The 56775-nt window shown below is 52.6% G+C and carries 58 protein-coding genes and 1 tRNA gene (1 of these 59 only partly in view); 33 read left to right on the top strand and 26 right to left on the bottom strand.

The features are described from left to right. The 11 genes from B5F54_RS13665 to htpG form a co-directional block, all read left to right on the top strand. Positions 1-2087 carry the 3' portion of a penicillin-binding transpeptidase domain-containing protein gene (locus B5F54_RS13665; protein WP_087234814.1) on the top strand. Its footprint begins 136 nt before the window's first position, so only the last 2087 of its 2223 coding nucleotides appear in the window; the start codon falls outside the window, past its left edge; the stop codon is at positions 2085-2087. Between the two features lie 209 nt (positions 2088-2296). After that, positions 2297-3307 (top strand): phospho-N-acetylmuramoyl-pentapeptide-transferase, encoded by a 1011-nt coding sequence (gene mraY / locus B5F54_RS13660; protein ID WP_087234813.1) that lies wholly within the window; start codon positions 2297-2299, stop codon positions 3305-3307. Between the two features lie 254 nt (positions 3308-3561). After that, complete coding sequence (gene ftsW / locus B5F54_RS13655) at positions 3562-4647, top strand: putative lipid II flippase FtsW (RefSeq protein ID WP_172749748.1); 1086 nt, start codon at positions 3562-3564, stop codon at positions 4645-4647. A gap of 36 nt (positions 4648-4683) precedes the next feature. Beyond that, entirely contained in the window at positions 4684-5799 is a 1116-nt protein-coding gene (gene murG / locus B5F54_RS13650) for an undecaprenyldiphospho-muramoylpentapeptide beta-N-acetylglucosaminyltransferase (protein WP_087234811.1), read from the top strand. Positions 5800-5931: 132 nt separating this feature from the next. Continuing rightward, positions 5932-7191, top strand: coding sequence for a UDP-N-acetylglucosamine 1-carboxyvinyltransferase (gene murA, locus B5F54_RS13645; protein WP_087234810.1), 1260 nt, complete (start codon positions 5932-5934; stop codon positions 7189-7191). Positions 7192-7236: 45 nt separating this feature from the next. Continuing rightward, entirely contained in the window at positions 7237-8253 is a 1017-nt protein-coding gene (locus tag B5F54_RS13640) for a cell division protein FtsQ/DivIB (RefSeq protein ID WP_172749747.1), read from the top strand. 133 nt (positions 8254-8386) lie between these two features. After that, a complete protein-coding gene (gene ftsZ / locus B5F54_RS13635) occupies positions 8387-9514 on the top strand; it encodes a cell division protein FtsZ (protein WP_087234808.1) in 1128 nt (375 codons plus the stop codon). Positions 9515-9843: 329 nt separating this feature from the next. Continuing rightward, positions 9844-10767, top strand: coding sequence for a magnesium transporter CorA family protein (locus B5F54_RS13630; RefSeq protein WP_087234807.1), 924 nt, complete (start codon positions 9844-9846; stop codon positions 10765-10767). Positions 10768-10829: 62 nt separating this feature from the next. Then, the gene (locus B5F54_RS13625) at positions 10830-11360 is read left to right on the top strand and encodes a FumA C-terminus/TtdB family hydratase beta subunit (protein ID WP_087234806.1); all 531 of its coding nucleotides are present in this window, start codon (positions 10830-10832) and stop codon (positions 11358-11360) included. A gap of 25 nt (positions 11361-11385) precedes the next feature. After that, complete coding sequence (locus B5F54_RS13620) at positions 11386-12579, top strand: cation diffusion facilitator family transporter (protein WP_087234805.1); 1194 nt, start codon at positions 11386-11388, stop codon at positions 12577-12579. Between the two features lie 195 nt (positions 12580-12774). Beyond that, positions 12775-14664 (top strand): molecular chaperone HtpG, encoded by a 1890-nt coding sequence (gene htpG, locus B5F54_RS13615; protein ID WP_087234804.1) that lies wholly within the window; start codon positions 12775-12777, stop codon positions 14662-14664. 161 nt (positions 14665-14825) lie between these two features. Here the strand turns inward: htpG and B5F54_RS13610 are convergent, their stop codons facing one another. Genes B5F54_RS13610 through B5F54_RS13600 form a run of 3 tightly spaced genes read right to left on the bottom strand, consistent with a single transcriptional unit; the run spans position 14826 to position 19087 of the window. Beyond that, entirely contained in the window at positions 14826-17111 is a 2286-nt protein-coding gene (locus tag B5F54_RS13610) for a transglutaminase family protein (RefSeq protein WP_087234803.1), read from the bottom strand. Beyond that, the gene (locus B5F54_RS13605; RefSeq protein WP_087234802.1) at positions 17108-18148 is read right to left on the bottom strand and encodes a DUF58 domain-containing protein; all 1041 of its coding nucleotides are present in this window, start codon (positions 18146-18148) and stop codon (positions 17108-17110) included. Before B5F54_RS13605 ends, B5F54_RS13610 begins: the two co-directional genes overlap by 4 nt. Positions 18149-18157: 9 nt before the next feature. Next, on the bottom strand, positions 18158-19087 hold the full coding sequence (locus tag B5F54_RS13600; protein ID WP_087234801.1) for an AAA family ATPase: 930 nt from the start codon (positions 19085-19087) through the stop codon (positions 18158-18160). Between the two features lie 189 nt (positions 19088-19276). Here B5F54_RS13600 and B5F54_RS13595 point away from each other — a divergent pair, with 189 nt between their 5' ends. Further along, on the top strand, positions 19277-20008 hold the full coding sequence (locus tag B5F54_RS13595; RefSeq protein ID WP_087234800.1) for an NAD-dependent protein deacylase: 732 nt from the start codon (positions 19277-19279) through the stop codon (positions 20006-20008). 69 nt (positions 20009-20077) lie between these two features. Here B5F54_RS13595 and B5F54_RS13590 read toward each other — a convergent pair whose 3' ends face one another. From B5F54_RS13590 to B5F54_RS18310, 3 genes are all read right to left on the bottom strand, one after another. Beyond that, positions 20078-20410 carry a DUF1540 domain-containing protein gene (locus B5F54_RS13590; RefSeq protein ID WP_087234799.1) on the bottom strand — a complete coding sequence of 111 codons (333 nt, stop codon included), beginning with the start codon at positions 20408-20410 and terminating at the stop codon, positions 20078-20080. Between the two features lie 107 nt (positions 20411-20517). Then, the gene (gene coaBC, locus B5F54_RS13585; protein WP_087234798.1) at positions 20518-21723 is read right to left on the bottom strand and encodes a bifunctional phosphopantothenoylcysteine decarboxylase/phosphopantothenate--cysteine ligase CoaBC; all 1206 of its coding nucleotides are present in this window, start codon (positions 21721-21723) and stop codon (positions 20518-20520) included. Between the two features lie 24 nt (positions 21724-21747). After that, a complete protein-coding gene (locus B5F54_RS18310; RefSeq protein ID WP_330396785.1) occupies positions 21748-22281 on the bottom strand; it encodes a helix-hairpin-helix domain-containing protein in 534 nt (177 codons plus the stop codon). A gap of 197 nt (positions 22282-22478) precedes the next feature. Between B5F54_RS18310 and B5F54_RS13575 the strand changes: the two genes are divergently transcribed. Continuing rightward, positions 22479-23123, top strand: coding sequence for an ECF transporter S component (locus B5F54_RS13575; protein ID WP_087234796.1), 645 nt, complete (start codon positions 22479-22481; stop codon positions 23121-23123). A 27-nt stretch (positions 23124-23150) separates the two neighbouring features. Beyond that, positions 23151-23921 carry a type III pantothenate kinase gene (locus B5F54_RS13570; protein ID WP_087234795.1) on the top strand — a complete coding sequence of 257 codons (771 nt, stop codon included), beginning with the start codon at positions 23151-23153 and terminating at the stop codon, positions 23919-23921. 67 nt (positions 23922-23988) lie between these two features. Here the strand turns inward: B5F54_RS13570 and B5F54_RS13565 are convergent, their stop codons facing one another. From B5F54_RS13565 to cysK, 5 genes are all read right to left on the bottom strand, one after another. Then, positions 23989-24876 (bottom strand): MerR family transcriptional regulator, encoded by an 888-nt coding sequence (locus tag B5F54_RS13565; RefSeq protein WP_087234794.1) that lies wholly within the window; start codon positions 24874-24876, stop codon positions 23989-23991. Positions 24877-24948: 72 nt separating this feature from the next. Continuing rightward, positions 24949-25464 carry a GrpB family protein gene (locus B5F54_RS13560; protein ID WP_087234793.1) on the bottom strand — a complete coding sequence of 172 codons (516 nt, stop codon included), beginning with the start codon at positions 25462-25464 and terminating at the stop codon, positions 24949-24951. A gap of 18 nt (positions 25465-25482) precedes the next feature. After that, positions 25483-26886, bottom strand: coding sequence for an MATE family efflux transporter (locus B5F54_RS13555; protein ID WP_087234792.1), 1404 nt, complete (start codon positions 26884-26886; stop codon positions 25483-25485). Positions 26887-27001: 115 nt separating this feature from the next. Further along, positions 27002-27631, bottom strand: coding sequence for a cytidylate kinase-like family protein (locus B5F54_RS13550; protein ID WP_087234791.1), 630 nt, complete (start codon positions 27629-27631; stop codon positions 27002-27004). A 178-nt stretch (positions 27632-27809) separates the two neighbouring features. Beyond that, positions 27810-28742: a cysteine synthase A gene (cysK, locus tag B5F54_RS13545; RefSeq protein ID WP_087234790.1), complete on the bottom strand. Its 933-nt coding sequence runs from the start codon at positions 28740-28742 to the stop codon at positions 27810-27812. Between the two features lie 195 nt (positions 28743-28937). Here cysK and B5F54_RS13540 point away from each other — a divergent pair, with 195 nt between their 5' ends. Both B5F54_RS13540 and B5F54_RS13535 read left to right on the top strand, forming a co-directional pair. Continuing rightward, positions 28938-29378, top strand: a complete 441-nt coding sequence (locus tag B5F54_RS13540; RefSeq protein ID WP_087234789.1) for an RrF2 family transcriptional regulator — start codon at positions 28938-28940, stop codon at positions 29376-29378. Further along, positions 29375-29806: an RrF2 family transcriptional regulator gene (locus tag B5F54_RS13535; RefSeq protein WP_087234788.1), complete on the top strand. Its 432-nt coding sequence runs from the start codon at positions 29375-29377 to the stop codon at positions 29804-29806. The genes B5F54_RS13540 and B5F54_RS13535 overlap by 4 nt, the downstream gene beginning before the upstream one ends. Before the next feature lie 71 nt (positions 29807-29877). On the opposite strand, the gene B5F54_RS13530 is transcribed toward B5F54_RS13535, so the two are convergent. Both B5F54_RS13530 and B5F54_RS13525 read right to left on the bottom strand, forming a co-directional pair. Further along, positions 29878-30069, bottom strand: a complete 192-nt coding sequence (locus B5F54_RS13530) for a hypothetical protein (protein ID WP_087234787.1) — start codon at positions 30067-30069, stop codon at positions 29878-29880. A gap of 46 nt (positions 30070-30115) precedes the next feature. After that, positions 30116-30310, bottom strand: coding sequence for a hypothetical protein (locus B5F54_RS13525; RefSeq protein WP_087234786.1), 195 nt, complete (start codon positions 30308-30310; stop codon positions 30116-30118). A gap of 141 nt (positions 30311-30451) precedes the next feature. Here B5F54_RS13525 and B5F54_RS13520 point away from each other — a divergent pair, with 141 nt between their 5' ends. Beyond that, positions 30452-30985, top strand: coding sequence for a ferritin-like domain-containing protein (locus B5F54_RS13520; RefSeq protein WP_172749746.1), 534 nt, complete (start codon positions 30452-30454; stop codon positions 30983-30985). Between the two features lie 47 nt (positions 30986-31032). On the opposite strand, the gene B5F54_RS17715 is transcribed toward B5F54_RS13520, so the two are convergent. Further along, positions 31033-31206, bottom strand: a complete 174-nt coding sequence (locus B5F54_RS17715) for a hypothetical protein (RefSeq protein WP_172749745.1) — start codon at positions 31204-31206, stop codon at positions 31033-31035. Between the two features lie 211 nt (positions 31207-31417). Between B5F54_RS17715 and B5F54_RS13515 the strand changes: the two genes are divergently transcribed. Then, complete coding sequence (locus tag B5F54_RS13515; protein WP_087234784.1) at positions 31418-32785, top strand: aldehyde dehydrogenase; 1368 nt, start codon at positions 31418-31420, stop codon at positions 32783-32785. A gap of 97 nt (positions 32786-32882) precedes the next feature. Here the strand turns inward: B5F54_RS13515 and pepT are convergent, their stop codons facing one another. From pepT to pdxR, 3 genes are read right to left on the bottom strand one after another with little or no spacing between them, the layout of a single operon-like run. Then, positions 32883-34097 (bottom strand): peptidase T, encoded by a 1215-nt coding sequence (gene pepT, locus B5F54_RS13510; protein ID WP_087234783.1) that lies wholly within the window; start codon positions 34095-34097, stop codon positions 32883-32885. 56 nt (positions 34098-34153) lie between these two features. Beyond that, complete coding sequence (locus B5F54_RS13505) at positions 34154-34537, bottom strand: hypothetical protein (protein ID WP_087234782.1); 384 nt, start codon at positions 34535-34537, stop codon at positions 34154-34156. After that, positions 34534-35970, bottom strand: a complete 1437-nt coding sequence (gene pdxR, locus B5F54_RS13500) for a MocR-like pyridoxine biosynthesis transcription factor PdxR (protein ID WP_087234781.1) — start codon at positions 35968-35970, stop codon at positions 34534-34536. The genes B5F54_RS13505 and pdxR overlap by 4 nt, the downstream gene beginning before the upstream one ends. Before the next feature lie 143 nt (positions 35971-36113). On the opposite strand from pdxR, the gene B5F54_RS13495 reads away from it, so the two are divergent. Beyond that, the gene (locus tag B5F54_RS13495; RefSeq protein ID WP_087234780.1) at positions 36114-36698 is read left to right on the top strand and encodes an ECF transporter S component; all 585 of its coding nucleotides are present in this window, start codon (positions 36114-36116) and stop codon (positions 36696-36698) included. Between the two features lie 90 nt (positions 36699-36788). On the opposite strand, the gene B5F54_RS13490 is transcribed toward B5F54_RS13495, so the two are convergent. Together B5F54_RS13490 and B5F54_RS18165 are read right to left on the bottom strand one after the other, a co-directional pair. Further along, positions 36789-37067 (bottom strand): hypothetical protein, encoded by a 279-nt coding sequence (locus B5F54_RS13490; RefSeq protein ID WP_087234779.1) that lies wholly within the window; start codon positions 37065-37067, stop codon positions 36789-36791. 143 nt (positions 37068-37210) lie between these two features. Then, positions 37211-37324, bottom strand: a complete 114-nt coding sequence (locus tag B5F54_RS18165) for a ribbon-helix-helix protein, CopG family (RefSeq protein WP_237966711.1) — start codon at positions 37322-37324, stop codon at positions 37211-37213. A gap of 365 nt (positions 37325-37689) precedes the next feature. On the opposite strand from B5F54_RS18165, the gene B5F54_RS13480 reads away from it, so the two are divergent. From B5F54_RS13480 to srtB, 6 genes are read left to right on the top strand one after another with little or no spacing between them, the layout of a single operon-like run. Next, entirely contained in the window at positions 37690-39015 is a 1326-nt protein-coding gene (locus B5F54_RS13480; RefSeq protein WP_172749744.1) for a lipopolysaccharide biosynthesis protein, read from the top strand. A gap of 26 nt (positions 39016-39041) precedes the next feature. Beyond that, entirely contained in the window at positions 39042-40028 is a 987-nt protein-coding gene (locus tag B5F54_RS13475; protein ID WP_087234776.1) for a DUF2207 domain-containing protein, read from the top strand. Between the two features lie 13 nt (positions 40029-40041). Further along, positions 40042-40773, top strand: coding sequence for an AzlC family ABC transporter permease (locus B5F54_RS13470; RefSeq protein WP_087234775.1), 732 nt, complete (start codon positions 40042-40044; stop codon positions 40771-40773). Then, complete coding sequence (locus B5F54_RS13465) at positions 40770-41105, top strand: branched-chain amino acid transporter permease (protein WP_087234774.1); 336 nt, start codon at positions 40770-40772, stop codon at positions 41103-41105. Before B5F54_RS13470 ends, B5F54_RS13465 begins: the two co-directional genes overlap by 4 nt. Positions 41106-41161: 56 nt before the next feature. Next, on the top strand, positions 41162-42397 hold the full coding sequence (locus tag B5F54_RS13460) for a BTAD domain-containing putative transcriptional regulator (RefSeq protein ID WP_087234773.1): 1236 nt from the start codon (positions 41162-41164) through the stop codon (positions 42395-42397). Positions 42398-42430: 33 nt separating this feature from the next. Next, complete coding sequence (srtB, locus tag B5F54_RS13455; protein WP_087234772.1) at positions 42431-43309, top strand: class B sortase; 879 nt, start codon at positions 42431-42433, stop codon at positions 43307-43309. Positions 43310-43442: 133 nt separating this feature from the next. On the opposite strand, the gene B5F54_RS13450 is transcribed toward srtB, so the two are convergent. The 5 genes from B5F54_RS13450 to B5F54_RS13430 all read right to left on the bottom strand — a co-directional run bounded on the left by B5F54_RS13450 (position 43443) and on the right by B5F54_RS13430 (position 47305). Then, positions 43443-44282 (bottom strand): MetQ/NlpA family ABC transporter substrate-binding protein, encoded by an 840-nt coding sequence (locus tag B5F54_RS13450; RefSeq protein ID WP_087234771.1) that lies wholly within the window; start codon positions 44280-44282, stop codon positions 43443-43445. Between the two features lie 62 nt (positions 44283-44344). Continuing rightward, positions 44345-45004: a methionine ABC transporter permease gene (locus tag B5F54_RS13445; RefSeq protein ID WP_087234770.1), complete on the bottom strand. Its 660-nt coding sequence runs from the start codon at positions 45002-45004 to the stop codon at positions 44345-44347. After that, positions 44994-46013, bottom strand: a complete 1020-nt coding sequence (locus tag B5F54_RS13440) for a methionine ABC transporter ATP-binding protein (RefSeq protein WP_087234769.1) — start codon at positions 46011-46013, stop codon at positions 44994-44996. Before B5F54_RS13440 ends, B5F54_RS13445 begins: the two co-directional genes overlap by 11 nt. Positions 46014-46146: 133 nt before the next feature. Continuing rightward, a complete protein-coding gene (trmB, locus tag B5F54_RS13435; protein ID WP_087234768.1) occupies positions 46147-46821 on the bottom strand; it encodes a tRNA (guanosine(46)-N7)-methyltransferase TrmB in 675 nt (224 codons plus the stop codon). Beyond that, complete coding sequence (locus B5F54_RS13430) at positions 46805-47305, bottom strand: YbaK/EbsC family protein (RefSeq protein WP_087234767.1); 501 nt, start codon at positions 47303-47305, stop codon at positions 46805-46807. The genes trmB and B5F54_RS13430 overlap by 17 nt, the downstream gene beginning before the upstream one ends. Positions 47306-47630: 325 nt before the next feature. Between B5F54_RS13430 and B5F54_RS13425 the strand changes: the two genes are divergently transcribed. The 8 genes from B5F54_RS13425 (at position 47631) to B5F54_RS13390 (ending at position 54402) form a co-directional block, all read left to right on the top strand. Next, on the top strand, positions 47631-48692 hold the full coding sequence (locus tag B5F54_RS13425; RefSeq protein ID WP_087234766.1) for an FAD:protein FMN transferase: 1062 nt from the start codon (positions 47631-47633) through the stop codon (positions 48690-48692). A 467-nt stretch (positions 48693-49159) separates the two neighbouring features. Next, complete coding sequence (gene rsxC, locus B5F54_RS13420; RefSeq protein WP_087234765.1) at positions 49160-50503, top strand: electron transport complex subunit RsxC; 1344 nt, start codon at positions 49160-49162, stop codon at positions 50501-50503. Then, entirely contained in the window at positions 50504-51475 is a 972-nt protein-coding gene (locus B5F54_RS13415; protein WP_087234764.1) for an RnfABCDGE type electron transport complex subunit D, read from the top strand. It begins immediately after the preceding gene. Then, on the top strand, positions 51472-52050 hold the full coding sequence (locus B5F54_RS13410) for an RnfABCDGE type electron transport complex subunit G (RefSeq protein WP_087234763.1): 579 nt from the start codon (positions 51472-51474) through the stop codon (positions 52048-52050). Before B5F54_RS13415 ends, B5F54_RS13410 begins: the two co-directional genes overlap by 4 nt. A 2-nt stretch (positions 52051-52052) precedes the next feature. Further along, complete coding sequence (gene rsxE / locus B5F54_RS13405; RefSeq protein WP_087234762.1) at positions 52053-52739, top strand: electron transport complex subunit RsxE; 687 nt, start codon at positions 52053-52055, stop codon at positions 52737-52739. Then, complete coding sequence (locus B5F54_RS13400) at positions 52736-53344, top strand: electron transport complex protein RnfA (RefSeq protein ID WP_087234761.1); 609 nt, start codon at positions 52736-52738, stop codon at positions 53342-53344. The genes rsxE and B5F54_RS13400 overlap by 4 nt, the downstream gene beginning before the upstream one ends. Before the next feature lie 14 nt (positions 53345-53358). Next, positions 53359-54150, top strand: coding sequence for an RnfABCDGE type electron transport complex subunit B (locus B5F54_RS13395; protein ID WP_087234760.1), 792 nt, complete (start codon positions 53359-53361; stop codon positions 54148-54150). Positions 54151-54315: 165 nt separating this feature from the next. After that, positions 54316-54402, top strand: a tRNA-Leu gene (locus B5F54_RS13390). 73 nt (positions 54403-54475) lie between these two features. Here B5F54_RS13390 and B5F54_RS13385 read toward each other — a convergent pair. Beyond that, positions 54476-55756 (bottom strand): recombinase family protein, encoded by a 1281-nt coding sequence (locus tag B5F54_RS13385; protein WP_172749743.1) that lies wholly within the window; start codon positions 55754-55756, stop codon positions 54476-54478. A 38-nt stretch (positions 55757-55794) separates the two neighbouring features. Then, positions 55795-56775 (bottom strand): recombinase family protein (locus tag B5F54_RS13380; RefSeq protein ID WP_140400390.1); only part of this gene is annotated, 981 nt, incomplete at its 5' end.

Below are 56775 nucleotides of genomic sequence, written 5' to 3'. Positions count from 1 at the left end.
CGGTAGACCAATATCTGAAAGATACGTCTATCAGCGCTAAACGCGGTACGATCTATGACTGTAATATGAAGGTGTTGGCAAAGAGCGCCGGTGTCTGGAAAGTGGTATTGGAGCCCAATTATATCACCGATGACAACCGAGAATTGATCTGCAACGGGCTGTCCCAGATTCTCGGTCTGGACAAAGCGGACTTGATCGAGAGAAGCAAGAAAAAGACCTATTATGATGTGGTTCAGAACAAGGTAGAAACCGACGTCAAGGACCAGATTGTAGCCTTTAAGGAAGAAAATGAGATCACCAATGGGATTCGGCTGATCCCGGATTACAAGCGCTACTATCCATATGGAAAGTTTGCCTCTTCCGTGCTGGGATTTACAGGTTCGGACAATCAGGGCTTGGCGGGCATTGAAGCGCAGTATGATTCGGAGTTAACGGGCGTCCCTGGGCGCCTTGTTACGGCGAAAAACGCCGTTGGAACCGATATGCCATTTGACTATGAACAGATGGTGGATGCACAAAACGGCCACAGCTTGGTCCTCACTATCGACGAAGTGGTACAGCATTTCCTGGAAAAATATCTGGAAGAGGGCGTAGCGAACAGCGGCACCAGAAACCGTGCCTGCGGGATCGTGATGGATGTCAATACAGGTGCAATCCTTGGAATGGCGGTCAAAGGGGACTTCGACCCCAATGATCCGTTTACGTTGAGCGATCCCAAGGAACAGGCAGCGGTCGATGCCCTCCAGGGGGAAGAACGGACCAAGGCGCTGAATGAGGCGCGGCAGAAGCAATGGCGGAATAAGTGCGTCAGCGACACCTATTACCCAGGTTCCGTCTTCAAAATGGTGACAGCTTCTATGGGATTGGAAGAGGGCATCATCAGCGAGAACACCTCCTTCTCCTGCCCGGGTTATTACGTGGTTGCGGACCGCCGTATCAGCTGCTGGAAGTCGGGCGGCCATGGTTCGGAGACCTTTGCCCAGGGATTGTGCAATTCTTGCAACCCAGTATTCATTCAGGTGGGTGAAAAGTTAGGCCCGGAAACATTCTTTAAGTATTTTGAAGCGTTTGGATTTACCCAGAAGACGGGCATCGACCTGCCGGGCGAGTCCCGCAGTATTTACTACGACGAGACAATGGGCCCCGTGGAACTGGCGACCGAATCCTTTGGTCAGAACTTCAGTATTACGCCCATTCAGATGATTACTGCGGCAGCGGCCGTTGCAAACGGCGGCTATCTGGTGCAGCCGCATGTGGTAGCCCAGGTGATCGACGATGAAGGGAATATCGTCCGAACAACGGATACGACGGTCAAACGCCAAGTGATCTCCAATGAAACATCCCGCAGAGTGAGTGCGATGCTCCAGGAGACTGCAACCACAGGTACAGCTAAGAACGGCTATATTGCAGGCTACCGCGTGGCTGGTAAGACCGGTACTTCCGAAAAGATCGCGGAATGGGTTGCACAGGGAAAACAGGGAGAAAAGAAATACATCGCTTCTTATTGCGGTTACGCCCCAGCGGACGACCCGCAGGTGGCTATGCTAGTGTTCTTCGATGAACCGCTTCCGCAGGGTGGCCAGGTGTTCGGCAGCGCGATTGCAGGCCCGCCGTTTGCAAAGGCGATGAGCGAAATCCTCCCCTATCTCGGCGTGGAGGCCAAATATACGGAGGAAGAACTTGCGAAGCTGGATACCAGTACCCCAGATGTGTTAGGCAAGAACGTACAGGAAGCTCAGAACACTCTACAGAGCGCAGAGCTTGATGTAAAGGTATACGGCCAAGGTGAGACTGTTCTCTCGCAGGTACCAGAACCGGGCAAAAGTATTCCGAAGAGCGGTTGCGTGGTTTTGTTCACCGACGAAGAGAGCACTTCGCAGACAGTGACAGTTCCCAACCTTGTAGGGCTTACTTTATCACAAGCTAACTCCGTGGCGGCCAATGCAGGGATCAACATCAGTATTTCCGGCGCAGCGCTTACCGGGAACAATGCGGTTTCCAACCTGCAAAGTATCCCGGAGGGCAGCCAGGTTCCTCCAGGGACTATGGTAACAGTTGATTTTGTGGAGTTGGATTCCGTGGAATAGAACCAAGAAATGGTTTAAAAAAGGCGATATATCCGTGCTTTTTCCCAATGAACCTAGGGGGAAAAGATGGTATAATGAACATATATGGAAAATTCCCATTGGGAATGTAGAAAAGCCGCCGGAATGGCAATCCTGGGCGGCTTTTCTACGCAGATGGGTTATAATAATACCGCGTGTGCGCGGAAATGGTGACAAAGGGGATATTGCATATGGCGGACGGCATCTGGATACTGGCGGCGGCGGTCATTGCGTTTGCAGTGACGGGGTTGCTTGGGAAATGGCTGGTACCATTTCTGCACAAGATCAATTTCGGACAGACGATCCGGGAAGTGGGCCCCAAGTGGCATCAAAAGAAAAACGGAACGCCGACGATGGGCGGTTTTATGTTCATCATCGGCATTTTTGTGGCCGCTGCGGCCTGCCTTATACTGTTCTACCGGGCTTCTGGGCAAAACCCCCAGGATATGAACATGCAGACAAAGCTGCTGGGCGGCTTCCTCATGGCAGTAGGTTTTGGCGGTGTCGGCTTTATCGACGACTATATCAAGGTAGTCAAGAAGCGCAATTTGGGCCTCAACGAAAAGCAGAAGCTGATTTTGCAATTTCTGGTGGCAGGCGCGTATCTTCTTTCCCTCTATCTCTCCGGCGGTTCATCGGTCACCTTGATCCCGTTCCTGGGCGGTGTGGACCTGGGCATTTTTTATTGGGTAATTTCCCTGCTGGGGATTGTGGGAATGGTCAATGCAGTCAATTTTACCGATGGGATCGATGGCCTGAATGCCTCGGTGACATTTTTTGCCTCCTTGATCTTTATGGTGATCGCCGGGATTTTGGGGGCGAACGGCATGGGAATCCTCGCCGCTGCGACAGCAGGCGGATGCCTTGGGTTCCTGATCTGGAATTTCAATCCGGCGAAGGTCTTTATGGGCGACACCGGTTCCCTGTTCCTGGGCGGGATGGTCTGCGCATTGGGCTTCGGCCTGAATCTGCCGGTTTTGATTCTTCCCATCGGGATTATTTATATTGTAGAGATCCTTTCCGTCGTCTTGCAGGTCACCTATTTTAAGGCGACCGGTGGAAAGCGGCTGTTTAAAATGAGCCCTATTCACCATCATTTTGAGATGTGCGGCTGGAGCGAGGTCAAAATTTGTGCCGTTTTCAGCCTGGTGACGCTGTTGTTTGGCGCGTTTAGCGTGGCGGCGGCCTGGTTTGGGCTGTAAGCGTTAAAATGACATTTTTGGCAATCGATTTGTGGTTTAATGGAAAAAGAGCCCGTAAGTTTTAGACTTTTCCGAGGATTGACCGGATTCGAAAGGGGGACGTCTTTATGGCGACAAGGGCGGACAGCAAACGCGGAGCAACCGTAACGCGCTTGCCCACCGCGCGGAATTCAGACACGGGGGAGATCCCTCGGAAGGCGTCGTTTGGAAGGCGAATCCGGAAAAAATTCCGCTTGTTTTCCGTGCGTGCAGGGATGGACCTGCCTTTCTTTTTCCTGGTGCTCACGCTCATGGTGATCGGCCTGATTATGCTGTTCTCTTCCAGCTATGCCTATGCCTATTATAATTATGGAAACAGCTATTATTTTATCATCCGGCAAGCTGGCTTTGCAGTTGCGGGTATTTTCATTATGGTGGCGATCTCCTATTTTGATTACCACCACCTACACAAATTGGCCATCCCAATCCTATTAGTCACTTACATGCTCCTGGTGTTAGTGCTGTTTATGCCCGAAAGAAACGGTGTGCGGCGCTGGATCTATCTAGGGCCGGTCAATTTCCAGCCTTCTGAGATCGCCAAGTTTGCTTTGGTCCTCATTTTTGCCCATTTGATCTCCATCAATTTCAAGCGTATGAGTACCTTCCGGTATGGGGTGCTGCCGTACCTATTGATCTTGGGTTCGATTGCGGTTTTGGTCCTGCTTGAAAAGCATGTCTCTGCAACCCTGATTTTGGTAGCGTTGGCGGGCGTGATGCTGTTTATCGGAGGCGTCCAATTGCGTTGGTTTGCCATTGCCTTTGGGGTGTTGGGTGCGGCCGTGGCTTATATTGTCTTGTTTAGCGCAAAATTTGGCTATGCGAGCGACCGCATCTCTGGATGGCTGGACCCCTTCGGGACAACCGTGGATACGTGGCAGACGCGCCAATCGCTGATGTCGATTGGATCGGGCGGTTTGCTGGGCCTTGGCTTGGGGCAGTCCCGTCAAAAATATCTGTATCTTCCGGAACCGCAGAACGATTTTATCTTTGCGGTGGTCTGTGAGGAGCTTGGTTTTATTGGTGCCCTGCTGATTGTTATTTTGTTTGCCATGTTGGTGTGGCGTGGGATCACTGTGTCCCTCAAAGCGAAGGACAAATTTGGCATGCTGTTGGGGATCGGGCTGACTGTCCAAGTGGGCTTACAGGTGATTTTGAACATTGCCGTGGTAACCAATACCATTCCCAATACGGGCATCAGCTTGCCCTTCTTTAGTTATGGCGGTTCATCCCTGATGATTCTTCTGGCGGAGATGGGGGTTGTCCTGTCGATCTCACGAACTTCCACGATTGAAAAGACATAGCCCCGGGCAGTTGGATTATGATAGGAGAAGGTATTTATGAGAGTTTTGTTTGCTGGCGGCGGGACCGCCGGGCACATCAACCCCGCATTGGCAATTGCGGGATACCTGCGTGAGCGGGAACCGGATGCGGAAATCTTATACATCGGTGCCAAGGGCGGCATGGAAGAACGTCTGGTTCCGGCCGCAGGGTACCCGTTCCAAAGCATCACGATTTCGGGCTTCCAGCGAAAGTTGAGCTGGGAGAACTTGAAAAAGAACGCAAAGACCGTTGTGCGGATGTTCACCTCAAGCCATGAGGCGCGGAAGATTATTGCCGAATTCAAGCCGGACGTCTGTGTGGGAACGGGAGGTTATGTGAGCGGGCCTGTGATCCGCGATGCCATCAAGATGGGGATCCCGTCCGTGATCCACGAGCAAAATGCGTATCCGGGCGTTACCAATAAGGCGCTGAGCCGGCACGCGACACGGACCATGTTGGCGGTGGCAGATGCCCAGCGGCATCTTGACCCCAAAGCACGCTGCGTGCTGACGGGCAATCCTGTGCGGCAGGAGGTCATCCGCGCCCGGCGGGAGGATGCGCGCAAGAAGCTGGGGTTGGACGAGCGCCCCCTGATCCTTTCCTTTGGCGGGAGCCTTGGCGCCCGTAAGATCAATGAGGCGGTGGCCGACCTGCTGGTATGGAGTGCCCATTCGGGGAGGTTCCAACATATTCATGCTTATGGCCAATGGGGGAAATGGTTCCCCAGCCTTCTAAAGGAAAAAGGGTTAGATCTTGCCAAACATCCCCAGATGGATATCCGGGAGTATATCAACGACATGCCGGATTGCCTGGCGGCGGCGGATCTCGTGATTTGCCGTGCCGGCGCCATTACGCTCAGCGAGTTACAAGCGCAGGGGCGTGCATCGATCTTGATTCCTTCCCCGAATGTGGCGGAGAACCACCAATACCACAACGCCATGGCGTTGGTCAACCGCGGCGCTGCTGCAATCTTGGAGGAAAAAGACCTGAGCGGGGAAGCGCTCTGCAAAAAAGTCCAGGGATTATTTGAAAATCCCGATACGATTCCTACATTTGCGGCAAACGCCAAAAAAATGGCAATTCTGGATGCAAATGAGCGCATTTATCATATCATAAAAGAGATTATAAAGTAGGGCCTGCGCTCTTTTTTCTAATGTGCACAGCATACACCCCCTGTGCATAGTATACAGCAGTTCAAAAAATTCCTGTAATACGTGGAAAACGCCGGGCGCCGGCATGTTTCCCAGGGGAAAAGGGGTGCGGCTATGTCAAAACTTTTGATTCAAGGGCCCAGCCGGTTAAAGGGGGAAATTCGCGTACATGGCGCGAAAAACAGTACACTACCTTTGATGGCGGCTTCGCTGCTCTGTGACAGCACATGTGTGCTACATAACTGTCCGGTCCTTTCCGATGTAAAGACTTCGGAAAAGATTTTACAGCATCTGGGGTGCCGCACGGGGCGCTCCGGCTCGGATGTTTTGATTGACCCGCGCGGCGTGGAACAGAGCGATATTCCAGAGCACCTGATGCGAGAAATGCGCTCTTCCATTGTCTTTTTGGGTGCGATCCTTTCCAGGATGGGCCGTGCAGAGCTTTCGTTTCCAGGAGGTTGCGAGTTGGGTCCGCGTCCGATCGATCTGCACCTCTCCGCTCTGCGGAAGATGGGGGTCACCATTCAAGAGGATCACGGTTGTTTGAAGTGCAGTGCGCCGGAAGGACTCAAAGGCGTCCAGATTGCCTTTTCTTTCCCGAGCGTTGGGGCGACGGAAAATGTCCTGCTTGCCGCCTGCTGTGCAGGTGGGACGACCACGATTACCAATGCGGCCCGTGAACCGGAAATCTGCGATTTGGCGGATTTCTTAAACTGTTGCGGTGCGAAGATCAGCGGTGCAGGGGATAGCACCATTGTTATTGAGGGTGTAAAAAGCCTGCACGGCTGTGAGCATGAGGTGATCCCAGACCGGATTGCCGCTGCAACTTATCTGGCGGCAACGGCGGCGACGGGGGGCAGCATTATATTGAACCACGTCGTCCCGGAACATCTGGCGCCAGTCCTTCCATTGTTTGAAGAAAGTGGATGCCGTTTTGCTATTCATGAAAAGGAGATTTATATGTCTGCGCCAAGCCGGTTGGGCCGGATAAAGAATGTGCGGACCATGCCTTATCCGGGTTTCCCGACAGACGCACAAGCGCCTATGATGGCAATGGCCGCCGTAGCGAATGGCACAAGCATCTTTGTTGAAAATATTTTTGAAAGCCGTTATAAGCATGTGGGGGAGTTGCTCCGCCTGGGGGCCAATATCAAGGTGGAGGGGCGCGTAGCTGTGGTGGAAGGTGTTGGACGCCTTTCCGGCGCGCCTGTGGAAGCGGCAGACCTGCGTGGAGGCGCAGCGTTGGTCGTAGCCGGGTTGGCGGCCCAGGGGGAAACCCTCGTCAGCGGTGTGCGGCACATTGACCGCGGGTATGAATGCTTAGAAGAAAATTTGTGCCTTCTCGGCGCGCAGGTAAAGCGGCTTCCGGATTGATAGGGAGCCAAGCGGCAAGTCCAAATGGAAGGAAGTGAAACCAGCATGGCAAGGACACCCAACGGCACGAGAGACGGCCCGCAAAGCCGGAGGACTCCACAGAACCCTCCGAGAGAACCGCCGCACTATTCCAGTGGGCGGCAGGTCCCACACGGAATTGAGCAGCGGGCGGCTCTACGCCGCCGCCGGAAGCGCCGGCGGGCAATCCTATTTTACATAGCGATGTTTTTGTTTGTCGTCGTTGCAGCGGTGACGCTTTCTTTAACGGTGTTGTTCAAAATCGATACCATCCAAGTGACGGGTAGTTCTCGTTATCCAGCGCAGCAGATTGTTTCGATTAGTGGAATCGTGCAGGGGGAAAACCTGTTCTTAGCCAAGACAAAAGAGGCGCGTACGGCCATTGAAAGCCAGTTGCCTTATATCAAAGCAGCAACCGTTTCCCGGCAGTTACCTGCCACCATTGTGATCCATGTCGAGGACGATACCGCAAAGGGTGCGATCGCCTATGAAGGGCAGTATGCGCTGATTGGAAGCGGCGACAAGGTATTGGAATTTGTGGATACTCTCCCCCAGGGGGTTACTTTGGTGAAAGGGCTGGATCTTGCAAAGGCCGAAGTAGGGCAACCGATTGTATACACGGATGATGTGGAGTTGAGTTCCTCGCCTGCGGACGATGCTTCGGAAGCGGATGGGTCGTCTGCCGAAGCATCGGGGAGCAGTCCGAGCGAGTCCACACTTGCTGGGGGGGAAGATTCCAGCCACAAGTCAAAAGAGATCTTTCAGGAGCTTTGGACGGCCATTGAGGAAAGCGGATTGGACAAGATTACGGAGATCGATCTTAGCGACCGGTATAACCTCGTGATCCTTTACGATAACCGCATTACGATGGAGCTGGGGTTGCCCACCGATTTGGAGTATAAACTCCATTACGCAAAAGGAATATTAGATGCCGGAGGGATCAAAGATACCGAAAAAGGAACTTTGAAGCTTTCGGATGCCATGGACAATAGAGTACCATTCGAACCGGATTATTCAAATTCGAGTGCAGCGGCGCCTGGATAGCTTGGGAAAGTTTGGAAACTTTTAAGCTTACGCAAATAGTTATTGAAATTGTTTTGTAAAAGTGATAAATTAGTAATATCCTAGGCAAAGTCTGGCGCTATGGAATAAAAGGATGTTTAAGGGGGACGCAGCAATGCCTTTTGAGATTGATAATGATTTTGACAATATTGTACAGATAAAAGTGATTGGCGTCGGCGGCGGCGGCGGGAACGCTATCGACCGCATGGTGTCCATGGGGGTCCAAGGGGTGGAGTTTATCTCCATCAATACAGATAAGCAGGCACTTTACCGTTCAAAAGCAACCCAAAAGATTCAGATTGGCGAGAAGGTGACCCACGGAAAGGGCGCCGGCTCGAAGCCGGAGATGGGCCAAAAGGCCGGTGAGGAAAGCCGTGAGGCAATTGCGGCGGCGATCCGTGGGAGCGACATGGTATTCATTACCGCCGGTATGGGCGGCGGTACGGGCACGGGTGCGGCGCCGATCGTTGCGGAAGTGGCGCGCGATATGGGTGTTTTGACCGTTGGCATTGTCACAAAACCCTTTGCATTTGAAGGCAGACGCCGCATGGAACAGGCGGAGAGCGGAATCGCCGCCTTGCGTGAACATGTGGATTCCCTTGTAGTCATTCCGAATGAACGCCTGAAGTTGGTGAGCGAGCAGCGGATTACGCTGGTGAATGCGTTTTCCATCGCGGACGATGTGCTCCGCCAGGGCGTGCAGAGCATCTCGGACCTGATTAAGCTCCCCGGATTGGTCAACTTGGACTTTGCGGACGTTACGGCGATCATGAAAGACGCTGGCTATGCGCACATGGGCGTTGGCCGCGCATCCGGCAAGGATAAGGCGGAGGCAGCGGCAAATATGGCGATTTCCAGCCCGCTGTTGGAGACGGCGATCAATGGCGCAAAGGGTGTGATTGTGAATATTACTTCTTCCCCGGATATCGGTTTGGACGAAATCGAAACAGCCTCTTCTATGATTGCTTCCCAGGCACACGAAGATGCAAATATCATTTGGGGCGCTGCCTTTGATGAGAGCATGGAAGACGAAATGAGTGTTACGGTTATTGCTACTGGATTTGCAACGCACGACGGCAGCAACGAAGCCGCCCAGGATGACCGTAAGAGCAGCGCGCCTACGGGGACGTATTCCAATAATACACGCGATAGCCGTGATAGCCAGTCCCGCCGGTCAGCTCCAGCCCCCATCGACGACGATGATACTTTCATAGATATCATGTCGATTTTTAATCGCAAGTAATCGTACATAAGGACGCTTAAAGCCCGGAACATTCCGGGCTTTTTTCGTGCCCATTCAAAACTGGAATAGAAAAAAGATGATTTGAGGCCAAATTGGGCCCTGTGTGGCATTACAGGATAAATTTCTGAAAATAATGCGCAAAATGTGCTGCGCACCCTTGAAATCTCCACTTTTTGTGCTATAATGAATTTGTTATCGAGAGAAAAAGTGTTCGCGCGTACATCCGCGCGCATTTTTTTGCGCATTCCTGCGCCCGTTGGGAGGTGGCATTGTGAAACCGGACCCTTTATGTAGTCACATAGAAAAAGAGAATAAAGGAGATGAACGCAATGCTGTCCTACTACAAGACGATTGACGGACATATTACTCAGTTGGAGGCATGCGAACCGGGTTGCTGGATCAACTGCATTGCCCCGACCGATGCGGAGATTAGCGGCCTGATTGAAGATTTCCAGATTGAACCGGACTTCTTCCGTGCCGCAATGGACGAAGAGGAATCTTCGCATATTGATACCGAAGATTACAGCACGTTGGTCATCATCGATATGCCGGTGGCGGAAACGTCCGGCGACAATGTGACCTATTCCACCACGCCGCTCGGCATCATTATCACAGAAAAAAATGTGATTACCGTCTGTACAAGGGGGAACCCCGTCCTGGATGAGTTTACAGATGGGGCGGTCAAAGGGGTACAGACCAATCTGAAAACGCGCTTTATCCTTCATCTGATGCTCCGGATTGCAACAAAATATTTGCAGTATTTGAAGCAGATTGATAAACTCAGCAGCCATGTGGAGCGTGAGCTGCGCAAATCCATGAAGAATTCTGAGCTGATTCAGCTTTTGGATATTGAGAAGTCCTTGGTCTACTTCTCCTCTTCGCTAAAAGGCAGTGAAATTACCATTGAGAAAATTTCACGCGGACGCGTTGTGAAGCTTTATGAGGAAGACCAGGACCTGCTGGAAGATGTGCTGATCGAGGTCCGGCAGGCGATTGAGATGTCCAGCATTTATTTGAACATCCTTTCCGGCACGATGGATGCCTTTGCCTCGGTCATCAGCAACAACTTGAACATCGTGATGAAGGTCTTGGCCTCCATCACCCTGATCATCTCCATTCCGACGGTTATCTCCAGTTTCTATGGGATGAATGTCGAGGGGCTTCCGCTGCCGTTTTTCTGGTTCCCGTTGCTTTTGGCCATTGTAAGCATGGGGATTGCATATTTGATCCTTCGGAAGAAGGATATGTTCTAAAGGGACGAACCAAACGAGGGAACTGCAAAGGCAGCTCCCTTCTTTTGTGGAGGGATAAAATCATGGAACGGATTCGGGTTCATACCAGTGAATTGATGGAGCGCGCGAAGACGCTCCGCGCGGGCGACCAGCTCCTGTTGAGCGGCACCATTTACACCGCCCGCGACGCAGCGCACAAGCGCATCTGCGCACAGTTAGACCGCGGAGAGGAGCCGCCCTTCCCGATACAGGGGTCCACCGTTTATTATGCCGGGCCGACGCCCGCCCCGGAGGGGTTGCCCATCGGTGCCTGTGGCCCGACCACTTCTTCAAGGATGGACGTCTTTGCCCCGCGCTTGCTGGATCTGGGCATGGTGTGCATGATTGGGAAGGGGAACCGCGCCCCAGCCGTGGTGGATGCCATCCGCCGTAATGGGGCTGTATACCTCTGCGCCATCGGCGGTGCCGGCGCATTGGCGGCCAAATGTGTGCGCAGTTTAAAGGTGATCGCTTATGAGGATCTCGGTTGTGAGTCGGTCAAGGAACTTCAAATTGAAGATTTTCCACTCTTTGTGACCATTGATTGCGCGGGGGGCAGTCTCTTCGCAGATTGATCCCATTAGAAGCGAGGGGGATTTTATGACCAATTTATTGATACGCCTTTTTGTCAAGGATTATCAGGACGTGGAAAATCACACCGTGCGCGAACGCTATGGGAAATTCGCCGGGATTGTTGGCATTGCCACCAATATCCTGTTGTTTTGTATCAAGATTTTTGCAGGGATTGTCTTTCACAGCGTCGCGATTGTGGCGGATGCGGTCAACAACCTGTCGGATTCCGCATCCTCCGTGGTGACTTTGGTAGGATTCAAGCTTTCGGCGAAACCGGCGGATAAAGAGCATCCCTATGGCCATGCGCGGATTGAATACATCAGCGGGCTGATCGTATCGCTGGTGATCCTTCTGCTGGGATTCCAATTGGCGCAGTCCTCTCTGGGAAAGATCCTCCATCCGGAAGAGAGCGAAACCAGCCTGGTGGCGGTGGGAATCTTGGTCGTTTCGGTGCTGATCAAGTTGTGGCAATTCCTGTTTTATCGGACGGTTGGCCGGCGTATTTCCTCAACCACACTGGAGGCGACGGCGGCGGACAGCCGCAACGACGTATTCAGCACGGTTGCCATTTTGATTGGCATGGGGATCACCTGGTTGACCAGCTATAATTTGGATGGCTGGATGGGCTTGATTGTGGCGCTTCTGATTGTGGTCGGCGGCGTGCAGTTGATTATGGAAACCAGCAATCCGCTGTTGGGGGTCGCGCCGACCGAAGAATTGGTGCAGGGTATTTACCAAAAGATCTTGAGCTACGACGGTGTTCTGGGCCTGCACGACCTGAATGTACACAACTATGGGCCGGGCCGCTGCTTTGCTTCGGTACACTGCGAGGTCCCTGCGGAGCAGGATATCTTGGTCAGCCATGATATCATTGATAACATCGAGCGCGATTTCCTTCGGGATATGAACATCCACCTGGTGATCCATCTGGATCCCGTGGTGACGGACGATGAACGCACGACAAAGCTGAAACAACAGGTGGAACAGATTTTAAACGGACTCTCGGATCAGATCAGTATGCACGATTTCCGTGTGGTTTGGGGGACGACCCACACCAATGTGATTTTTGACGTTTGTGTGCCGTTTGGATTCCAATGGTCGGATACGGAGCTGATCCAGCGCATTTCGGAACAGATTGCAAACTTGAACGCTACTTACTTCGCAGTGCTGACCGTAGATCACGATTACGTACCTCGCATCGCAGAAAAAACGAAAGAGTAAGATCACAGATAAACATTCGGCATCCATTGTATTGGGCAATATGGAGGAATCCATGTTGTCCAATTTTTTGTTTCAGAACGGGTTTGTTTGTTCATAATTTATTCATTGCATTTTGGGAAAAGTTGTACTACAATACAATTAGCACTTAGGTGTAAAGAGTGCTAAATTTAAAGAGATACAAGAGGTTGATTGATCATGGAAATGAAGCAGTTTCAGGCGGAGTCGAAGCGCCTTTTGGATTTGATGATTAATTCCATCTATACACATCGTGAAATTTTCCTACGCGAGTTGATTTCCAACGCAAGCGACGCTATTGATAAGCTCTATTATAAAACGTTATCCGACGGGGATACCGGCCTTTCCAGGGAGGATTTCAGCATCTCCATCCAGCCGAATAAGGAAGCGCGGACGTTGACCATCACGGACAATGGCTGCGGCATGACGAAGGACGAGTTGGAAAACAACTTGGGTACGATTGCGAAAAGCGGTTCGCTGAACTTTAAGAAGGACAACGAGCCCAAAGAGGATATTGAGATCATCGGCCAATTTGGCGTGGGCTTCTATTCGGCCTTTATGGTGAGCGACTGCGTCACCGTGGTCAGCCGCGCTTATGGCAGCGATGAGGCTTGGAAATGGACCAGCCGGGGCGCTGAGGGTTACACCATGGAACTGTGCGAAAAAGAGGGCCATGGCACAGAAATCGTTCTGAACATCAAGCCAAATACGGAAGAGAACAATTACGACGAGTTCCTGGATACCTATACCATCAAGAACCTTGTCAAGAAATACTCTGATTATATCCGCTATCCCATCCGCATGGATGTGGAGAAGAGCCGCATGAAGGAGGGGTGCGACGAAAAGAACCCCGAATTTGAGACCTATACAGAGAATGAAACCCTGAATAGCATGGTACCACTCTGGCGCAAAAATAAGAATGAAATCACCGAGGACGAATACAACCGTTTCTATCAGGAGAAATTCAACGATTATGAGAAGCCGCTCAAGGTGATCCACAGCAGCACGGAGGGTGTGGCCACCTATAACGCCCTGCTGTTCATCCCGGCGCGCGCCCCGTTCGATTTTTACACCCGTGATTATGAAAAGGGGCTTCAGCTCTATTCCAACGGCGTGTTGATCATGGAGAAATGCCCGGATTTGCTGCCCGATTACTTCAGCTTTGTGAAGGGCCTTGTCGATTCGCAGGATTTATCGCTGAATATTTCCAGAGAAATGTTGCAGCATGACCGCCAGCTGAAGGTGATTGCTTCCAGGTTGGAGAAAAAGATCAAGTCCGAGTTGGAGAGCATGCTCCTCAATGACCGCGACAAATACGAATCCTTCTATAAGAACTTCGGTTTGCAACTTAAATACGGCGTGTACGAAGACTATGGAATGCACAAGGATGTCTTGCAGGATCTCCTGCTGTTCTACTCTTCGAGCGAAAAGAAACTAGTCACGCTCAAAGAATATGTGGGCCGCATGAAAGAAGGACAGAAATATATCTATTACGCCTGTGGCGAAACAACGGATAAGATTGACATGCTGCCGCAGACCGAGGCGCTCAAGGACAAAGGCTATGAGATCCTCTATTTGACGGACAACGTGGATGAGTTTGCCCTGCGCATGATGATGAAGTACGACGATAAGGAATTCCGCTCCATTTCGGCAGACGACTTGGATTTGGAGACCGAAGAAGAGAAGCAGGCAGCCGCGAAAAAGGTGGAAGAGAACAAGGATATGCTAGCCTTTATGAAGGAGTCCTTGGACGGCAAGGTCAAAGAGGTCATCCTTTCGCAAAAGCTGAAGACGCATCCGGTGTGCTTGTCTTCGGAAGGCGCGATCTCCATTGAAATGGAGAAGGTGCTCAATTCGATGCCGAACGATCAAAAAGTACAGGCGCAGCGTGTGCTTGAGATCAATTCCAACCATCCGATTTTCGAAAAGTTGTGCAGCCTGTATGCAGAGGACAAAGACAAGCTCAAAGAGTATACACAGCTCTTGTACGATCAAGCGTTGCTGATCGAAGGCGTTTCCATCGACGACCCGGTAGCCTTCTCAAACCGGATCTGCAACCTGATGGTATAAAACCGGTTCCTTTCATTCAAAAAAAGAGGCTATGTCGCTTTGGCCTTCCAGCCAAAGCGACATAGCCTCTTTTGTATAGGATTCTTTTTTCTCTAGGGGTCCCTATATCCATCCCCCTATCAAGGGAAGTTTCAGGGGAACACTTTTTCAAAGGGATTGGTTTACAGCAAGCATTTCCCATATTTAAAGAACAGCTTGCGAACCGCAGGTAAAGTCCGGTATGTTTCATGCGCCGCCCGGTCTGCATCGGAGAGCAGCGCATTCATTTCCTCCTCTGTGAGTGTATGCTGGCTGAATTTGGCCTTGAGGGCCAGCTCCTCTGAATAGGGATCGATCGACGCCCCAAATGACGTTAAGTCGGTCAAATACTTGTAAATAGCGATTGCGGATTGGTTGACATTTGCTGAATGGAACCGCTTTTTGCGGCGTTTGATCAGGAAAATACGCCGCAGGACAACCAGCAGAACAGCACCGCCTGCCACCCCAATCCCAGCCAACACGTGCTGCAAGGTGCGGAAATCGAACGGGATTGCACCGGTGGTTTCATCGCTTCCAAGGGCAGAGGAATCCTCAAGCGCGCTGGAAGATTCGGGCGAACTGGATTCCGGTTCGCTGCTGGATTCCGCCTCGCTTTCTGGAGTGCTGGAGTCCTCCGAGAGGGCGTCCTGTGCTTGCTGATTCAACTCTCCGGTCGAGAGGCGTACGCCGGGCGTAACCTCTAGCGGTTGCCAGCCTAGGCCAGGGGTATAGACCTCTGCCCAGGCATGTGCATGCTGGTCCGGGATGTCGGCCCATCCCTCCTCGTCGTAATCCATTGCCGTTACCGCATATCCCTCTGCATAGCGGGCGGGAATCCCCTGCGACCGCAGGAGCGCAACGGCGGCGCTTGCGAAGTGGACGCAATAGCCCTTCTGGTTTTCAAAAAGAAAATAGTCTACAAAGTCGCGGCCCTCCGGCGTTGTGCCGGGGGAAAGGGTATATTCCCCGCTGGTGCGCACCAGGTTGGCGATCGCATAGATCACAGCTTCCTGTCCTGCGGTTTCTGCATCGGGAATCCCCACTTGTGTACAGTACCATTGCAATTTTTCACGCAGGTTCTGTGGAAGCTGCGTGTAGTAGGTATTGGCAAAGGAACGGTATGCCGCTTCCGCCGAATAGAACGGCTCGGAGATCAAATTGAGATTTACAGCCCGGGGAAAATGGGGAATGTCCCATGCCTGTAGGGTGTAGTCCGAGATGCCAAAGGGTGAGGTGACACGGATGTAGGCGTCGTGTACAAAGGCTGTGCCAGAAAGCTCCTCCGGGCGGGAGGCCAACCCATAGGGAGCATAGATGCAATTCCGGTTAGCAGCGACATTTTCAACTTGGATCTCCATCAGCAGCGACTGTTCTTCTGGAAGCGAATAAAACGAAAGCAGCTGTCCCGCCATGTTTTGTGGATTAAAATACAGCGAATTCTCCAACTCGGCGTAGGTGGAGTCGGGAAGGGATTCCCAGCTAACACCGGTATAAACGCTTCCGGAAAAAGCGTGCAGATACAGCGGCGTTTTGCTTGGGTTGTGTACGCGCAGTACCGTCTGCCCTGTATATTGACGGTTGCCCGCAGAATCTAAACTGACGCGCCCCAGCGCTCCATTTTGTTGGGAAAACAAGGAAGAGCGGTAAATGCCGCCTTCCAGTTCTTGACGGAGCGACTCGATGGAAGCTGGGCGCGTATAGGTATCCTGTGGCATCAGGATGCTCATAGCAATCAGGCAAAGGGCGACGGCGGGCAACACGAGCAAAGCAACGCGGCCCGCGGCGGCCGTTCGCCCAAATGAGCTGTTTGCGCAAAGGCGGCTGAGCAAAAGGGTGGCCCAGAAGCCAAGCAGCATCAATACGGAGGGCCAAGCGGGTGTAATGGTAAAGCCGAGGGGAACAAGTAAAAAAGGCGCTGTCCCCAGCAGGGCAAGCCAAAAACTGTGCCGCCGGACCGCCCAGCATACGTAACACGCTAAGAAAAATAGCACAAATGCCAGGAATACCGAGCAGGCATTTGTATACTCTCCTACGGGCAGGTTTACACGGAACTGCGGCAGATCAAAGCGGGAGTTGTCGCTGATTGTAGAGAGAACTTGATTGGTGGAGATCACAAACCCCTGCAAAAAGTATGTGCGCAGCAGGTAGGCGGTTACGCAGTAGGCGGCAGATAAGATCAATAGGATGGGCATCCGCCACCGTTTTAAAGAAAAGATTGCGAGAAACAGGAAGGCAAACAGGGCGATACAGATGGACAAAAAGATCGGTTTCACCGGTATGGAAAAAGCGGACACCGTACATTGCGCCACTCCAAACAGGCCAAGCAACACCAGGAGCGTATCCGCAAGTAGGGCAGAGAGATTCCCATGCATGGGCTCTTTCCAAGCTGGCTGGCTCAAGAGGATTCCTGCTTGATTTCCATCTTTCATAGCGTTTCCTCCCAGACCGTGCCGCTGACAAGCTCTTCAATGCGCTGCGGCGTGATATAAAAGAGATAGGGATATTCCTTTGTATCCCCCAGGCGGGCCCGGCATTCCGGTATTGGTAAGCCCTCCTTTGGGGCTGGGTGCGCCAACAATTGATTTAAAACTACATACAAATCATCCATACCGGACAGATGTATCTGGCGGAGCTGGACGGCGTCCGGGTCGTACCACTCTACATCATGTTCTAAACCGTTTTCCAGAAGAAACTGGCAGAGGGCAACCAACTTGTCCAAAACGAGATCCAACGCATAAATATCCCCGAATAGGTCCATTGTGACCAACGCAGAACTGCACACCGGCAGGCTAAATTCCTTTACCATGAGTTCGCCGGTGCGGGAAGAAAGCTTCCAGTGGATGCTGCGCAGGCGGTCCCCCTCCCGATAGGGCCGGACATCGAAGATTTCCGATGGATCGTCCCCGGGTTTCACCTTAGAAAAGGTGTCGCTCTCCGGGTCTGGCGCTGCGGACGGTTCCAATGGAAGCTCCAGGGGTTCGAGATCGGGAAGGATAAACAGCTCGTTTGGGCTGGACGTCTTATGCCGGCAGGTAAACAGCCCGAGGAAATCATAACAACGGATTTCCTCTAAAACAATGATCAGTTTGCCGCAATGCTGGGAGATCCCTTCCCGGTCTACCCGCTGTTTCCCATGGAGAGCTGGAAGAAACGCGGTTTCCGTGGTTTCGTCCCCGCTGAACGGATTGGAATACCGCAGCCGCAGCCGGGTGCGCGCCATGGGAAAGAAGGTCCGGTTCTCCACGACCAGCTGGATGGGGAACGGGTTGTTCCGCGGGACAGCGGCCAGGGGAAGCTCCACATGCGCACGGACCCCGCACATCCCCGGCAGGCTCAACAGCAGGGAAAGGAGCGGCAGCAGCAGGGCAAAGACCAGCACAAAAAAGGATAAATATCCATTAAAAAAAATGAAAAACAATACAGCGCCCACAAGGGCGATCAGGTAAACGATACGGCATCGCAACATAGGCCCACCTCATTTAACCGAGGGCGCATCGACGCGGTTGAGGATTTTTTCCAGAAGCGCGGCAGCCGTGACATCCCCCATTTTTGCCTGGGGGCTCAGGACAATCCGGTGGCCGATCACGTCGTGGAAAACGATCTGGACGTCGCGCGGGATTACGTAATCGCGCCCGCTCAGGTAAGCGGCTGCCTGCGCCATGCGGGTCAAGGCGATGGAACCGCGGGGGCTTGCTCCCAGGCGGATCATCGGGTCCTTCCGGGTGGCAGAGGTCAGGCGCGCAATGTAATCATAAAGGCTGTCAGCCAAATAGACATTTTCCACTTCATGCTGCATGGCAAGAATCCCCTGGGCGTCCACAACCTTCTGTACCTGCTCCAATGGGTCTCCACCCTGCTTGCGGCGCAAAATCTCCACCTCATCCTCCAGCTTGGGGTATCCCATGCGCAGGCAGACCATGAAGCGGTCCATCTGGGACTCCGGCAACAGCTGGGTCCCTGCAGAGCCGACCGGATTCTGTGTGGCGATGACAGTGTACGGTTTGGGCGTTTCGCGCGTCACACCGTCCACGGTGATGCGGCCCTCTTCCATCACTTCCAGCAGAGCGGCCTGCGTTTTGCTGGACGTGCGGTTGATTTCGTCCGCCAAAAAGAGGTTGCACAGCGCTGCGCCGGGTTTGTATTCCAACTGTCCAGTCGCCTTATTGTATACGGAAAAACCGGTCACATCGGTGGGCATGACGTCCGGGGTGAACTGCATCCGGCGATAGTCCAACGCCATCGCCTTGGAAAAGGCCAGGGCCAGGGTGGTTTTTCCAACGCCGGGGATGTCCTCCAACAGGATATGCCCTTGGGCAAGAATGACCATGAGCATCTTGCCAACGACAGCGTTTTTTCCAACGACCGCTTTTTTCACTTCCTCAATGATCTCTAAAGCTTTTTGCATTCCTCATTCTCCTATTTTCAAATTGAAAGATATTACAGAAATTTTTATAAAAATTAACTGTGTCTATTATAGAAAATCCAGTGGCTCTTTGCAATGGAAGGAGAGAAGAGTTCAAAAAACATTCAAAATTGCTTGCTCCATGACTTGCAGAGGCGTACAATAAGGTTAACAATAGAGGGAGGCGTTAATATGCAGGAACCCAAACAATTGCAGCAATTGCAGGAAATGGTGGACCGGAGCAGGCGGATTGTCTTTTTCGGCGGCGCAGGGGTTTCGACGGAGAGCGGGATTCCGGACTTCCGCAGTGTGGACGGCCTTTACAACCAGCGCTATAAATATCCGCCGGAGGTCATGCTCAGTCACAGCTTTTATGTAGCGCACACGGAGGAGTTTTTCGATTTCTACCGGACAAAGATGCTTTACCTGGATGCGCAGCCCAATGCGGCCCATAAAAAGCTGGCGGAATTGGAGACAGCGGGAAAACTTACTGCGGTGGTCACGCAAAATATCGACGGCCTGCATCAAAAAGCCGGGAGTAAAAACGTGTTGGAACTGCACGGGTCGGTCCACCGCAATTTCTGCCAGCGCTGCCACAAGATGTACGACGCCGAATTCATGCTGCACAGCACAGGGATTCCCACCTGTACATGCGGCGGGAAGGTGAAGCCGGACGTAGTGCTCTATGAAGAAAGCCTGGATCAGCACACGCTGACAAAGGCATTGGACGCAATTGAACATGCGGATATGTTGATCATCGGCGGGACGTCGCTGGCCGTATATCCGGCCGCTAGCCTGGTCAACTATTATCGCGGCGACCGGTTGGTCCTCATCAATAAGTCCACAACCCCGATGGATCAGAATGCGAATTTGGCGATTCAAGGCAGCATCGGGGAAGTCCTTGGAGCGATTCAAGTTCGATAATAGCAGGGCAAAACAAGAAAAGAGCTGCGTAAAAACGGCATTTCCGCTTTTACGCAGCCAATTTTTTGCTTATCTCATTTTAAAGGTAGCGCATTCGGTCTGGCTCTTGCAATCGGCTTTTCCGCAGGAGCCGTCCGCCACATGGATGTTTTCTGCAATGCATTCGTTATTTTCATTATAGATGCAATTGCGCGCTTCACAGCGGACATGCAGGGACGGATTGGGGTTGGAACAGCCACAAGACGAGACGTTGCTTGCAGAACCGCTCTTTCCTGTAAAATCAGAACAGCAGGTCTGCTCGCATCCGCAAGCGCAGGCGCCTGCAACCTTGATATCCGGGCGGCAGCAGCAATCCTGGCTATTGTTCGCGCAGCTTGTGACGGTACATCTTAAATTCGTCATATCCACACTTCCAGTACAATAGAATCACACCCGAATTCTGCCGGGGCGATTGTCCAATCGGCCCGGCAGAAGAGGATGCAAATCTATTGTTCGCCGAATCTAAGAAATTATGCATGCGCTTGCGATTTTATTTCCAAAATTTGATCAAAAATGCGGGCAGCCGTCTCTTCCTTCGAGAGCTGGGGTAATTCCGTTTCGGAGTTTGCGGTGATGAGCGTTACAATATTGGTATCGGTTCCAAAGCCTGCGCCCGCCACCTTCAAATTGTTGGCGACCATCATGTCCACATGCTTTTTGGCAAGCTTTTTGCGCGAATTTTCCAGCATGTTTTGCGTCTCCATGGAAAAACCGCAGAGGAACTGTCCCGGATGGCGGTGTTCTCCCAGATATTGAAGAATGTCCGCAGTCCGTTCGAGGGGCAGGCTGCTATCGCTATCCTGCTTTTTCATTTTATCCTCGTATACGTACGAGGGACGGTAATCGGCCACCGCTGCCGCCTTTACGATGATGTCCTGTGCATCGCTGCGGGAGGTGACCGCCTCAAACATTTCCTGCGCCGTGGTCACAGGGACTACGTCTACAAAGGCAGGCGGCTTGAGCGGGGTCGGGCCTGTGACCAATGTAACGGCTGCACCGCGCCGGGCGGCGTTCTGCGCGAGCGCATATCCCATTTTCCCGGTGGAATGATTGGTAATATAGCGCACGGGGTCGATGGATTCCTGCGTGGGGCCTGCCGTGACCAGCACATGAAGGCCGGCCATATCCTTTTCGCAGGCCAGTTCCTGGTAGACGTATTCCAGAATGATTTCCGGGTCCGGGAATTTCCCTGCGCCCGTGTCCCCACAGGCGAGATAGCCGGTGCTCGGCTCGATGATCGTAAACCCATATTTGCGCAGGATGTCCAAGTTGTCCTGCGTGATGGGGTTTTCGTACATCCTGGTGTTCATGGCAGGGGAAACCAGCTTTTTGCACTGGCATGCCAACACGGTTGTGGTGAGCATATCGTCCGCCAGGCCATGCGCCATTTTCGCAATCACGTTGGCGGTTGCCGGTGCGATCAGGCAGAGATCTGCGGCCTTCGCGAGAGAGACGTGCTCCACCTGAAACTCAAAATTGCGGTCAAAGGTATCCACCAGGCATTTATTTCCGGTCAAGCTTTCAAAAGTGATGGGATTGATAAAGTTTGTGGCGTTCTGTGTCATCAAGACATGGACGATACAGCCCTGCTTATGAAGCGCGCTGGCCAAATAGGCGGCTTTATAGGCGGCGATTCCTCCAGTGACGCCCAACAGAATGGTCTTTCCCTGTAACATTTTTGTTCCCCCATTTCTTGCAATTCAATCTTTCCAGTTCCACCATTTTAATTTTTCGGGATCGTGCTCTTCCTGCCCGGCGAAATATACCGCTTCCCGGAACACATAGAGCTGGCAGCGGTCTTCGATGCGTCCCTTGCGCAAGCAGTCCTTCCGATAGAGCTCTTCGGGGTCCTGCCCTCTTAACGACTCCACAGTTGGATATCCCAAATCGATGAGATCCTGCGCAATATTCTTTCCAACGCCCGGGATCGTTTGCAGGTCGCTTTCGGCCCCGGCAAAACGCAGCGCACGAAAACGCGCGTTTACGGACTGCTGGAACTGTTCATCCGATTCATCGGGATCTTTCAGCGTCTTCCAGCGTTCACATGGGACCTGGGGGCATTCCCCGCAATGCTTCCAGCCGTTTTGAACCGTACAACAATGGTAGATAGGGCAGATGTCCCCGCCTGTGTAGGGCGCCCAATAGACCTTTCCTTTCAAGGAATGGCATCCGGCGCATTCCTTCCCAAGATGCGGGCAGCCTCCGCAGGATAAGCCGCAGACATTATACAGCACGATACTCCCTCCTTTGTATTTGAAATCTTGCTTTTTTATAGTATACCATGATTTTACACCAGCGTACAGCGGGAGGTGTTCTGCCCGCGCGCAACGTTGGAAATATATTGTTGATTTTTTAACGATCTTAGCGTATAATAAAGGCGAAAATTTGCGCTGCATCTTTTGGAAAAGAGCAGCAGCAGGAGGTAATAAAAGTGAATCGTCAAACCGCAAAGTACCGTGATTTTGTGCTGTTGGCCCTGTTTGCGGCCATCATCCTGTTGTTGGCCTTTACGCCGATTGGATATATCCAGCTTCCAATCATCAAGGCCACCATCGTCCATGTGCCGGTGATCCTCGGCGCGATTATACTCGGCCCCAAAAAGGGCGCTATTTTAGGCGTTCTGTTCGGGCTGACCAGCTTTATCAGCAACACCTTTATGCCCACGGCGCTCTCCTTTGCATTTTCGCCGGCGATCCCACTCCCAGGGACGCCGAACGGCAGCATTTGGAGCCTGTTCATCTGCTTTGTGCCGCGCATTTTGGTGGGGGTATTCGCGTACTATGTCTTTGCGCTGTGCCAAAAGCTGATGAAAAAAAGCACAAAGGGCGAGTTTTTGTCCCTTGCGCTTGGTGCACTGGTGGGGTCTTTTACAAACACCATTTTGGTTATGGGGAGCATCTTTGTCATTTTTAAAGATGCGTATGCGGCAATCAAGGGCATCCCCGCAGATGCCGTTATGGGGGCCATCCTTGCCGTTGTTGGCGCGAATGGCGTGCCGGAGGCAGTGGCTGCCATTGTGTTGACAGTGGCGATTGGCAAAGCCCTGTTGGGGTTGCAGAGAAAAGGGCGCGTATAAACGCAAGGTAGAAAGGATGATCGACCGATGATTCTTGCCATTGATGTGGGAAACAGCAACATTGTTTTGGGTGGCATTGACAATGAAAAAATCTATTTCACCGTGCGGCTTTCCACCGACCGCTTTAAGTCGAACGATGAATATGCGGTTTTAATCAAGAACTTGATTGAACTAAACGGATATGACCCGGCCGATATGGAGGGGAGCATCATTTCCACGGTGGTCCCCGCGCTGGCCACGACCCTGCGGCTTGCTTTGGAGAAGATCACAGGGAAACCCTGCATGGTGGTTGGCAGCGGCCTGAAGACGGGCCTGAATATCCTGATTGACAATCCGGCGCAGCTCGGCAGCGACCTGGTGGTTGACGCCGTGGCGGCCATTGCGGAGTATCCCAAGCCGATCGTGATCTTTGACCTAGGGACCGCAACGACCCTTTCGGTGGTGGATAAAAAAGGCAATTATTTGGGCGGTATGATTATGCCCGGCGTCGTTGTGGGCGTTGAAGCGATTTCCAACCGCGCGTCCCAGTTGCCACATATCGGCCTGGATGCGCCAAAGCGTTTGGTGGGGACCAATACCATCGACTGCATGAAGAGCGGCGCAATTTACGGGAACGCCGCCATGCTGGACGGCATCGTGGAGCGCGTGACAGAGGAACTGGGTGAAGCGCCCACTGTGGTTGCGACCGGCGGCCTTGCCCGCGTGATTGTGCCGCACTGCCGCAGGAAGATCATCTGCGACGATAACCTGATGTTGAAGGGCTTGTTGATCGTCTACAATAAGAACAAGCGGGGCTGATCCCGTTAGAAACAGAGGACTTCTTTCCTGGATTGGGAAAGAAGTCCTCTGTTTCTATATGCATCCTTTATTCTTCGATCGTGATGCGTCCGCGTTCGTCCATGTGGATTCCCTGTTCTTCACAGACGGTGCAGTTGAGCGCCTGGAGACGGTCCATGTATTCCGCGTAGGTGGCGCTGAGGATGCGCAGGTTTGGCAAAAAGACATCATAATATCCCGCTTCGGTCAGCCGCCTGCGGAGGGTTTGATGGGCGTGCAGGAATGGATTGAGCCGGGCGGTCCACTTCCTGCGCTTTCGTGCCTCCTGTAAAACGGTCTTTTTAAAGGCTTCCAGTTCCGCTTCGCTGGCATTCAAAAGCCGGTTGATCCCGGCGTTTGGATCAAAGGCCAACCGGTCGTAAGCTTCTCCCCATAGGCGGTCGGCGATACGAATGGCCAGAGGAATCTGAAGTTCCAACCCATCCAAAAAGGTGAGGATTGTTTGGTAGGCGTTTTGCTGTTCCTCGGTACGGATGGGTTCCTGCAAGTAGGGGAGAAAATGTTGAAATAAGACCCGTCCAAAGAACCCCGGAAAAGCGCTTTGCAGTTTTTGGCCAATGGGAGCGCTGTTCCATTCCTGGCGCAATTGCTCGATGGTATCGGAGGTATAATTCTGCGACAATTTTCCCAGCAATTCCACCTGGAATTGCTGGGCTTCCAACGCGCTCTGCTTCTGCGCCTGGATGGCTTTTAAAACAGCAGGCTTGTCGGAGGCCCGCAGCACGGTTTCAATTTCCTTGGCACTGAGACCCAGACTGCGCAGCAAGCCGATTTCTTTCAGCTTTTGGATGTCCGCGTCTTGAAAATCGCGGTATCCATTTTCATCCGTTGGGATGGCGATGAGCCCCTGTTCTTCATACCAGTTGATGGCCTTCTTGGTCAGGCCCGTTGCCTGACAAACTTCGTGGATACGCATAACGGTTCACCTCACGCGCTAAGTGTACCGCGTTCCCCAGGGGAACAGTCAAGCCTTTTGATCGATTTTTCTCTATTTTGTAAAGTACCATGCATAAGCGCGCTTTTCCAACGCTTTTACGAAGGCGTCCTTCCCGTCGCAGTACTGTTCGATGTCCTCCGGAAATTGTTGCGCCAGATGCTGCTTTAGATTGCCATAGAGCTGTGCCTCCTTTGGATGAACCCGCAGGTAATCCCGGACCGCCAAGTGGCGGTCGATGTTCCAATGGTCCTCTTCCGAAAAGGCGTGGATTTGGTGGGTGCGGTTTTCACCGCCTTTCCGGTAATAGCGGCGGCCGGGGATGCCGAATTCCCCCATGGCCTCATAGCCCAGTGCTTCCATCGCAGGGGCAAACGTATCGATTGCGTTCACATCCCGCACCACAGCCAGGATGTCGATGATGGGCTTTGCAGCCAGACCTTCCACGGAGGTGCTTCCAATGTGATGAACCGCAAGAAGCTCCGCACCGAAGGCTTTGCCGATTTTTTCTGCCTCCTGAGCAAACAGGAGCGGCCATTCCGGACGATAGGGAACCACACGGACATGCATAAAAACTCCCCCTTATCCTCAGTTGGCAAATGGCGACAGATGATCCGCCGGTTGTTCCTCCCGGTTGGTGGGGGCAACGATGGCTTTCTTCTTCCACCCGCCGTGAAGATAGGCGACCAACACGATCAGAATCCCGATGGCCCAGCTGATGGGGTAGGAGTAATAGATGAATTCCTTTCCCCAAGCGCCTGCGATCCAATAGGCGATGGGGACTCTTGCCAGCCACAGCGAAAGCAGGCTTGCCGCCATGGGAACAATCATGGAGCCGGCGCCGCGCAGTACGGCGCTTAAGATGAACAGGATCGCACACAGGAAATAGAAGGGCAACAGGGCATGTAAATAGTAGACGCCTGCTTCAATCACGCCGGGGCTTTGGCTGAACATGCGCATCAGCACATCGCTCAATGGGTAGACGACCACACTGATCGCCACGCTCGCTACAACGCACAGGATCAGACCGGCGCGGGTACCGCGGCGAACACGCTCCATGCGGGCCGCGCCGACATTTTGCCCGACGTAGGTGGTGACAGCGCTGGACATGCTCTGGATGGGGAGAAACACGAAGGTGTCGATCTTATTGGCACCGTTGAATCCGGCGGTAAAGGTAGAGCCATAGCTGTTCACGAGCGCCTGCATCGCCATAATACCGACTGCAAACAGCGCCTGCTGAATGCCGGAGGGAATTCCCAGCTGAATCGCTTTCTTAAATAGGGAGCGCTGAAACTGGATTTTAAAGAGCTGAATATGTAGGAAGGTATAGTGACGGTTGATAAAATACACGCCAAACAGCCATGAGGCGATCTGGGCGATGATAGTTGCGAACGCGACGCCAAAGACCCCCATCCCACAGAGTGTAAAGACCAGATCTAAAACGATGTTGATGCCAGCTGCAATTGAGAGGAACAATAGGGAGGTACGGCTGTCCCCAAGCCCCTGTAGGATGCCGGCGTTGATATTGAATCCGAGCGTGCCGATCATGCCGACAAAAATGACGACCATGTAGGTATCCGCCATATCCAACGTGCCGTCGTCCGGCACATTCATCAGGAGAAGAAGCGGCCTGCTACATAGGACGCCCACAATGGTGAGGGGGATAATGCCAATCATCATGGAGGTATAGATGGTGTTCACAGTGGCGCGGACTTGCTCAATGTCCCTTGCCCCGTAATATTGCGAGATCATGATGGTTGCGCCGGTGCTCAATCCCATGAATAAAGAACTCATCATAAAGGTGATGGGAAAACCGGTTCCCACTGCGGCCAGCGCCTTTTCTCCGATGAAGTTGCCCACAACGATGCTGTCGACCATGTTATAGAGCTGTTGAAAGACATTGCCTAGGAGCAAGGGGGCCGTAAACAGGAACAACAGACGGTAGGGGCTGCCGCTTGTCATATCCGTGGCATTAGAACGAAGCTTTTTCACAAACAATCCTTCCTTTTATTTTATAAGTTGGGCATAGAAAAGCCCTTTCGGAGATGCCGGTCAACGGCGCTCCAAAAGGGCTCGAAATGAATAGCGCAAGTATTGAAGAAGAAAATTATAAAAGTTTTTCCTTCATTTCGACCGCCTGACAGATCAAGTCAATGGAGTTCTCAATGCCAAAGGCAGAGGAGTCCACCAACAAATCATAGTTTTCTGGGTTTCCCCACTTTTGGTTGGAGTAGAAATTATAGTAGTTGGCGCGCTGTTTATCCTGCTTTACAAGCGTGTCAGCGGCTTTGGCCGGATCGACCCCATACTGTTTAATGATACGGTCCATGCGTGTAAAATGATTTGCATAGACATAAACATGCAGGCAATTCTTATTTTCACGTAAGACATAATCGGCACAGCGCCCCACAATAACGCAAGGCCCTTTTTCCGCCGCTTCCCGGATGACTTGGGACTGTGCAAGAAATACTTTATCATTGATGGGAAGGTTGTCTATGGGGGATACCTGGCTACCGAATGTATAGTTTCCCATCATCAGGGAATACAGGAGGCTATTGGTGGCCTTCTCATCCGCCTTCTCAAGAATTTCCGGACTCATCCCGCTCTGTTTTGCGGCCAGCGTAATCAAGTCCTTATTGTAAAAAGGAATGTCAAAATGCTTTGCAACCCTTTCTCCGATTTCCCTTCCGCCGCTGCCGTACTGCCGTGCAATGGTAATAATCGTGTGAATACGCATATGCTCGACCCCTCCTAATCAAAAACAGATTTCAGAGACCTTTAAAAATTTGCTAAAAATTTGTTTTTTTTGTGAATTTTCTTTATTTTACTGCTCTTCTATTTGTTTGTCAAACGATCTTTTCTGAAAAAATACGCCCGGATGAACAATCCGGAGCGCTTGTTAGTTCCAATGCCTGTTAATCCGCATCAAACACACCGGTGGAGAGGTAACGCTCTCCGGTATCCGGCAGAAGGACAACGATCTGTTTGCCCTTGTTTTCCGGGCGCTTTGCCAGTTGCGTTGCAGCAAAGACTGCCGCGCCTGCGGAAATCCCAACCAGGAGCCCTTCCGTGCGGGCCAGTTCCTTGGCGGTCGCGTAGGCGTCTTCATTTGTTACGGTGAGAACCTCATCCAGAATATCGGTGTTGAGAATATCCGGCACAAATCCGGCGCCGATACCCTGGATTTTATGCGGGCCGGCCTTTCCCTGGCTGATGACCGGGGAAGAAGCGGGTTCCACCCCGACGATCCGGATGCCGGGATTGTGGGCTTTCAATCCTTCGCCTGTGCCGGTGATTGTTCCGCCGGTCCCAATGCCCGCAACAAAGAGGTCGATTTTCCCATCGGTATCCTCCCAGATTTCCTGGGCGGTGGCCGCCCGATGTGCAGCGGGGTTTGCCGGGTTGGTAAACTGGCCGGGGATAAAGGAATTCGGGATTTCCTTGGCCAGCTCTTCCGCCTTTGCAATGGCCCCCTTCATGCCTGCCGCGCCTTCGGTGAGGACCAGCTCCGCGCCAAGGGCGGAGACCAGCCGGCGGCGTTCCAGGCTCATGGTCTCCGGCATGGTCAGGATCAGCCGGTAACCCCGTGAAGCGGCTACAAACGCAAGCCCAACGCCCGTGTTTCCGCTGGTGGGCTCGATGATCGTCGTATCCTGATTGACAAGGCCGCGTTCCTCGGCATCTTGGATCAGGGCAAAACCGACGCGGTCCTTGACGGAGGAAAGCGGGTTGAAGGATTCCACCTTCGCGATGAGCGTGGCCTCCAAAGCATGCTTCTTTTCATAGTTGGAGAGTTCCAACAGAGGGGTATGGCCGATCAGGTCGGTTAATTTTTTTGCGATTTTCATTTGCAGTCGCTCCATTCCATTCAGATTTGACAAAGAAATTTAAATTCCTATTAAAATAGTCAGGATTAATTTTTCCTTATTATATTCCATATATATGACAAAGTCAATAGGAAAAATCTGGTTTTTATTGCATTGAAATCGAAACCATAGTATAATGGTAAACAATAAAATGGCAGTAGAAAAAGGGGAAGCGCAATGAAACTTTCAACCAAGAGCCGTTATGCGCTTGAGGGCCTTTTTTATATGGCAATTGCAACCTTAGACCGGGCGGCGAGTATCAAAGAGATCGCAGCGGAAACGCAGATTTCCCCCGCCTATTTGGAACAGATCTTTTTTAAACTGAAACAGTTTGGGATTATCCGGACGGTGCGGGGCGCGCGCGGAGGCTTCCTGTTTGAGAAGCCGCTTTCGGAAATCACCGTCGGACAGATTATCCGGGCGGTGGAGGGAAGCCTTGTGCCGGTCAAATGCGTGGAGTCCCTCTCCGCATGTACCAGCAAGGTGCGGGGAACCTGCATCAGCCGCCAGGTATGGGTGGATCTCTCTGATGCGATTGCGCGGGTAGCAGACAGCCTGACACTGGAACAGCTGCGGAACGAATGGCTTGCGGAACAGAGAGGGGGGCAAGCCCTATGAAAATATCGACCCGGGGGCGTTACGGCCTGCGCGCAATGATCGATCTTGCCCTCCATGAAGATGAAGGGCGGGTGACGCTTGCGGGGATCGCCGCCAGGCAGGACCTGTCCCTCAATTATTTGGAGAGCATTTTTTCCGCGCTCAAGCGCGCTGGGTTTGTCATCGGGACGGCTGGTGCGCAAGGGGGATATTCCCTGGCACGCCCGGCGGATCAGATTTCGTTGCAGTCCATCTTGGAGGCTTTGGAGGGCGATCTATCCGTTTTTGAGGAGGCCGACATAGGGTCGCCCATCCGCGCCTTTCTCAAACAGCATGTGTGGGACGTCATCGACCGCGAAGTGGAGAATACCTTGTATGCCACCACACTGGCGGATATGGTGAAGCGCATCCAATTGCAGGAATCGTCTGCGGAGAGTTCCGCATTATAAACAAGAGACAAAAAAGCCGCCGCCAATGCTTCTAACATTGGCGGCGGCTTTTTGTAAAATGAGACGAATTTTTAGACGCGCCAACGGAGCGCTTCTTGAAATTTTGCGGCAAAACGGTGCTCCTGCGTCCGGCGCACTTCCCGCAGCTCTGGATTGGGCTGTGTTTCCAGGAGGGTATCGACCGTCCGGTCCACCTCCAAATACTGCATAGCCTCCGGGCATTGGATCATTGGCATCCCAAAGCCGAGCGGTGTTTCCAGCAATTCAATCACCCTCCCATAGCGTTTGCCGGGAAGGGGGAAATATGCGTCAGTCCTCTTCCATCATTGCTTCACGCCGCAGCGGGCAATGCTCCAACCGCCCGCATTCCTGCGCATATTTGCAGCTGCTGTTGGAAAATTTTCGACCGCGATGGGGGATCAGCGTGTATGTAGCGCGGATCGAATGCTCTGCTTGTAAATACGGGCAATAGCCCGAGATGATTTTGATGGTAGTTTGTTCCATAGTGAAATCCCTCTTTCTGGAAAGAATCATACGCTCCTCAAGAAAGAATGTCAATTCCCAAATGCCCAAAGAGGCCGCGGTACTAGCCGGGGCGTGCGACGCATATATATGGATGAATTCATTCGTAATGGAGGATTTCTCGTGGAAAAACGTGACAAGCACATAGAATCCGTGAAGGCATTTGTCTCTCCAGAACCATACCCGCCCATTGTGGTGGCTGGAAAAAACCGGTTATACGCTGGATTGATGCACATGAATATGTGTGCCGCACATAGTGAACTGACCGCACTGATGCAATATCTTTACCAAAGCTGGGTGATGAACGCAAACCATGCGGAGGCAGCCCAGGACTTACAGCGGATCGCCATGGTGGAGATGCATCACCTGAATATTTTTGCGCAGCTCGTCCAGCAGTTGGGCGGGGATCCGGTCTATGCTGTTTCGTTCCGGCGGCGCAGGCGGGTTTGGGATGGGACAATGGTTTCCCCATGCAAAAATTTTTTCCATATGATGCAGAACAACCTGCTTGCGGAGCAGGAGACAATCGACCGCTACCGGCGGCAAGCCGCAATGGTACAGGATGCCTCGCTCGCCGCGGTTTTGCTGCGCATCGTCGAGGATGAAAAGGTACATGTAAAGATTTTTCGGTCGTATTTGGACGTGTTGATTCAATAGGAAACATCCCGCGGAAGGTCAGGAAGCGTTCCGCGGGATGTCTTCGTTTATTCAGCCGGCTGCTTTTTGGAGAGATTTTCCGCGCACTGCTTCAGCTCGGTTTCGGTGCTTGCCCCCACGCCGGTCTGCATGATGCACTCCTGCACAAAGAAGGGCTGTGCGGAGAAGAATTTCTTCATCTGTGGATTGTTCAAAGCGGCGTTTGCCTTGTCTTCCGGCATTTGATTCACCTCCTGTCTGTCCGCTTTTTCCTGGGATTCGCATCCATACGTATTACACAGACGAATCCCAGAGAATCAAAGCGCACGATTATTCTTTGCAGGTTTTTCTGAAATACAGAAGGGAATATTTTGTTTTACAAAATTTGCTTGCAGATTGCCGCCGTATCTGGATATAATGAATGGGAGAAAGGACAAACAGGGAGGAAGAGCGATGAGTACAGCCGATCTGGTTCAGGCGCAGCGCGCCTTTTTCGACCATGGGAGGACAAAGAACCTTGCATTCCGCGCCGTGGCCTTGGAGCGATTGGAGCGCGAAATTCGCGCGCGGGAACATCGGCTATTGCGCGCTTTGCGGCAGGATCTGGGAAAATCCAATATGGAAGCCTACATGACCGAGATAGGCCTCACATGCAGCGAGCTGCGCTATATCGCTGCGCACATCCACCGATGGGCGGCCAAAAAGTGGGTCCCGACGCCTCTGAGCCAGTTTCCGTCCAGAAGCTTCTGCCAGGCAGAGCCCTACGGGGTGGTTTTGGTGATGGCGCCTTGGAATTACCCGTTTTTATTGAGCATGGAGCCGCTCATCGGCGCGTTGGCCGCAGGGAATACGGTCGTTCTCAAGCCTTCCGCCTATGCGCCCCATATGGCCAAAGAGCTAGAAGAGCTGCTCGGGGCTTGCTTTCCGCCGGAATATGTAGCGGTGGTACAGGGCGGCCGGGAGGCCAACACAGCACTCTTGGAGCAACGGTTTGACTATATCTTCTTTACCGGAAGCGTGGCGGTGGGAAAGCTTGTGATGGAGCGGGCTGCGGCGCATCTGACGCCGGTTACATTGGAATTGGGCGGGAAAAGCCCCTGCATCGTAGACCGGACAGCCAATGTGAAGCTGGCGGCAAAGCGGATTGTATTCGGGAAATTCCTCAATGCCGGCCAGACCTGTGTTGCACCGGATTACCTGCTGGTGCATCGGGAAGTGAAAAATACGCTGGTCGCGTATATGCGGAGGTATCTTCAGTTGTTCTATGGGAAAAAACCGCAGGAAAATCCCGATTATCCCAAGATTATCAATGAAAAGCACTTCCTGCGCCTGAAAGGGCTCATGGAAAACCAGCATATCCTGGTGGGCGGCGACGACAACGGGACCGATAAGATCGCCCCGACGCTGCTGGACGCCGTTTCCCCCGATGCGCCGGTGATGCAGGAGGAAATCTTCGGCCCGATCCTTCCCATTTTGACGTATGCAACGTTAGAGGAAGCGATCCGCTTTGTAAAAGCGCGCGAGAAGCCCCTGGCGCTCTATCTCTTTACCACGGACCGCACAACGGAAAAGCGCGTGTTGCAGGAAGTCTCGTTTGGCGGCGGCTGTGTCAACGACACGGTGGTGCACCTCGCCACGCCGTACATGGCATTTGGCGGCGTCGGCAAAAGCGGGATGGGGAGCTACCATGGCAAAAAGAGCTTCGATACGTTCAGCCATTATAAAAGCATTTTGAAGAATTCTAGCTTTCTGGATATGCCTGTGCGGTATCCTCCGGCCACTGCGAGAAAGGAACAGCTCCTGCGTTGGTTTTTGCGGTAAGCCGGTTTTCCGTTTAACAGCATAAAACGAAACAAAAGGCTGCCAACCGGGATGTACCGGCTGGCAGCCTCTTCCTTTGTACATGGAATCACAGCTCTTACACGCGCACGAGATTGAGCAGAACCTCCACCATTTTGTCCATGCTTTGGACCGGGATATACTCGAACCGACCGTGGAAATTGTGCCCGCCGGTGGATAGGTTGGGGCAGGGCAGCCCCATAAATGAGAGGCGCGCACCGTCCGTGCCGCCGCGGATCGGTACGACCAGGGGCTCTACCCCGGCGTCCCGCATCGCCTGCTCCGCGTCTTCAATCAGGAACATGTGGGGCGCAATCTGCTGCTTCATGTTGTAATAGGTGTCTGTCAGGTTGAGGACAACTGTCCCCGCACCGTATTTGTCGTTGAGATAGTCCGCGATCTTTTGGAAGCGCGCTTTTTTGGCTTCAAATTTTTCCATATCGTGGTCGCGGATGATATAGTGCAGGCTTGCCTGCTCTTCATGGCCCTGGATGCCCTCCAGGTGGCTGAACCCTTCATACCCTTCGGTAAAGGCCGGGTTTTCAAAAACCGGAAGCATGGAATGGAATTCCATTGCGATCAAGATGGCATTTTTCATTTTGCCCTTTGCCGTGCCCGGATGGACGCTCACCCCGTTGATGGTAATCTTGGCGTCCGCCGCGTTGAAGTTCTCATATTCGATCTCGCCGAGCTTGCCGCCGTCCACCGTATAGGCGTACTGCGCCCCAAAGCCCTTGACATCGAAGCGATCCGCGCCGCGGCCCGTCTCCTCGTCCGGCGTGATGCCGACTTTGATGGTCCCGTGAGGAATGTTCTCCGCAACCAGGCGTTCCAATGTGGTAAAAATTTCCGCGATGCCCGCTTTATCGTCCGAGCCGAGCAGCGTCGTGCCGTCGGTCACGATCAGATCCTGGCCTTTGTAGTCCAGAAGGCTTTCAAATTCCGCAGGGCGCATGACGATATTCTTTTCCGCGTTGAGGACGATATCCCCGCCGTCGTAGTTCTCGACGATGCGCGCACGCACATTCTCGCCGCTGGCAGCGGGAGCGGTGTCCATATGCGCGATCAGCCCCAGGATCGGGCGGTCGGTTTCACAGTTGGCCGGTAAGGTCCCGTAGACATAGCCGAATTCGTCCATGTGGGCGTCGGCCAGCCCCAGGCCGCGCAGCTCCTCCGCAAGCGCAGCGCCCAGAACCTTTTGACGGTCTGTTGTGGGGCATTTGTCCTCCGGCGCATTTTCGTCGGAGGTGGTATGGTAACGTACATATTGCAGCAATCGCTCGTAAGCTCGCATTTTATAGATCCCCTTTCGGTGAAAAATCCTTTTTCCTCATCATACGCCAAAATTCTCTAAAGTGCAATGTGGTTTTCACAAGAAGCGCCCTCACAAACATGCAGCTCGGTTCCGTAATGCTCGCTGGAAAAACCATTGTCGAAGAAGATGGAGAAAAAGGGCGTCATTTTGTTGTAAATTTCGGTATCGGTTGGCTTTGGCAGGCCGAGAAGCATTTGAAGAAATTCCGGCGTGATTGGCCCGGAAACGATCTTGCCAAACGCCCAATCGGTTTGCTTGTGATTGCCGTATTGCAGCGCAAGGGCGATCCACTCCGTTTCTTCGTTCCAGCAGTGGATTTCAAAGGAAGCAGCGGTTTTGGCATACTGTTCCACGAGGGCTTTCCACCGCTGGTTATCCGGTTCGGTGGCGTCCAGGGCGAGGATTTCTATGGCCTTCATCTCTGCGTATCCCCCTGTTCTGGCGCGGTTTTGCGTTCCGCGCCTTTGCTTGGCCCGAGCAAATCGCTCCACGCTGCGTGAAGCTGTTCCACGGCGGGGGCGATGTCCTCCAAGGGGATGCCTGCAAAGCCCAACGTTACGCTGCCCGGCTCGGTTTCTGCAATCACACGGACCCCGCGCTGTATTGCCCGGCGGCAGAGTTCCTCCGAGGGAGCATCGCAAGGCAGGTACAAGGTTAGCCGGAGGGCTGTTTCCTGCAAGAAGAGGCGGCAGCGCCGTCCAAAGGCGCTTCGGACGGAACGGCTCAGTTCCGCGCTTTTCGCGGCGTAGAGCTTGCGCAAGCGGCGCAGATGGCGCTCCAACTGGCCGCTTTTGACATAGTTGCTTAGGGCGAGCTGTTCCACTTTTGAAGCCGTTTGGTTGTAGCTTTTGGCGCGGGAACGGTAATCCGCGAGCAGTGCCGGTGGCAGCGCCATATAGCCGATGCGCACAGAGGGAAGCAGCAGTTTGGAAAAAGAACCGATGTAGGCCACCAGTTCCCCGTCCGCAATCCCCTGCATCGCAGGGATGGGCCGGGCATTGTAACGCAGTTCCCCATTGTAGTCGTCTTCAATCACGAGGGCTTGATGCGCTTTCGCCCATTCCAACAGGGCAAACCGGCGGCTCATCGGCATGGCGGTGCCGCTTGAAACGCTGTGGGATGGGCGCACCAACACCGCCCGGACGCCGCTCGCCTCCAGCGCGTCCATCCGGATGCCGTCCCGGTCGGTGGGCAGGCGCAAAACCGTAAAGCCGCAGTCCGCAAAAACGCGCTCCGCCTGCGGGAATCCGCGCTCGTCGATCGCGACGGTCTTTTCGGGAAGAAGGCCGCACAGCAGGTACAGGAGCGGCTGGGTGCCCGCGCCGACCACGATCTGTTCCGGGCTGGCTTTTACACCGCGGACGCCGTAGCAATAGGAGGAGAGCGCTTCCCGCAGGGCGGGTTCCCCCTGGGGATCGCCATAGGAGGTGAGCACCTCCTGCTGGGTGAGGACGTCGCGGATATGGCGGCGCCAGATTTTGATGTCGATGCACCCGCTGTCCACCGAATCGCTGCCGAAATTGTAGCGGACGTTTGGGCCTGGACGTTCCGCTTGCACGATCGTCTGGGGAGGCTCCAAATGGCTGGAGCGTTCCGGCCGGATGGCCCCGGCCTCTACGAAAAAGCCGCTCTGCGGACGCGCGCGTACATACCCCTCGACGCAGAGCTGCTGATAGGCCATTTCCACCGTGGTGCGGCTCAGGCGCAAGTCCTCGGAGAGCTTGCGGATGGAGGGGAGCTTTTCGTTCGTTGTGAGATGCCCCCGTTCGATGGATCTGCGCAGCGATTCATAGAGTTGCTGGTACAAGGGGGTATCGGATGCGGGATTGAGCATAAGAAAATCGTATGTCATGGAAATTCCTCTTCAAACTGTACTGGTCAATTTTTTATAAACTGTATATTTTAGTATGAACACTTTTGCGCTATGGCTATGATTATACCACAAACGAGCAAAGATGCAAGACGCTTTGCGGAAGATGTCTGGAGGGGAAGACCATGAAACTCAATTTAAACGAACGCAACACCAGCGTCAATCTGGCGCTCACCGGTCTGATGGCGGCGTTGGTCCTGGTGGCGACCATGTTCTTCAAGGTGGAGATCCCAGTGGGAACCGATAAGACCATGATCGGCTTTGCAAATGTATTTTGTATTTTGTCCGGCCTGTTGTTGGGCCCGGTTTACGGCGGCCTTGCAGCGGGGATCGGTTCTTGTATTTTTGACCTGATGGGCGGATGGGCGGACAGCGCGCCGACGACCCTGATCTTCAAATTTATGATGGCATTTGTATGCGGATTGATCGCATGGGGCGGCGACCGGACCGCAAGAAAGCTCTCCCGCGTGATTGTGGGTGCGGTGAGCGGTTCCCTGTGCTACTGCGTGCTGTATTTGGGATACTCGTTCCTGAAGCTGATCCTGGTGGGTTCCGCGCCGGAGGCTGCGGCCATCGCCATGGTGACGAAGCTGGCAGCGACGCTGACCAATGCCATTGTGGCGGACGTGATCGCGGTGCCGTTCTTCTTTGCCATCCGCAAAGCTTTGGAGCGGGCGCATTTGCCTGTTGGCGGTCCGCGCCGGGCATAAAATGTTGAACGATCTTGAATAGACAGACAGCCGGTTGTATTGCGTTTGTGCATACAACCGGCTGTTGTTGCTTTCAGGCGGCTGGGCGCGTTATGTGGCAAAAACGCCCAGCCGTTTTAAAATGGTCACGCCGTCGCGCAGCCCCTTTTGATAGAGGTGGCGTTCCTGGTGTCCGGAGACGTCCAGCAGGAGGGAGAAGCATTCTTCGGCGAACTCTTTTTCGTCTGCGGCAAACATGGAATCGCAGTCGCGGTGCATCCGTTCCAGCTTTTCGGCCAACAGCGCGTATTGTGCGGTAGCGTGGAAGTCGTCAACGGCGCGTTGCAGGAGTTCATCCAGGAAAACGTCAAAGATTTCTTGTTCCGTCATGTACAGGTTCCTTTCTCTGTGAATTCCAACAACGCTTGAAAGGAATCACCGCGCATGGTATACTATTTACGCAGCAATCCGCTTTCGCGGTTGTTGGTTTGTGGGGAAGCGGCTTCGACTTAGAGAGGGGAGGCCGTTTCCTTTCATTTTTTGAGGCCGGAATACTTTTCGTGGATAGCCCTGCGGACAAATTCAGAACGGTTTGTACGCTCTACTTTACAACATTCGTCCAATTCAGTTAATGTTTCTTTGTCCATCTTGACACGCAGCATAAATGTTTTTGGGCTATCCGTAGGGCGGCCTAGTTTTTTACCTGGCACTTGAAGAAATACACCTCCTTTTCGTAGCACCATAATCATATTATAAATTTCGTAGCAACGTAAGTCAAAGAAAATGGAAAAAGTTGGGTGTGAAAAATCTTGACATCTTGTAGAGCTGCTGGAAATGTTAAGGTACAGAAGCATGCTTTTTCGATCGTTTTCACCATTTGTGGCGTTCCATCCTCAGAATACGCAGAAAATCCGGAAAATCCCTTGTGGAACTGCCTGTCAGAATGCTATAATAATCTTTATGAATTTCGACCTTAAAAAAGGGGATCTCCCCTGGAATGGAGCTTTCTAGGATGAAGGATACAGAAAAAAAACCTAAAAGACTTCATAGCGACATTGTGCGGGACAGCATCAACACCTTTGGCACCAACGTCATTGGTTCCCTGCTGTCCATCATCTCGGCCTTTTTTGTGCTGGGTGTGTTGGACCCGGCGGTCAAGGGGCAATATAATCAGGTACAGCTGGTCGGCAACGGGCTGTTTACGCTGTTTGGATTTAGCATCAATGCCGCGATGATCTATTTTGTCTCCCGCTATAAGATCAAGAACACCAAAAAAGCGATTGCAAAGTTGACTGTGGCGATGTCTGCCCTGATTTTGGCGGCGGGCGCCGTTGCTGTGCTGTTTATGAAGGAAATCTTTTTCTCCGGCAGTACGGCCTTCTATTGCTGGGCGGCGGTCGTGTATGGCTTGTTCTCCTTCTTGATGAATGTTTGCCTGGCGATTTTGCGCGGGGAAAACAAATTTAAAATGTTTAATACGATCAACCTTTTGCAAAAGGTGTTGTTGACCGCGTTCATGTTCTCCATGCTTGTATGGCCCAGTGCCATGCTGCTGGTTACCTCCATGATCGGCATCCAGGTGCTGATGATCCTCTTCGCCCTGTATGGCATCAAGCGCTGGAATGGAAAGGAACCGGACCCCGCGCCGGAAGACGACCACTCGGTGCAGACGGGCGCGATGTTCCGCTATAGCTTAAAGTCGCATGTCTCGAATGTGATGACCTATATCAATTCGTATTTGGGATCGTACATTGTAAACGCCGTGTATTCCCTTTCGACCTTCGGCATTTACAATGCGGCTGTCACCATGATGCAGCAGGTGTGGCTGCTGCCCGACGCGGTGAGCCAGGTCATTATGAGCCGGATTGCAGCCATGCATGAAAAGGACGATAAAGTCCGTTTGACCTTGATGTCCTGTAAAGTGGTCACCTATATCACCATTGTTTGTGCGGTGCTGTTGGTGTTGGTGGCGCAGGTGTTTGTGCCGATTGTGTTCCCGAAGTACGTGGAGGCCATTGCGCCTCTGCGGTATTTGATTATCGGTTCGATTTTTATCTGCTATGCAAAGGTGTTGGCCAATTCCATCGCCGCCTATGGCAAGCCGGAATTGAACATTTTGCCGACCATCATCGGGATTATAGTCAATTTGAGCTTGTCGTTTGTTCTGATTCCGCCGATGGGCGTCAACGGCATTGCGCTGGCGACCTCCGCCTCGCTGACCGCGCAGGGGTTCACCTCCATGGTGATTTTCTGCCTGTTTACACATACCCCGTTCTATCGCCTTCTGATTCCGAACGGGGAAGAGATCCGCTCTGTCAAACAGATCTTTAAAAAATAATTTGTGAATTCAAGGAGAGAGCATCCATGAAAAAATACCTTTCTCTGTTGCTTGCGCTGCTGGTGGCGCTCTCGTGTACGTCTCTGGCGTTTGCGGCCGAAGAGGATGAAGAAGAGATTTCGCCGGAGATGAAGGAGCTCGGTGAATATATCATGAACCACCAGGCCGAGGCGTTTGACCTGGCGGTCGAGGGATATACCTGCCAGTCGGAAAAGGTGGAAGCCGAACTGCTCACGGACGGCACGGTGAACGTCACGGAATATTGGACGTATTCCTGCCGGAACTTTGAGAAGATGACAAAGTTTGAGCGCACGCTCGCCAAATCCGAAGACTATGAGATTTCGGATATCCGCGTGGTGATGGGCTCGGAGGAGCTGGAGCGCTTCAACAGCTACGAGGAGATTCAGGCGGCGACGGAAAGCGAAGGGGAAAAATACCCGGAGCGGAAGTACACGCTGGATGAAACCGACACGGGCTATGAGATCAACGCATATTTGAAGAATTGGAATGCCACCACGACGATCAAGGTGCTCTATACCGTAAAGGGCGCCGTGCAGTTCCACAACGATATTATGGAATTCAATTGGGAGCTGATTGGGGAGGACATCCCCTATGAAGCGGGGCTGTTGACCGGCTACGTGATTCTGCCCTATGGAGCGCAGCGCGATGAGGTCAAAGCCTGGACGTACGACCAGGAGGACTATGAGCTGGTCATCGAAAGCGGCGAGCTGGTGGGTCTGACGGTCAATGAGGTCCCGGCCAACCATGCGGTAGACATCCGCGTGACCGCGCCGCTGTATTTGTTCCCCGATGCCGCGGACGCCTATAAGACCGGCCAGGATGCCTATATGCAGATTTTGCAGAAGGAAAACGACCCCGACCAGGACCCGGCATATACGGCGCGGGAGGCGCGGAAGGACCAGATCATCCGCATTGCGGCCCCGGTCGTATTGATCGGCGGCGCTGCCTTGGTTTTGATTGTTTCCCGCATCCGCAGAAAGAAGAAGGCATAAGGGAGGCCAAACGATGCAGAAGGAAACGTCTGCAAAAGCGCAGAAAGTAAAGCTGGCTCTCCGCGCAGCGTTCCCGATGACCATCCCCGTGATGGTGGGTTATCTGTTCTTGGGGGCAGCTTTTGGCATTCTGCTGGAGAGCAAAGGCTATGGCTTCGGGTGGGCCGCCTTGATGAGCGTGATTGTCTATGCGGGCTCGATGCAATTTGTGGCGGTCGATCTGTTGGCGACGGGAGCGGGCTTTTTGCAGGTGGCGTTGATGACCTTGATGGTCAATATCCGCCATGTGTTTTATGGCCTCTCCCTGTTGGGGAAATTTCAAAATTTTGGCGCGAAAAAGCCCTATATGATTTTTTCCCTGTCCGATGAGACGTTTTCTCTGCTCTGTAGTGCAGAGCCGCCCAAAAATGTGGACCGCAGTTGGTTTTTCTTTTTTATCGCCTTGTTGGACCAACTTTACTGGATTGTCGGTTCTGTCGTGGGAGGACTGCTGGGTTCTTCCTTTTCATTCAATACACAGGGCATTGATTTTGCGATGACTGCGCTCTTCGTGGTGATTTTTGTCAACCAGTGGCGTGAAACAAAAAGCCATGCGCCGGCCTTGGCGGGATTGGCATGCTCCGTTGTTTGCCTTCTCCTTTTTGGAGCGGATAATTTTATTCTGCCGGCGCTCATCAGTATGGTCGTGTTGCTGACCGTCGTTCGGAAACGGTTGGATCGACCGGAGGAGGAGGCTACAACATGACTGGGGCAATTCGTGCGCTGCTTGTGATTGCGTTAATTGCGCTTGTTACATTTTTCACAAGACTTCTTCCCTTTGTCCTGTTCCCGGAGGGAAAGGAAACGCCGCCATATGTGCGTTATTTGGGGAAAGTTTTGCCTTTTGCAATCATTGCCATGCTTGTAGTATACTGTTTAAAGGGAACGAGCCTTCTGACGTGGCCATACGGCTTGCCGGAGCTGATTGCGGTGGCGGCTGTTGTGGCGTTGCATGTGTGGAAGAAGAACACCCTGTTGAGCATTGGCGTGGGAACCGTGTTGTATATGGTATTGGTGCAGTTTGTTTTTGCTACATAAGGGCTTCCGCCCCGGATGGGCGGGGAAAATTGAAAAGGATTGTGGGGGAGATCGGAATGATGGCCACCGAAAAGCTGTATGTGCAGATGCTGGGGGATTTTTCCATCCGGCGTGGCGACCGGGAAGTGGTGAAAAAAGGGAACCGCTCCAAAAAGATTTGGCACTTGATTGGCATCCTTTTGACGAATCGAGGGCAAAGGCTGGCTCAGGAAAAATTGATCCAGTTGCTATGGCGTGAGGGGGATGAATGCATAGACCCAGCCAACTCCCTAAAAAATTTGGTCTATCGCGCGCGGATGCTCTTGGACGATTTGGTGCTGGAAGATGAAGTGTGCGAAGAGGGAATGGAGTTTATCCGTTTTTCCGAAGGGGCATATATGTGGAACGAAGATATCCCGTGTGAAATTGACACGGAAGTGATGACCCTTCTGGCAAAGCGCGGTTCGGATGAAGACCAGGCAATTGAAAGCCGGATTGCCTGCTACTCCCAGGCGGTAGAGCTGTACAACGGGGAATTCCTGCCGAATTTGGGGGAGGACGAGTGGATTTTTGCAAAGCGCGCACAGTATGAAAGCCTTTATGTCAGCTGTGTGTTGACCTTATGCCGCCTTTTGAATCAGTCGGAGCAATATGGGAATGTTATTTCAGTTTGCGAGCGTGCGGTGCGGTTTTGCCCTTATCAGGAAGATATCCATCATATCTTACTGAAGGCCTATCTGCGCACGGGGCAGTATGCCCAGGCGTTGGTACACTACGAGCACATTTCCGAATCCTTTAACCGGGAGCTGGGCATGGGGCTTTCGAATTCGATCCGCAATCTGCACCGCGAGATTATCCAAGGGCTCAATATGGTCGAAATTGATATGAATCAGATCAAGGAGGATATTCTTGCGGAGGAGACATCCGGCTCGACGCCGTTTTTTTGTGAGTATACGGTGTTCCGTGAGATCTGCCGGGTGCAGATGCGCGCCCGGGAGCGTTATAACCAGAGCGAGATTTTGATCCTGCTCACAGCGACAGACAAGAACGGGGAAATTCCGCCGTTGGAAAAGCTAAAAAATATTATGACTGTCTTAAAAGAAGCAATCTCTGAAACGCTGCGCCGGAACGATATTGTCGCGCGGTATAGCCCTTCCCAGTTCATCTTGGGCCTGTTGGTGGCCGAGGAAGAGAACGGGCAATTGGTAGCCAACCGCATCCGGAATGCGTTTGAGGCGAAATGCCGCCGGAAAGGTGAGATTTATCTAAAAGAACAGATGATTAGCCTGCGTGCCGAGGATTCGCAGAACTGACAACCGCAGCCGAATCCGACGAAAGGAGAACCTATGAAAAAACGTTTGCGCAAGGGGATTTTTATAGCATCGCTCTGTGTTTTTATAGGTTCTATGAGTGTGCTCGGATATAAGGGGATCTATGAGCCCATGCAGAACCGGCATGCGGTCAAGCAGGTACAGCAGATTTATCACGCTGAAGAAGACGGGGAGGAGAAGGACAGTTCCCCTTCCTCACAGACGTCCGAGGAGGCTGTGCAGCGGAAGCGGGACGCCTTTGCCCAATTGAAAGCGGGCAACCCGGACACCATCGGTTGGATTCAGATTCCCAATACGGTGGTGGACTATCCGGTGATGCAGTCCTCAAAGGACAATCCGGAGCTCTATCTCCGTCATGGATACGATAAGAAATACACCCAATACGGCTGCATCTTTTTGGATGCCAACTGTACCCCGGCTCAGGAAATGAAGAATTTGACACTCTATGGGCACAACATGAACGATGGGCAGATGTTTGCCGCGATCCTGCAATACACCGATCTGGAGTTTTATAAGAGCGCCCCGGTGATCGACTTCGATCTGGAAGGGGTGGAGGGCAAATGGAAAGTGTTCTCCGTGTTTAAGATCAATACACTCCCGGAACAGGGGGAAATCTTCGACTACGCCCAGCCGGATTTCGAGGACGATGAGGCGTTCACGGCTTTCATCGAAGAGATGCGCAGCCGGTCCATTTTGAATCTGCCGGTCGATGTGAATGCGGACGATCAATTGCTCACGTTGTCCACCTGCTCCTATGAATTTGAAGAGTTTCGCACTGTCGTGGTAGCCCGCCGGGTGCGGGAAGGCGAGGATGCGACCGTTGATTTGGACAAGGCGGCATACAATCCTTCCCCAGTTTACCCGGACTGCTGGGTGCAGAAATATGGGAGTTGACGAGAAACACAGGAGTGAATCATAGATAGAACGATTTGAATTTATCAAGACAGAGCCTTTTGTTCCTTTTGGCTATGAAAAAACGGTTATGCGGCATACGCTGCATAACCGTTTTTTGATTGATGGATTTTCCTCAGTCGATCGGGACCACGGAACCCTCATAGGTCTCATTGATATATTGCTTGACCGTGTCGCTCTTGAGCGCCTCCACGAGCGCCTGCAGTTCCGGGCGGTTTTCGTCGCCCTTGCGGACAGCGATCACGTTGGGATAGGCTGTTGTTGCAACGGAACCGCTCTCTTCCACGGCCAGTGCATCGCTCATCTTCAAGCCGCCGTCGATGGCATAGTTACCGTTGATCACGGCGAGATCGACGTCGGGCAGGATGCGGGACAACTGTGCCGCTTCGATTTCGGTAATCTGGATGTTTTTCGGATTGCTGGTGATATCCTTTACGGTGGCGTTCAATCCCGCGGATTCATCCACCTCGATCAGTCCCTGATCCTGAAGAAGTAGAAGTGCGCGCGCCTCGTTGGTGGTATCATTTGGAACGGCGATGGTCGCGTTGTCCGGCAGGCTGTCCAGGGAGGTCGTCCGGCCCGCGTAGATGCCGAGCGGCTCGTAATGGATTGCGCCGATCGAGACCAACTCCGTTCCGTACTCCTCGTTAAAATTGTCCAGATAGGTCTGATGCTGGAAATAGTTGGCGTCCAGTTCCCCTTCGGAGAGCGCCAGGTTCGGCTGCACATAGTCGGAGAACTCCACCACATCCAGCTCATACCCCTGCTCCTTGAGGATATCGCTGGCAACCTCCAGGATTTCTGCGTGCGGAGCAGGAGACGCCCCGACCTTGATCACCTTGGATTCGGAATTGTCCGCATTTTCACCGGACGCCGCATCGCCGCCGGACTGACATCCGGCCAATACGGTGGCGGAAAGTGCAACCGCGAGAATGAGTGCAAAAATCTTTTTCATAGGATAGTTCCTCCTTTTGTTAAGGGCTTTGAAAGAACAGAGAATGCTCCTCTTTCAAAGCATTATTTGCGCCGGTCCAACCGCCGGGCAATCCAGAGGCCCAGTCCCTGGAATACCTGCACCACCACAATGAGCAGGACGACGGTGACGAGCATGATGTCCTCCTCACGGCGGTAATAGCCGAAGCGAATGGCGATATCGCCCAAACCGCCGCCGCCGACAAATCCGGCCATTGCGGTATAGCCGAGGATCGTCGTGATGGCAATGGCGCAGTTGAGGATCAACGAGGGGCGAGCCTCCGGCAAAAGGACTTTCCAAATGATTTGCAGAGCGGAAGCGCCCATGGACTGGGATGCTTCGATCACACCGACGTCCACTTCTTTGAGAGAACCTTCGACCAGCCGGGCGACGAAGGGCGCAGCTGAGATGGTCAGAGGCACGATGACGGCCGTAGGGCCAAGGGTTGTGCCCAGAAGCCAGCGGGTGAACGGCAGGACCGCGATCAATAAAATGATAAATGGGAACGAACGGGTCAGGTTGACGATCACGTCCAATATTTTATATAGGACAGGGTGGGGGCGGATCCCGTCCGCAGCCCACATGACGAGCAGCACACCCAACGGCAATCCGATGATATACGCGAAGAGGGTGGACCCCAACGTCATATACAGGGTTTCACCGACGCCTTGCAGCAACATTTGCAGCGTGGATTCATCCCACATTTCCGCTCACCTCCTCTACGGTCAGGCCCCGCATATGCAGATACCGCTGCATCTTATCCGCGAGGGATTCGTCTTCGGGCAGTTGGATGACAATCTGCCCAAACGCTTTTCCGTCCATGTTTTTAGTATCAGCAAAGAGAATATTTACAGGCGATTTATATTCGAGCACCATATTGGCGATTACGGGTTCAAAAGAGGAACTCCCGTTGAAGACAATGCGGATGGCGTGTTTGCCAGTAAACGTTTCAGTGGTATGCTTTCCTTCTGGGAACACCAGGTGCTGCGCAGCCGGCGTCTTGGGGTGGGAAAAGATTTCGGTAACGTCGCCGCACTCGGCAATTTTGCTTTCACTGATGATGGCCACACGGTTGCAGATCTCTTCGATCACGCGCATCTCGTGGGTGATGATTACAATGGTAATCCCCAGACGGCGGTTGATGTCCTTCAGCAGAGCCAAAATCGAGGACGTCGTATTGGGGTCCAGGGCGGACGTCGCTTCGTCACACAGGAGCACCTTTGGATTGGTGGCCAACGCGCGGGCGATTGCAATACGCTGCTTTTGCCCGCCGGAGAGCTGGGAGGGATAAGACTTCGCTTTATCCGACAAACCGACGAGTTCCAAAAGCTCCTTTGCGCGCTTTTTGGCGGTCGCCTTGTCCACCCCGGCGATTTCCAAGGGGAAGCAGATGTTCGCTTCCGCAGTCCGCTGCATCAGCAGGTTGAATTGCTGGAAGATCATCCCCATGGAGCGCCGCGCTTCACGAAGCTGTTTTCGATTTAGCTTGGAAAGATCCATGCCGTCGAACAGGACGGTCCCCTCCGTTGGGATTTCCAGCATATTCATACAGCGTACAAGCGTGCTCTTTCCTGCGCCGCTCATACCGATAATGCCGAAGATATCCCCCTGTTCGATTTTCAGGTTGATGTCCTGCAGCGCATGGACCTCCGCGTTTTTGCCCCGGAAGGTTTTGCTGAGGGAGCGAATTTCAATGATCGGTTTTCTTTCCACATGACACCCCTCTTTTCCGTTTCCATGTTCTTCTGCTGAACGCTATGCCGCAAAGCGTTCAAAACATTACTGATTTAATAGGAATTATACGGCACAATGACATGCGTGTCAAGTATTGTGCGCAGATTCTACCTTATTCAACAGGCGGTTCCCAACGGGCGGCCAGGGCTTTGATGGGGATTCCCTTTTCCGTAAACATCTTTTCGTGCTCCGTCGGGGCATCCTGCGCAAAAAAGCCTGGATTTGCATGGAGATCGGCGGTTTGGCGCAGAAGCATGAACCCGCTTTCCTTTATATATTCTAAGGTATCGGCAAATAGGCCGTCGTCGTCCGTCTTAAACCAGAGTTCGCCGCCCGGCTGCAAGAACTGCTTATAATCGTTCAAACGGCGCGGGTGTGTCAGGCGGCGTTTGTTGTGCTTGGCACGGGGCCACGGGTTGCAAAAATTGATACAGATGCGGGCGACGCCGTCCTCCGGCCGGAGCATGTTGCAGATTTGTTCCACGTTATAAGCGGTCAACCCAACGTTGTCCACTGGACGCCCGGCCCCAGCGAAGGCCGCTTCCACAATGCGCTTCGCGGGGGCTAATACGACGTCCTTCAAATCTACACCGAGGTAATTGACCTGTGGATTTTTTGGGGCCAGCCCTGCAATATACCAGCCCTTCCCGCAGCCGAGCTCCAAATGGATGGGTTGCTTTTTCGGAAACCAATCCTGCCATTTTCCGGCCATCCGTTCCGGACCACGCACAAAAAAGGGACAGGCATTCAGCTCTGGAGCTGCCCAAGGCTTATTGCGCATCCGCATGCGGCGTTCCCTCCGTATCCCAATTTTTGCACACGTCAACCCATTTTTGACTGTGGGAATATTGAAACAGTTCCTCGCAGCTCAGTTCAATTGCGGAATTGGGAGTACCGCTGGCTGGGAATACCGTCGAAAAGCGCTTCAAAGAAATATCGCAATATACAGCGGCCGTGTCCGGATTGGCAAAGGGGCAGACGCCTCCCACCGGATAGCCTGTAAGCGGTAAAACTTCATCGGCACTCAGCATTTTGGCTTTCCGGTGGAATTCCGCTTTGAATTTGCTGTTATCGATTTTGGCATCTCCGGCTGCCACGACAAGAATACAACCGCCGTCCGACTGTAGGGAGATGGTTTTGGCAATACGCGCAGGCTCTACACCAAGCGCTTGCGCTGCCAATTCGACTGTTGCGCTGGAGACATCGAATTCCTGCACACGGCCAGCCACGCCATAGGATTCTAGATACGTTTTTACTGCCTCAATAGACATGATAAATCCCTCCATGCTGCTATCAGATTGTATCGATTTTGCGGCTTTTTCAGTAACATAATTCTAACAAAGTATAGCATAAGAATAGACATTGGAAAGTGTCTAAAAAAGAATTTGTGAGATAAAACAAAAAATATAGGCTTTTTTTGACTTTTTGCTGCGGTTTTTTGAAATGTGTAAGGGAAAGAAAAAAATTAGCTTTTTTCGATGAATTTTCTAACAAATCATCCAAAGGAAAAACGCGGTAGCCATTTGCTTGTGCTGCGAAGAGTATGCTATACTATAGACCACATATGAGCAACGAAACCAGTGGTGGAGGAAACCAATGAACGAGCAAAGAAAACGGAAAGTTGGATGGGCTCTGGCGGTTCTGGCGGCGGTTTTGGTTTTAGTGGCTGTTGTAGTACAGTGGAACCGGTGGAAGGCAGAGCAACAACCGTTTACCAGCACGGAATTTGCAATGGGAAGTTATGTCCAACAAACTGTTTATGGCGATAGAAGGGAAGAAGCGGCGTCGGAAGCAGCCAACGCGGTGCAACGCTTAGAAAACCAGATTTCGTGGCGGATAGAGGGTTCGGATATCGCACGGTTGAACGAAGCTGCAGGGACGGATTGGATTGCTATTGATCCACAGACCGCAGAGCTGCTGGCACAAGCGTTGGATGTGGCGGAGCGCTCAAATGGGGCGTACGATCCGACGATCCTGCCGGTCAGCTCCCTTTGGGACTTTGGCGGGGAAAACCAACATTTGCCGGAAGCTGAACAGATTGAAGAATACCGTTCCTATGTTGGGTATCAAAATTTGCGTGTAGATGAACAGGCTTCGGAGGCTTCTTTGAAAATCCATGGTGCGGCGATTGATCTCGGAGGAATTGGAAAAGGCGCAGCGTGTGACGCTGCGGTTCAGATGTATCAGGAAAGCGGTGCGGAGGCTGGCATTGTCGCGGTGGGTGGAAGCATTGGCCTATATGGGGAGAAGCCGGATGGCAGCTTGTGGCGCCTAGGCGTGCGCGACCCAAATAGCGGCGACGATAGGGCGGAAGCGATGGGGCTTCTGGATCTGGCGTCTGGATTTGTATCCACGTCTGGCTCCTATGAAAAAACCTTCACAGAAAATGGGAAGACCTACCATCATCTTTTAGACCCAAAGACTGGTTATCCAGCGGAAAGCGGGCTTGTATCCGTCACCGTTGTGGCGAAGAGCGGCGCTTTGAGCGACGCCTTGGCGACAGCCGTGTTCGTGCTTGGGGAAGAACAGGGCATGGCCTTGCTGGAAGAGTATGGAGCGGGTGGGGTGTTAATCTCGCAAGATAACCGTGTTTTGGTATCCGACTCCTTGAAGGACGCTTTCCAGCTCACTTCAGATATGTATACCCTTGTATCATAAGAGGGGATTGGGTGGGCGCACTTGCTGGCAAAGTTGAAACTGTTGGGCCAGGGACAATCCTTGTAAATAGCAAAAATAAAGGGAAGGTCTTTCCCCGCTCCCAGTGTTCCAAAGAAATTAGATATTTCAATAGGAAATTAGGCACGGCCGGGATGATCGGCCGTGTGTTTGCTTGCGTTTAGGTAGGAATGTTTTGGCTTGTTTTGAAGATGGGATGAAGAGGCCACATGGGGTTCTATATAGAATGGATTGTTGAAGGCATCCTTTCGGATAGAATGGTACCATACCATATAGTGTACTTGCAATGTAGGCGTTTGTATGGTATATTTCTTGATTGCTTCTGATTGGGGTAGTGCCGGCACGCATATGAGGCCAATGCCTCAGGCAGCTGTGCCGTTACTCAATACAATATTTTGAACAACGGTCTTTTTAGGAAGAAAGTAAAAAATGAAAATGGAGGGAAAAGAATGGAATTTGCATTTCCAGAAAAGCCTTTCAAAACACATGGCGGGGCGCATGTGCCGCATTATAAGAACACGGCGCAGATGGAATCCAAAATAATGCCGCCTCCGGCGCAGGTCATCATCCCCATGCAGCAGCATGCCGGGGCCCCGTGCAAACCTCTTGTCCAAGTGGGGGACGAGGTGCTTGTAGGGCAAAAGATCGCCGACAGCGATGCGGTTGTCAGCGCGCCCATTCATGCCAGCGTTTCAGGCAAAGTGCATGCGGTCAACCAGGTGATGCTCTCTGGGGGCCAATATGTGGATGCGCTTGTGATCGACTCCGATGGAGAGATGAAGGTTTCTCCAGAGGTACATCCGCCAAAGGTGGATACCCGCGAGGAGTTTCTCCGTGCTGTGCGGGAGTCCGGCTTGGTTGGATTGGGCGGCGCTGGTTTTCCTACACATGTCAAGTTGAATGTATCCCCCGATAAGAACATTGACACGCTCATTATCAACGCTGCGGAGTGCGAACCATACATAACGGCCGACCATCGGGAAGCGCTGGAAAACACAAAGGCGGTATTTTCCGGAATCAATACGGTCCGGAAGATGTTGGGAATTGAGCGGGCGATCATAGCGGTGGAAGACAATAAGCCCGATGTAATCGAAGCACTGCGGAAGATGGAGAATGATGGACAAGCCAGCCCGGACAAAAACGTTTGTGTGTTGGCGCTTTCCGCTTCCTACCCGCAGGGAGCGGAAAAGGTGCTCATCAAGTCCTGCACCGGACGCGAGGTCCCCATGGGGAAGCTGCCTGCAGATGTGGGTTGTATTGTGATGAACATAACGTCCGTTGCCTTCCTGGCCGATTATCTCAGGACAGGGATGCCTCTGGTGAAGAAGCGCGTCACCATCGACGGCTCCGCCGTAAAATCCCCGCAGAACGTTATTGTTCCGATCGGTACGCCGATTGCAGAGATCATCCGCTTCTGCGGAGGGTATGCGGTTCCGCCGAAAAAGATCCTGATGGGCGGCCCCATGATGGGAATTGCCCTTACAGACGACAGCCTGCCGGTCATCAAGCAAAACAATGGTATCCTCTGCTTTGGAGAGGAAGAGGCGCGCCTGCATGAACCAACTGCCTGTATCCGCTGTGGCCGCTGTGTGAGCGGATGCCCAATGAATCTGGTCCCGACTAAGCTGGAAAAGTATGCGGAAGCCAAACGTGTGGAAGAATTGCAGGAATATTGTGTGATGGACTGTATGGAATGCGGTACCTGCGCTTATCGCTGCCCGGCCCACCGGCCGTTGGTGCAGGCCATCCGGCTAGGAAAGGCTCTTGTTAGAAATGCGGGAGGGAAGAAATAAATGGAGCAGAAATTGATTGTATCGTCTTCGCCCCATCTGGGGAGCGGAGCAACTACGCAAAAAATTATGCTGGACGTTATTATTGCCCTGATCCCGGCGGCAATTGCATCCTGTATTTTATTTGGGATTCAGGCGCTAATCTTGATCCTGACCTGTGTGATTTCCTGTGTGCTTGCCGAATATCTCAGCCGTAAGGTGATGAAACGCGACAACACCATTTTTGACCTCAGCGCGGTAGTCACTGGCCTTTTGCTGGCCTTCAACCTACCAGCGACGATCAACCCCCTGATTGCGGTCTTTGGGAGCGTAGTGGCAATTGTTGTTGTAAAGCAGATGTTCGGCGGCATTGGGCAGAACTTTGTCAATCCAGCTCTGACGGCGCGCATCGTGCTGATGTCGTCCTTCCCGGCGAAGATGAGCAATTGGGTGGTGCCCTTCTGGTACCGCAGCGGGAACCCCGACGCGATTACCACAGCATCCCCGCTTGGCCTGCTCAAGCAAGGGGCATCGGATCAGCTTCCCAGCCATCTGGACATGCTGCTTGGCGCGCGTGCCGGCTGTTTGGGGGAAACCTGTGCCATTGCATTGATCCTGGGAGGCATTTATCTGGTGGCCCGTAAGGTTATCAGCCCAGTAATCCCGTTGTGCTATCTTGGAACTGTAGCGGTGATCTCCTTGATCGCCGGCCGTGACGTAATTTTCGAATTGCTTTCCGGCGGCCTGTTGCTCGGTGCAATCTTTATGGCGACGGACTATACAACATCCCCCATCAACCGGAATGGCCGGATTGTATATGCGATCGGCTGCGGCATTTTGACAATGCTGATCCGGATGTTCGGTTCGTTGCCGGAGGGCGTGTCCTTCTCGATTATCCTGATGAACATTTTGGTGCCGCATATTGAGCGGATCACCCGCCCGCGTCCCTTTGGCGTCAAAAAGGAGAAGGCCAAAAAGGAGGCTGCACACGAATGAAGATAGATGCAAAAGAAGTCCTGCGTCCCACCATTACATTGACCGTGATCTGTTTTGTAGTCGCGGCGCTTTTGGCGGGGACAAACCTTTTGACCAAGGATAAGATTGCACAGCAGGAGGAGCAAGCTGCCAGCGAGGCGCGCGAACTAGTCCTTCCCGGCGTTGAAGAGTTTGAAGAGATGGAGGCCACGGATGCCGATGGGGAGAGCGTGGTTTATTATGTTGGAAAGGAAGGCGGGGAAGTGGCTGGCTATGTGTTTACCACTTCCGCCAGTTCGTATGGTGGACCGGTCCAGGTGATGACCGGCATACGGGCGGATGGGGAAGTATCCGGCGTGCAATTGCTTAGTATCGACGATACGCCGGGCCTTGGAATGAATGCGCAAAAAGAGGAATTCCGTGCGCAGTACCAACAGCCAATCCCGGAATCCGGAGCATTTGAAGTCATCAAGTCCGGGGAAAAACAGGACGGCCAGATTATGGCGATGACCGGTGCAACCATCACTACACAGGGCGTAACCGACGCGGTAAACGAGGCATTGGCCCTGTATGAAACCGTAAAAGGAGGCGCTTGAGGATGGAGAAAAAGAGATCCCTATGGAGTGAATTTACCAAGGGTATTATCAAAGAAAATCCTGTGTTGCGTTTGGTGCTTGGATGCTGCGCAACGCTTGCAGTCAGCACCTCTGCTAGTAACGCAATTGGAATGGGTTTGGCGACGACCTTTGTCCTGGTCTGTTCCAATGCAGCGATCTCCCTGCTGCGTAAGGTGATCCCGGATAAGGTTCGCATTCCGGCGTTCATCACAGTGATCGCAGGATTTGTATCGGTTGTGCAGATGTTTATTCAGGCATATTCTCCAGCACTTGACGAGGCCCTGGGCATCTATCTGCCTCTGATTGTGGTCAACTGTATTATCTTGGGGCGTGCAGAGATGTTCGCCAGCAAGAATAAGGTTCTCCCCTCCATTGTCGATGGCCTTGGGATGGGAATTGGTTTTACGACTACGCTGTTGGTGATGGGGATGATCCGTGAGTTCCTCGGTTCGGGTAGCTTGTTTGGCATTCCGATTACGGCCGGAGTGGTGGACCCCATCATTATCTTCATTCTGCCGCCTGGAGGGTTCTTTGTGTTTGGTATTTTGATTGCGGTAGCAAACCGGTTGTCGGGCGAGGGTTCGCGTCCGGCAGAGCTTGGCTGTCAGGGATGCCCGCTGGCGGCAAATTGCTCGAAGCTTCAAGAAAAGGAGGCTGCTAAGAAATGATTAAGAATCTTGTAGCCATCTTTTTGGCGGCGATCCTGACAGAAAACTATATTTTGAATAAATTCCTCGGTATCTGCCCGTTCCTCGGCGTATCGAAGAAGCTGAATACAGCGGTTGGCATGAGCATTGCAGTTACGTTTGTAATGGTGATTTCCACTGCAGTGACCTGGCCAATCTATATGTATGTGCTCGTCCCCAATCATTTGGAGTATCTACAGACCATCGTCTTTATTTTGATTATTGCGGCGCTGGTCCAGTTGATTGAGACCATCCTGCGCAAATTTATGCCGCCGCTTTATAATGCGTTAGGCATCTATTTGCCGCTGATTACCACGAACTGCGCGGTTTTGGGCATTACCATGCTGGTGCTTGAAAAGGGTGCTGCGGACCCGACTTTCGGATATGTGGAATCCTTGGTCAATGCGTTCGGCTCCGGTATTGGCTTTATGGTCGCTATGGTGATCTTTGCTGGTGTCCGCGAGCGCATGGAGACGAACGACATTCCAAAATTTCTCAAAGGCCTTCCCATCACCCTGATCGCAGCATCGCTTGTGGCGGTGTCCTTCCTTGGGTTCCAGGGCCTTGTCGACGGCTTATTAGGCTGAGGGGAGGAATAGAGATGAGTCAATTATGGGTTCCTGTTGTCATTGTGGTGGTGATCGGTTTGATTGCTGGCCTGGGCTTGGCAATTGCCTCGATTCTGTTGGCTGTACCAAAGGATGAAAAAGCGGAGGCCATTGAGGAAATGCTTCCAGGGGCCAATTGCGGTGCCTGCGGGTTTTCCGGATGTTCCGGTTATGCAAAGGCTTTGGCCCACGGAGAAGCAAAGCCCGGCCTCTGTGCCCCCGGTGGGGCAGAGGTGGCCAAGACCGTCTCCCAATATCTTGGTTTGGCGGATGTGGCTGTTGAAGCAAAAGTCGCAGTGGTCAAATGTCTTGGCAGCTATGACAATACAAGCGATAAGATGGAGTATGAAGGCATCCAGAGTTGTACTGCTGCTGCACAGCTAGCTGGAGGCGTTTCCAGCTGTCGCTATGGCTGTATGGGGATGGGCGATTGTGTACAAGCTTGCGCGTATGGCGCGATCGAAGTATGTAATGGGGTTGCCCGTGTCGATCCATCGCGCTGCAAGGGGTGTTCCATGTGTGTGAAGGCATGTCCAAAGCATCTTATCACATTGGTTCCCCTAAAGCGGCAGGCGATTGTCCGCTGCAGCAATTGCGACAAGGGTGCTTCGACCAACAAGGTCTGTAAAGTAGGCTGCATTGGATGTATGAAATGCCAAAAAGTCTGTGAAGTGGGAGCAATCAAAGTGGAAAACTTCCACGCTACTGTAGATCCAGAAAAGTGCGTGGGATGTGGAAAATGTGTGGAGGCATGCCCACGTCATTGCCTGGCGATGCTGGAGTAAATTTTGATGCCACTTTCCCATTGGTGAAAAGAAGAAGCCCTAAAATTCCGCTATCTTTAGTGTCTTTACAAAAGAGAACGGAAAAATAGGGCTTCTTTTAAAAAAAATTATGAAAAAAACAGTTGCTTTTTCATCGCTTTTGTTGTATAATCTTTACCGTTACATGCCGGTGTGATGGAATTGGCAGACGTAGTGGACTCAAAATCCACCGGTGGCGACACCGTGCCGGTTCGAGTCCGGCCACCGGCACCAGTTTGAATGTTCATAACGCAACTGAACATTCCTATGTAAAGGAGTAGTCCGAAAGGGCTGCTCCTTTTCTCATTTATCCGGCTTTTCCAACCAGATATTCTATTTCTACACCCTGTCTGCTGTTGAGAACGACATTCTCCGGCAGAACGGGGCTTTTCGGCAAATCCAATACGCCGACAAACTTGTAGTGGATCACAAGGCGCTGCGTCCTGTTTTTTTCTGTCCCCTGAATGTGGTAGACATCAATCCGTTCTACCAATTCGTGAAGCATAGTAGGCGTTAAGGTTTTCATCTGCATAAACTTCCGAACCGCTTTTAGAAACTGATTTTTTGAATACACCCGGCTGTCCTCTTTGTCGCAGATGCTTTCCAGCTCTGCGATTTCTTTTTTGAGGGATTGCTGCTCCTCGTCATACCTTTGCGACAGCTTCATGAAGCGTTCATCGGAGAGTTTACCGCTTACATTGTCCTCGTAGGTGCGCTCAAAAAGCATATCAACCTCACTGTATCGGGCGTTCAGTTCGGCCAGCTTCTGCTGGCGGAAGCGTTTTTCACGCTCATAATCCTGCGAGGTTTTCCGGGCAAGCAGTTCAGCAAACTCTTCCTCGTTTTCCTGTAGGTAGCTTACCATACGGTTCAGTTCCAAAAGGACAACCTGTTCCAACGAATCGGCACGAACGTAGTGCGTTTCATTACAGGTGCCACGGTTTCCCCGGTAGTTTGAACAGTTGAAATACTCAATGGCGCTGTTCGGATGATTGATATTGTAATGCAGCTTATGGCCGCAGTCGGCGCAGTATAGAAGCCCTGCAAACATATTTTTTTCGCTGTTTTTAGGCTGTCTGCACTTTGTGCCTGCACGGATTTTCTGCACCGTTTCCCATGTGCTGCGGTCAATAATCGGCTCATGGTGATTCTCAAACACCTTTTGATTTTCTTCCGGGTTTTCGCGGCGGCGTTTGTCCTTGAATGACTTGGAATAAGTTTTGGAATTGATGAGAACGCCGGTATATTCCTGCAAGGTCAGGATTTTGGTAATGGTTGTTTTGCACCATTTATAGGGATTGTCCTGCGTTTTCTTTCCGCCCTTTCGGATTCCTTTCTTTGCCCAATAATAGGTGGGGGTTAAAATACCGCTTTCCTGTAAAATCCGTGCGGTGGTTTCAATCCCGTTTCCCTCAATACAAAGGCGGTAGATTTTGCGGACAACTTCGGCGGCTTCCTCGTCAATGATCCACTGCTTGGGGTTTTCCGGGTCTTTCCTGTAGCCGTAGGGCGGCAAGCAAAGGGGGATCACCTGCGTTGCCGCGCAGTTTCTTGGAACTTCTGACTTTCCGGCTGATGTCTTTTGCATACCACTCGTTAGTTCACTTCGCATAAAGAATGACAAGCTCAAGCTTCGATATAACCAACAAAATTGTAGTAGATGTGGATATTCCGTTCCTCGTGATCGTCCACCGTGTATTTCTCACTAATCTCGATCTTCTGAATCAGCCGCATGAGCGTGGGACGGTCAAGCTCCTGCAAATCGTAGTAATCCCGCACCATGTCCAGCCATGCATCTACGGATTGCTCATTCTCCCGACTGGCGGCAAGCTGCTCGGTCAGTTCCCGTCTGCGCTCCTGCTTTGCTTTTCGCTCGGCCTCATAACCATTGAGAAGCTGGACACAAAGGTTTTCCGGGATTTTGCCCAGCACCTTGTCCTCGTAGGCGGACTGCACCAGCCGGTCAAGCTCCGGCAACCGCCGGTCAATGGCGCTCAGCTCCGCTTGAAGCGTTCTGAGTTTTTCCCGTCCGGCAGACTCCTTCTGCGCGAGGATTTTTTCACGCAGTTTATCCCGGCTGTTCTGCGCCCACATCGCCTTGCAGCGGATGTCCGTCAGTACGATTTGTGTCAACGCTTTCTGGTTGATGTAATGGGACGAGCAGGCGTTTTTGCCGCCCGAAGCGTACCGGTTGCAGACATATGCCTTGTACTCCGGTTCCTTGTCAGACACCTTTTTACGGTAATCCCGCATATACCGCATGGAGGAACCACAATCCATACACCGGAGCAGACCGCCGAACAGAGAAACGGTGCCGCTTTTCCCGCTGCGCCCTCTGGCGGGGTGGTTGTCCATCCGCTGCACCGCGTCCCACACTTCCTGGGAAATCAGCGGCTCGTGAGTGTTCTCCACCCGAATCCACTCGCTCTCCGGTTTGCTGACCTGCTTGTGGTTTTTGTAGGAGACGGTGCCCGTCTTGTTCTGTACCATGTGACCGAGATAGACCTCATTGCGGAGAATGGTTTTCACAGTCACATCGTTCCAGAATGGCGTTTCACCCCGATGATTCTCCCGGCCCTCCGCCATATAATAAAAGGTTCTGGGGGC

This window comes from Anaeromassilibacillus sp. An250 (assembly GCF_002159845.1).
Taxonomy (GTDB): domain Bacteria; phylum Bacillota; class Clostridia; order Oscillospirales; family Acutalibacteraceae; genus Anaeromassilibacillus; species Anaeromassilibacillus stercoravium.
This window is presented reverse-complemented; position numbering and strand designations above follow the sequence as displayed.

Bases quoted from the DNA above. Each gene is read 5' to 3' on its own strand.
- mraY (WP_087234813.1), top strand. From the start codon at position 2,297: ATGGCGGACGGCATCTGGATACTGGCGGCGGCGGTCATTGCGTTTGCA.
- ftsW (WP_172749748.1), top strand. From the start codon at position 3,562: ATGGACCTGCCTTTCTTTTTCCTGGTGCTCACGCTCATGGTGATCGGC.
- murG (WP_087234811.1), top strand. From the start codon at position 4,684: ATGAGAGTTTTGTTTGCTGGCGGCGGGACCGCCGGGCACATCAACCCC.
- murA (WP_087234810.1), top strand. From the start codon at position 5,932: ATGTCAAAACTTTTGATTCAAGGGCCCAGCCGGTTAAAGGGGGAAATT.
- B5F54_RS13640 (WP_172749747.1), top strand. From the start codon at position 7,237: ATGGCAAGGACACCCAACGGCACGAGAGACGGCCCGCAAAGCCGGAGG.
- ftsZ (WP_087234808.1), top strand. From the start codon at position 8,387: ATGCCTTTTGAGATTGATAATGATTTTGACAATATTGTACAGATAAAA.
- B5F54_RS13630 (WP_087234807.1), top strand. From the start codon at position 9,844: ATGCTGTCCTACTACAAGACGATTGACGGACATATTACTCAGTTGGAG.
- B5F54_RS13625 (WP_087234806.1), top strand. From the start codon at position 10,830: ATGGAACGGATTCGGGTTCATACCAGTGAATTGATGGAGCGCGCGAAG.
- B5F54_RS13620 (WP_087234805.1), top strand. From the start codon at position 11,386: ATGACCAATTTATTGATACGCCTTTTTGTCAAGGATTATCAGGACGTG.
- htpG (WP_087234804.1), top strand. From the start codon at position 12,775: ATGGAAATGAAGCAGTTTCAGGCGGAGTCGAAGCGCCTTTTGGATTTG.
- B5F54_RS13610 (WP_087234803.1), bottom strand. From the start codon at position 17,111: ATGAAAGATGGAAATCAAGCAGGAATCCTCTTGAGCCAGCCAGCTTGG.
- B5F54_RS13605 (WP_087234802.1), bottom strand. From the start codon at position 18,148: ATGTTGCGATGCCGTATCGTTTACCTGATCGCCCTTGTGGGCGCTGTA.
- B5F54_RS13600 (WP_087234801.1), bottom strand. From the start codon at position 19,087: ATGCAAAAAGCTTTAGAGATCATTGAGGAAGTGAAAAAAGCGGTCGTT.
- B5F54_RS13595 (WP_087234800.1), top strand. From the start codon at position 19,277: ATGCAGGAACCCAAACAATTGCAGCAATTGCAGGAAATGGTGGACCGG.
- B5F54_RS13590 (WP_087234799.1), bottom strand. From the start codon at position 20,410: ATGACGAATTTAAGATGTACCGTCACAAGCTGCGCGAACAATAGCCAG.
- coaBC (WP_087234798.1), bottom strand. From the start codon at position 21,723: ATGTTACAGGGAAAGACCATTCTGTTGGGCGTCACTGGAGGAATCGCC.
- B5F54_RS13570 (WP_087234795.1), top strand. From the start codon at position 23,151: ATGATTCTTGCCATTGATGTGGGAAACAGCAACATTGTTTTGGGTGGC.
- B5F54_RS13565 (WP_087234794.1), bottom strand. From the start codon at position 24,876: ATGCGTATCCACGAAGTTTGTCAGGCAACGGGCCTGACCAAGAAGGCC.
- B5F54_RS13560 (WP_087234793.1), bottom strand. From the start codon at position 25,464: ATGCATGTCCGTGTGGTTCCCTATCGTCCGGAATGGCCGCTCCTGTTT.
- B5F54_RS13550 (WP_087234791.1), bottom strand. From the start codon at position 27,631: ATGCGTATTCACACGATTATTACCATTGCACGGCAGTACGGCAGCGGC.
- cysK (WP_087234790.1), bottom strand. From the start codon at position 28,742: ATGAAAATCGCAAAAAAATTAACCGACCTGATCGGCCATACCCCTCTG.
- B5F54_RS13540 (WP_087234789.1), top strand. From the start codon at position 28,938: ATGAAACTTTCAACCAAGAGCCGTTATGCGCTTGAGGGCCTTTTTTAT.
- B5F54_RS13535 (WP_087234788.1), top strand. From the start codon at position 29,375: ATGAAAATATCGACCCGGGGGCGTTACGGCCTGCGCGCAATGATCGAT.
- B5F54_RS13525 (WP_087234786.1), bottom strand. From the start codon at position 30,310: ATGGAACAAACTACCATCAAAATCATCTCGGGCTATTGCCCGTATTTA.
- B5F54_RS17715 (WP_172749745.1), bottom strand. From the start codon at position 31,206: ATGCCGGAAGACAAGGCAAACGCCGCTTTGAACAATCCACAGATGAAG.
- B5F54_RS13515 (WP_087234784.1), top strand. From the start codon at position 31,418: ATGAGTACAGCCGATCTGGTTCAGGCGCAGCGCGCCTTTTTCGACCAT.
- pepT (WP_087234783.1), bottom strand. From the start codon at position 34,097: ATGCGAGCTTACGAGCGATTGCTGCAATATGTACGTTACCATACCACC.
- B5F54_RS13505 (WP_087234782.1), bottom strand. From the start codon at position 34,537: ATGAAGGCCATAGAAATCCTCGCCCTGGACGCCACCGAACCGGATAAC.
- pdxR (WP_087234781.1), bottom strand. From the start codon at position 35,970: ATGACATACGATTTTCTTATGCTCAATCCCGCATCCGATACCCCCTTG.
- B5F54_RS13495 (WP_087234780.1), top strand. From the start codon at position 36,114: ATGAAACTCAATTTAAACGAACGCAACACCAGCGTCAATCTGGCGCTC.
- B5F54_RS13490 (WP_087234779.1), bottom strand. From the start codon at position 37,067: ATGACGGAACAAGAAATCTTTGACGTTTTCCTGGATGAACTCCTGCAA.
- B5F54_RS18165 (WP_237966711.1), bottom strand. From the start codon at position 37,324: ATGGACAAAGAAACATTAACTGAATTGGACGAATGTTGTAAAGTAGAG.
- B5F54_RS13480 (WP_172749744.1), top strand. From the start codon at position 37,690: ATGAAGGATACAGAAAAAAAACCTAAAAGACTTCATAGCGACATTGTG.
- B5F54_RS13475 (WP_087234776.1), top strand. From the start codon at position 39,042: ATGAAAAAATACCTTTCTCTGTTGCTTGCGCTGCTGGTGGCGCTCTCG.
- B5F54_RS13470 (WP_087234775.1), top strand. From the start codon at position 40,042: ATGCAGAAGGAAACGTCTGCAAAAGCGCAGAAAGTAAAGCTGGCTCTC.
- B5F54_RS13465 (WP_087234774.1), top strand. From the start codon at position 40,770: ATGACTGGGGCAATTCGTGCGCTGCTTGTGATTGCGTTAATTGCGCTT.
- B5F54_RS13460 (WP_087234773.1), top strand. From the start codon at position 41,162: ATGATGGCCACCGAAAAGCTGTATGTGCAGATGCTGGGGGATTTTTCC.
- srtB (WP_087234772.1), top strand. From the start codon at position 42,431: ATGAAAAAACGTTTGCGCAAGGGGATTTTTATAGCATCGCTCTGTGTT.
- B5F54_RS13450 (WP_087234771.1), bottom strand. From the start codon at position 44,282: ATGAAAAAGATTTTTGCACTCATTCTCGCGGTTGCACTTTCCGCCACC.
- B5F54_RS13445 (WP_087234770.1), bottom strand. From the start codon at position 45,004: ATGTGGGATGAATCCACGCTGCAAATGTTGCTGCAAGGCGTCGGTGAA.
- trmB (WP_087234768.1), bottom strand. From the start codon at position 46,821: ATGCGGATGCGCAATAAGCCTTGGGCAGCTCCAGAGCTGAATGCCTGT.
- B5F54_RS13430 (WP_087234767.1), bottom strand. From the start codon at position 47,305: ATGTCTATTGAGGCAGTAAAAACGTATCTAGAATCCTATGGCGTGGCT.
- B5F54_RS13425 (WP_087234766.1), top strand. From the start codon at position 47,631: ATGAACGAGCAAAGAAAACGGAAAGTTGGATGGGCTCTGGCGGTTCTG.
- rsxC (WP_087234765.1), top strand. From the start codon at position 49,160: ATGGAATTTGCATTTCCAGAAAAGCCTTTCAAAACACATGGCGGGGCG.
- B5F54_RS13415 (WP_087234764.1), top strand. From the start codon at position 50,504: ATGGAGCAGAAATTGATTGTATCGTCTTCGCCCCATCTGGGGAGCGGA.
- B5F54_RS13410 (WP_087234763.1), top strand. From the start codon at position 51,472: ATGAAGATAGATGCAAAAGAAGTCCTGCGTCCCACCATTACATTGACC.
- rsxE (WP_087234762.1), top strand. From the start codon at position 52,053: ATGGAGAAAAAGAGATCCCTATGGAGTGAATTTACCAAGGGTATTATC.
- B5F54_RS13400 (WP_087234761.1), top strand. From the start codon at position 52,736: ATGATTAAGAATCTTGTAGCCATCTTTTTGGCGGCGATCCTGACAGAA.
- B5F54_RS13395 (WP_087234760.1), top strand. From the start codon at position 53,359: ATGAGTCAATTATGGGTTCCTGTTGTCATTGTGGTGGTGATCGGTTTG.
- B5F54_RS13385 (WP_172749743.1), bottom strand. From the start codon at position 55,756: ATGCAAAAGACATCAGCCGGAAAGTCAGAAGTTCCAAGAAACTGCGCG.